This window comes from Variovorax sp. V15, assembly GCF_041154425.1.
Classification (GTDB): Bacteria; Pseudomonadota; Gammaproteobacteria; order Burkholderiales; family Burkholderiaceae_C; genus Variovorax; species Variovorax guangxiensis.
The window spans coordinates 5,417,887-5,474,465 of the sequence record NZ_AP028659.1 but is presented as its reverse complement, the minus strand read 5'-3'; the positions used below and the strand labels follow the sequence as shown (position 1 = coordinate 5,474,465).

Below are 56,579 nucleotides of genomic sequence, written 5' to 3'. Positions count from 1 at the left end.
AACAGCGCCTGCCACCTGCTGATGCAGACCGACCACTACGTGACCGACATCTGCTACCAGGTGGGCTTCAACAACGTGGCGAACTTCAACCGGCGCTTTCTCGAGATCAAGGGCATGACGCCGAGCGAATTCCGCAAGCAGGCCGACACGCGCTTCGGGGTATGAGGTTCGCCCCCAGGCTGCGCGCACTCCGCGTCGCTTCGCCAACCTCCTCGCCGGGGGCAACACCTGAGGCCCGGCAAAGCCGGTTCCTCGGTGTTCCTTGAAAGGAAAGCGAGCTCTTCGTACATCCGCCGCGCATAAGCACGGCAAGTCTGAACAAATCAAATAAGGGGCTCATCTTGTATCTGGGACTCGACCTCGGCACGTCCGAGCTCAAGGCGCTCTTGCTCGCCGACGACCATCGCATCGTGGGCGTGGCCCGCGCGCCGCTCACGGTCGAACGGCCGCAGCCGTTGTGGTCGGAGCAGGCGCCGCGGCAGTGGTGGCAGGCGCTCGAAGAAGTGATGCGTGCGCTCGGCAAGTCGCACCCCGAAGAACTCGCGGCGGTGCGCGCCATCGGCCTTTCGGGCCAGATGCACGGTGCCACGCTGATCGACGAAGCGGGCGAGGTGCTGCGCCCCGCGATCCTGTGGAACGACGGCCGCAGCGGTGCGCAGTGCGAAGCGCTCGCGCGCGCCGTGCCCAGGCTCGGCGAGATCGCGGGCAACCTCGCGATGCCGGGTTTCACCGCGCCCAAGCTGCTGTGGGTGCGCGAGCACGAGCCCGAGATCTTCAGCCGCGTCGCCCGCGTGCTGCTGCCGAAGGACTGGCTGCGCTTCATGCTCAGCGGCGAGGCCGTCAGCGAGATGTCGGATGCGGCGGGCACGTTGTGGCTCGACGTGGGCGCGCGCGACTGGTCCGACGAGCTGCTCGCTGCCACGGGGCTGACGCGTGCCCACATGCCGAGGCTGGTCGAGGGCAGCGAGGTGTCGGCGCAGCTCAAGCCCGAACTGGCCGGGCGATGGGGCTTGCCCGATGGCGTCAAGATCGCCGGCGGTGCCGGTGACAACGCGGCGAGCGCGGTCGGCATGGGGCTGGTCGAGCCGGGGCAGGGCTTCGTGTCGCTAGGCACGTCGGGCGTGGTGTTCGTGTCGACCGACCGCTTCCTGCCGAACCCCGCACAGGCGATGCACGCCTTCTGCCACGCGCTGCCGAAGCGCTGGCACCAGATGTCGGTGATGCTCTCGGCCGCCAGCGCGGTGAGCTGGGCCGCCAAGACTTTCAGGTTCTCCGACGAGGCTGCGCTGCTCGAAGCAGCCGCAAGCGTTGCGCTGTCGCAGCGCGAACGCTGCCCGCTGTTCCTTCCGTACCTGTCGGGCGAGCGCTCGCCGCACAACAACCCCAACGCGCAGGGCGTGCTCTTCGGGTTCACGCATGCGCACGGGCCGGCGGAGATCGCCTATGCCGTGGTCGAGGGCGTGAGCTTCGGCCTGCGCGACGGCTTCGACACCCTGCGGCTGCCGCAAGACATGCCGATGCGCGAGATGGCGCTGGTCGGCGGCGGCGCGCGCAGTGTGTGGTGGGGGCAGTTGCTGGCCGATATCTTCCAGGTTCCGCTCACGCTCTATGCGGGCAGCGAGACTGGTGGGGCGCTGGGCGCGGCGCGGCTGGCCTGGCTGGCGGATGGGGGCGAGGTGGCAGAGGTGTGCACGCTGCCGCCAGTGAAGCAGAAGCTGGTTCCCTCGACCGATGGAGCCGATGTCCGCAGGACGAGGCATACGCGCTTCCAGGCGCTCTACAAGGCGGTGCAGGCGCAATTCCAGTAGCAGAGCAATCACGACCGCCCATGAAAAAAGCCCGGCGCAAGCCGGGCTTTTTTCATTTCGCGAGACACCGCGGATCCGGCTCTGCCGGTCCGCAGGTGTCGCCCCCGGTAGGGGGTAGGCGTAGCGGACACGAAGTGCCGCGCAGCCTGGGGGCGAGCCAATTACATGCCCATGCCGCCCATGCCACCCATGCCGCCCATGTCGGGCATGCCGCCGCCGGCAGGAGCGTCGTCCTTCGGAGCGTCAGCCACCATGGCTTCGGTCGTCAGCAGCAGCGAGGACACCGAAGCGGCGTTCTGCAGTGCGGTGCGGGTGACCTTCGTCGGGTCCAGGATGCCCAGTTCGAGCATGTCGCCGTACGTGTCGTTGGCGGCATTGAAGCCGTAGTTGCCCTTGCCGGCCAGAACCGCGTTCACCACCACCGAGGCTTCGCCGCCGGCGTTGTTCACGATTTCGCGCAGGGGAGCTTCGATGGCCTTCAGCACCAGCTTGATGCCGGCGTCTTGATCAGCGTTGTCGCCCTTGACCTTGTCGCCCACGGCTTGCTTGGCACGCAGCAGAGCCACGCCGCCACCAGCCACGACGCCTTCTTCCACTGCAGCGCGGGTGGCGTGCAGGGCGTCTTCGACGCGAGCCTTCTTTTCCTTCATTTCGACTTCGGTGGCAGCGCCGACCTTGATCACGGCAACGCCGCCGGCCAGCTTGGCCACGCGCTCTTGCAGCTTTTCACGGTCGTAGTCGCTGGTGGCTTCCTCGATCTGCACGCGGATCTGCTTCACGCGGGCTTCGATGTCCGGAGCAGCGCCCGAGCCGTCGATGATGATCGTGTTTTCCTTGCCCACTTCGATGCGCTTGGCCTGGCCCAGGTCGGCCAGGGTCACCTTCTCGAGGGTCAGGCCCACTTCTTCGGCGATGACCTTGCCGCCCGTCAGGATGGCGATGTCTTCCAGCATGGCCTTGCGGCGGTCGCCGAAGCCGGGAGCCTTGACGGCCACGACCTTCAGGATGCCGCGGATGGTGTTCACCACCAGCGTAGCCAGGGCTTCGCCTTCGACTTCTTCAGCGATGATCAGCAGCGGACGGCCGGCCTTGGCGACTTGCTCCAGCGTGGGCAGCAGGTCACGGATGTTGCTGATCTTCTTGTCGAACAGCAGGACGAACGGGTTGTCCAGGATCGCCGATTGCTTCTCGGGATTGTTGATGAAGTAGGGCGACAGGTAGCCGCGGTCGAACTGCATGCCTTCGACGACGTCGAGTTCGCTGTCCAGCGACTTGCCGTCTTCCACGGTGATCACGCCTTCCTTGCCGACCTTGTCCATCGCGTCGGCGATGATCTTGCCGATGGTTTCGTCGCTGTTGGCCGAGATCGAGCCGACTTGAGCGATTTCCTTCGACGTGGTGGTGGGCTTCGAAGCCTTCTTCAGCTCTTCGACCAGGGCAGCAACTGCCTTGTCGATGCCGCGCTTCAGGTCCATCGGGTTGATGCCGGCGGCCACGTACTTGAAGCCTTCGCGAACGATGGCTTGAGCCAGCACGGTCGCGGTGGTGGTGCCGTCACCGGCGTTGTCGCTGGTCTTGGAGGCCACTTCCTTCACGAGCTGGGCGCCCATGTTCTGGAGCTTGTCCTTCAGTTCGATTTCCTTGGCGACCGACACGCCGTCCTTCGTGACGGTGGGGGCGCCGAACGAGCGCTCGAGCACCACGTTGCGGCCCTTGGGGCCCAGGGTCACCTTGACTGCGTTGGCCAGGATGTTCACACCCTCGACCATGCGTGCGCGGGCTTCGCCGCCGAAGACTACGTCTTTTGCTGCCATGTCTAATTACTCCGAATGGGGATCTGTTGAATTACTTCTCGACGACCGCGAACAGGTCGTCTTCCTTCATGACGAGCAGCTCGTCGCCGCCGACCTTGACGGTCTGGCCGCTGTACTTGCCGAACAGGACGCGGTCGCCGACCTTCACGGTCAGAGCTGCCAGTTCGCCCTTGTCGTTGCGCTTGCCCGGGCCCACTGCCAGGACTTCACCCTGATCGGGCTTCTCGGCGGCTGCGTCGGGGATCACGATGCCCGATGCGGTCTTGGTTTCGCTGTCAACACGCTTGACGATCACGCGATCGGCCAAAGGACGAAGTTTCATTGCATCTCCTGGATGTATGGATAAGAAACGGGTTTGTGGTCGGGCGCCGGACCGGAGGCCGGCAGCCCATCAGCTGGAAGCGAGGGCTGTTAGCACTCGTCAGCAGCGAGTGCTAATCATAAGGGCAATCGATGACGTTTCAAGGCTGGGCGGCCGCTGGCGCCAGTTCCGCAGTCAGGAAATCCGAAATCGCACGGCCGTGCTCTTTCTGTCGCCGATGCGGCAGGAGGTGGCTTCCGGAGGCCCGGGAGGGGCAGGTTTCCAGATCTCTCGCGTGTTGGCCAGGCGGGGAACCGGGGCCATCAGTCGATGCACGGATCGATGATTCAGGCCCGACGCCGACGCTCGCCAGGCCGGCAAGTCGCTCTTCGGGGCCAGGCAAGTGATGAGGCACGCGGGACGGCGCTCATGGGGCTGCTAATGGATTAGATCAATCAACGGCCCCGGCCCTATAAATCCCGGTTTTTCACCCGGCCTTGGGGCCGATGCCGAACTTGGCGGATCGAGCCGGTTTCCATGATTTTGCATTTGATTTTACGCAGGGCCGATGGCTCGCGCGGGCTGCGGGGAACGATGAGTTCGAGAAACGAGGCCTATCGGAGCCCGCCACCGAAAGACCCGCTCGCATGACCGCTTCCCATCGCTGCGATGCGATCGCGGTCGTCGACGACGACCCGCGCCTGCGGCAACTGGTCGGCGGCTATCTCTCCCAGGAGGGCTACGAGGTGTTCGAGGCCGAGAACGGCAGTGCGCTTTCGTCGATCCTGCAGCGCCGCGCCATCGACCTCATCGTGCTCGACGTGCTGCTGCCGGGCGAGGACGGCTTCTCGGTCTGCAGGCGCCTGCGCGCCACGGGCACGCGCACGCCGATCATCATGCTCAGCGCGAAGGCCGAGGACGCCGACAGGATCGCGGGCCTGACGATGGGCGCTGACGACTATGTCTGCAAGCCCTGCAATCCCCGGGAACTGCGTGCCCGCATCCAGGCGATCCTGCGGCGCAGCCCTCCGAAGGAGGAGCCGGGCGGGCCTTCGATCGCGAACGAGGTCGTGCGTTTCGGGCCTTTCGAATTCAACATGGGCACGCGCACGCTTCGCAGGGACGGGCGCATCCTCGGCATCACCACCGTGCAGATCGCGATTCTCAAGGTGCTCGTGCGGCACACGGGCCAGCCGATGTCGCGGGAGAAGCTCGCGCAGGTGGCGCGCGGGCGCGAACTCGGCGCCTTCGACCGTAGCCTGGATGTGCAGGTCTCCCGGTTGCGCAAGCTGCTGGAGGACGGGGCGTTTTCCTATATCCAGACGGTATGGGGCGTGGGCTACATGTTCGAGCCCAGCGGCAAGGATGGCGGCATCCGGTATCCGTCAGGGCCCGGCCACGCGGCCTCCTGGTAGCTCCGGGCTGCCTCGGCGCCGCTCAGAGCCTGGACAGCGGCACCTGAAGATCGGCAAGCTGCTCCGGCGTGACCTCGGTGCCGCGCTCGATGAGCCTTCGCGCAAACCGCAGATCGCGCGCCGCGTTCGGCCCCAGCGCGGCGGCGACCTTGCCGCCATCCAGAAAGAACACGACGAAGCTGTCGCTCTCCATGTCGCCGCGCACCACGGCGCGATGCCCCGGCGCCGGCATGCCGAATATCTGGAGGTTGATGCCGTACTGGTCGGACCAGAACCACGGAAGCGGCTGGTGATCGACCGCGATGCCCAGCGCGGAGCGCGCGGCCGCGATGCCCTGCTCCTGCGCGTTCTGCCACGACTCCAGCCGCATCCGCCGGCCGGCGCGCTCGCAGTGCCAGACGGCGACGTCGCCGGCGGCGAGGATGTCCGGGTCGGAGCTGCGGCATTGCGGGTCGACCACGATGCCGCCTTCGCACCGCAGGCCGGCCTCGCGCGCGAGCTCGTCGTTCGCGATCAGGCCGATGCCGGCCAGCACCACGTCGCATGCCAGCGTGCGTCCGTCGACGAGCGTGGCGATCAGGCCGTTGCCGTCCGCGCCTTGCGCCAGGCGCTCGATGCCCATGCCCAGTTCGACATGAACGCCGTGCGAGGCGTGGAGCCGAAGCAGGTAGCCGGAGATCTCCGGCGCAACGGTGCGCTCGCAGAGGCGCTGCATCGCTTCCACGACCGTGACCTCCAGCCCCTTCCTGCGGGCGGTCGAGGCCACTTCGAGCCCGATCCATCCGCCGCCGATGACCAGCAGCCGCCTGCCCGGCACGAGCGCGGCTCCCAGCGCCGCGGCATCGTCGAGGTTGCGCAGCGTGAAGACGCCGGGCAGCTCCGATCCGGGAATGCCCAGCCGCCGGGCACGGCCGCCGGTGCAGAGAATCAGTTTGTCGTAGCCGACGACGTCGCCGCCGCTCAGGTGCAGTCGCCTCGCCGCGCTGTCGATGCGCGTCGCGCTCACTCCCGGGCGCCAGTCCACGTTGAGCGCGTCGAAGGCTTCGGGCTTTTGCAGGCTGGTCGTCTCTGGAAGGGCTTCACCGGCGAGAACCGATTTCGACAGGGGAGGGCGCTCGTAGGGGCGATGCGCCTCGTCGCCGATCAGCACGATCCTGCCGCCGAAGCCTTCGCTGCGCAGTGTCTGCGCGGCCCATCCGCCGGCCTGGCCGGCGCCGACGATCGCGATCGTCTTTTCTTCAGCGCTCATGGTTCGTGCCGTTGCAGATCAGCCCAGCGAAAGAAACACCCGCCCGCCCTCGATCTTCACGGGATAGGAGCGGATCGCTTCGGTCACAGGCGCGCAGGTGGGCTTGCCGCTGCGCACGTCGAACTTGCCCTGGTGCAGCGGGCACTCGATCTCGTGCCCTTCGAGAAAGCCTTCGCACAGGCGGGCATGCCCGTGGGTGCAGATGTTGTCGGTGGCGTAGACGTTGCCTTCGACGCTGTAGAGCGCGACTTCATTGCCGCCCACGAGGACGGCGATCACGTCGTCCGCCGGTACGTCGTCGACCGCGGCGGCGTCGGTCCATTGCAGCTCACTCATGGCGGTCCTCAGATCGGATAGATGACGGAGTTCGGGATCATTTCGCTGTCGTAGATGACCTGGCGCGAGGCGAACTTCAGGCCCTCCTCGGTACGCACCACCACGTCGATGTAGCGGCCCACGCTGAAGACGCTCGAAAGCTCCGAGAGCTTGGTGCGGAAGACCGCGTAGTTGGCCTCCGACTCGATGCGCCCCGGCCCGGCCTTCAGCACCACCGGCGCGCCCACCACGTGGCGCTGGTAGTACGGGTCGTGGAAGAGGGTCTCGCGAATGCCGTAGACACGATCCTTCAGCATGCCCTTGCTCTCGAAGGAGAGCGTGGCGAGAGGAAAGCCGCGCTCGTGGTTCTCGCGCGGCTGCAGCCGGTAGACGCAGTCTTCCGTGAAGAACTCTGGCCACAGTTCCCACTGGCTGGAGCTCACGGCCTGGGCGTAGCGGGCGTAGAGCTGCGAAAGCTCGAAGTACTCCTGGAAGTCCATCGCTCAAGCCTCCATCACCTTGCGCCAGTACTCGTACATGCCCCGGATCAGCGTCTCGGTGACCATGTGGTCCGTATCGCCGACCTCGCGGCCGCCGAGTTCGGCGAGCGTGCGGTGGAATGGCTTCTGCTCGAAGCCCTTCTGCGAGAGCTCGATCACCTCGCCGTCGTCGGCCGACACGAAACCCGCGGGGCCGAAGAGGTTGGCCTGGCGCAGCCGGCGCTGCGTCATCTCCTCGGTGTCGTCCTCGAAGCCGAAGTGCGTCCAGACGAAGTCGAAGGCGCCGGGGCCGCTGGGCTGGATGTGCCGCGTCGAGACGCTGTTGACCTGCTGCTGCAGGATTACGCTCGGGAAGAGCGTCATCATCACCGCCGTCGGCCCGCCCCACCAGGGCTCGGGCACGATGTCGAGGAATCGCGGGTCGTTGAGCTGCATGCTTTCCTTGAAGCTCGACACCTGGGTCACCTGGTCTGCCTTGCCGCTCGCGCCGCGCGTGGAAATCATGGCGGCGTGGCGGTGGTGCCGGTCCATCTTCAGCTCCGACTTGTTGTCCGCGCGCCAGAGCCCGAAGGTCACGAACCAGGTGTGCAGCAGGCCCGGGTGGTACGGGTCCTTGATGTTCTCCTGCATGAGCTTCCAGTTGCCCGGAATGCGCTGGCGGTTGTAGCCGAGGATGGTGAGCTTGCGGCCGTTGAAGAGCCGGTCGAAGTAGCCCAGGATCTCCGGGCCCATGAAGTCCTCGAGCGATTCGACCTCGGGGTCGAAGGCCGCGAAGACCACGCCGCCGCGCCGGGCCACCTTGAGCTTGTTGAGGCCGTGCTCGGCCGGCTTGAAGTCGGCCGGCATGCCGCCGTTGACCTTGCCGTCCTGCTTCACGCCGCGGCGGAAGGGCACGCCCTGCAGGTCGCCTGCGAGCGTGTAGTTCCATTGGTGGTAGGGGCAGGTGAAGCCGCCTTCCTTGCGGTTGCCGTGCCGCTCGCGGCAGAACTGCATGCCGCGATGGGCGCACACGTTCTCGACCACGCTGATGGAGTCTTCCGCATCGCGCACCATGATCACCGAGCGCTCGCCCACCACCGTGCGCTTGAAGTCGCCGACAGCCGGAATCTCGGCCTCCAGGCCGACGTAGCTCCAGTGGTTGCGATAGAAGAAGCGCTCCAGCTCCTGGCGGTGCAGGTCGGCCTCGGTGTAGGCCATGAAGGGGATGCGGCTGGTGCCCTGGCTCTCCCAGTGGATCTTCTGGGGGAAGACCGCCGATGCGGTGTCGTCCATTCTTGTGTCTCCTTGGCCGTCCGGTGGAGGGCGGCGTTCGTCTCTCGTGGGGTGCGTCGATGATCCGCATTCGGGCGTCATCGCTCAATAGAATGTGATCAATAGTTCATATTGATTTCAAGAATGTGAGAGGCCGGCGATGGAGCTGAAGGACATCGATCTCAACCTCCTGGTCGTCTTCCAGCAGCTGCTCGTCGACCGCCGGGTTTCCAAGGTGGCCAGCAGCCTCGGTCTCTCGCAGCCGGGCGTGAGCAACGCGCTGGCGCGGCTGCGCAAGCTCACCGACGATCCGCTCTTCCTGCGCACGCCCAACGGCATGGAGCCCACGCCCTATGCGCAGCAGCTCGCGGAGCCGACGGCGCGCGCGCTGCAGGTCATCCACGCGGCGATTAACCAGAAGGCCTCGTTCGATCCGGCCACGTCGAAGCGCGCCTTCACCGTCGGCATGACGGACATCGGCGAGATCTACTTCCTGCCCAGGCTGATGAAGGAGATCGCGCGCGTCGCGCCCAACGTGTCGCTGAGCACCGTGCGCAACACGGCGGTGAACCTGCAGGACGAGATGGAGGCCGGCCACGTCAGCCTCGCGATCGGCCTGCTGCCGCAGCTGAAGGCGGGCTACTTCCAGCGCAGGCTCTTCAGGCAGAACTATGTGTGCATGTTCAGGCGCGGCCATCCGCTGGACGGCAGGAAGAAGGTGACGCTCGACGACTTCTCCGCCGCCGATCACGTCGTGGTGGTTTCGGACGGCACGGGCCACGGCAAGGCCGACGAATTCCTCGACCGCAAGAAGATCACGCGCAAGGTGGTGCTGACCGTGCCGCACTACGTGGCCGTGGGGCACATCCTGCACGACTCCGACCTCGTCGCGACCGTGCCCGAGAGACTCGCGCAGGCACTGGCGGGGCCCTTCGACCTGTCCTACGTGCGGCATCCGGCGAAGCTGCCGGAGATCGCGATCAACCTGTTCTGGCACGGCCGCTTCCACAAGGACCCAGCCATCGCGTGGCTGCGCTCGCTGATCATCGGGCTCTATGGCGAGGGCGGGCCGGGCTGAGGAGCGGGCTTCGCCGCTGCTACAGCTGGTCGGTGGGTACGAACCACGAGAAAAGCAGCAGCTGCAGCCGGGTCAGCATGCTCGAGTCGGGTTCGCTGTCGAGCACCTCGTTGTCGACGTCGCCGGTACCGACCCACTGCACGCTCTGGCCGTCGGGCTTGAGGGTGACGCGGTACACGCCCTCGATGTCGTCGAGCTGGTAGGCGAAGAGCAGAGCCTGGGTCAGGTCGAAGCTGCGCACGCGCACGCCGAACTCGGTGTTCAGGCGGGCGGAGCGCGGGTCGAGGTTCATGGAGCCGAGCAGCACCCATTGCCGGTCGACCAGCGCCAGCTTGGCGTGCAGCCGCCCGCGCGCCTTCTTGAGCAGGGTGCGGAACTGGTCGCTGCGCTTCAACTGCTGCGTGCTCACCTCGTACAGGTTCACGCCGAGCTTGAGCATGTCGACGCGGTAGCGGTTGTAGTTGATGTTGACCAGCGGCTCGTCGCTGTCGGCCAGCGAGTTGGTGATGACGGTGATGTTCACGCCATGCTCGCGGCCCATGCGGATGCGCTCCATGCCCTCGTCGCCCGGAATGAAGTAGGGCGAGATCACGACCACGCTCGAACGGGCCGTGGCCAGCATCTCGTGGAAGCGCTGCGCGAGCGGCTCGACCGGGTGGGCCATCACGCCCAGCGCCTTGTTGGGGCTGTCCGCGGAGGCGTGGGCCTCGGCGCGCATCCATTTCGCCTCGTCGATGTCGGCAAGCTGCGCGCCCAGCGGCGGATCGCCGAGCAGGTCGGAAAACGGCAGCGGGTCGGGCGGCGGCGCGTGGGCGGGGGAAGTCGCTTCCTCGAAATCGGCCTTCAGCGCCTGCGGCGTGCGGCTGGTACCGGCCACCCGCTGCAGCGGGTAGACCACGTCGCTGTTCCAGTAGGTGTCGAAGATGGCGGCGGATTCGGGCACCACAGGGCCGGCCAGCAGCAGCTCGAAATCGATGAAGTTCGCGCTCTCGCTGCGCAGGAAGTACTCGTCGGCGAGGTTGCGGCCACCCGCGATGGCCATGGCACCGTCGGCCACGAACAGCTTGTTGTGCATGCGGTGGTTGAGCCGGCGGAAGTCGGAGAAGAACTCCAGCCAGCGCCCGGAGGAATGGTCGCGCGCGTTCACGAAGGGGTTGAAGAGCCGCACCTCGACGTTGGGCTCGGCTGCGAGGCCGAGCAGCAGGCGGTCCATGCCTGCCGTGTAGAAGTCGTCGAGCAGCAGCCGCACGCGCACGCCGCGGCGGGCGGCGTTGCGCATCTCGCGAAGCAGCAGGCGGCCGGTCTTGTCGTTGCCGAGCTGGTAGGTCTGGATGTCGAGCGACGACTTCGCACGTCGCATCAGCTCGAGCCGCGCGTCGAGCGCGAAGGAGGCCTCGATCAGCGGCCGCATGCTGCTAAGGCCGTCGGGCGGGGTGTTGAGGCTGATGGCCGCGCGGCCCAGTTCGGTGGCCGGCGAGGCGGGGATGGCCAGCGTGGGCGGCTCGGGCGTGCGCGGCGGCAGGCCGGCGCAGCCGGTGAGCGCGGCGACCGCCACGAGCGCCATCAGCCGCAGAGCCGGACCGCGCAATGCGGGAAACAGGAGGGCGATGAGCTTGAGCATGAAGGCTGCCAACGCACGGTGAGCGTGCGGGCGGCATCGTAGCCGTTTCGCCTTCGCGCAGAAGACGCAATTTCGCAACGCAACGCCCTTCATCCAAGGCGGTGATTCGGGAAGGCGGAAATTTGTCACGCATAAAATGCGAATCGTTCTTATTAATTTGTAGAGGAGCGGAGCGGGAATGAAGAGGTTGGTGGCGCGGCGCAGGGTCGCATCAGTGCTGGCGGGATGCCTGGCGATCTACACACAGCATCAGGTGCTGGCCCAGACGACGAATGCAGCCTCGCTGCCGGAAGTGCGGGTCGATGCCGGGGCCGAGACGGCGACCACGCCCGTTATCGGCTACCGAGCGAAGAACGCCGTCACTGCCACCAAGACCGACACGCCGCTTGCCGAGACGCCGCAGTCCGTCACGGTGGTCACGCGCGACCAGATGGTCGACCAGGGCGCGACCAACCTGCAGGACGCGCTCACCTACGCCGCGGGCGTGCGTTCCGACGCCTACGGCATCGATTCCCGTTCCGACAGCTTCCTGGTGCGTGGCAGCGAACCGACCATCTACCTCGACGGCCTGCAGACCTACTCCTCCGGCTGGTACACCGCCACCGCACGCCCCGACCCCTACACCCTGGAGCGCCTCGAAGTGCTGCGCGGGCCCTCTGGGATGCTCTTCGGAGCGGGCACCGCGGGCGGCGTGGTCAACATGGTCAGCAAGCGGCCCCAGCAGGAGGCCTACCGCGAGGTCGGCGTGCAGTTCGGCTCCTTCGGCCGCAAGCAGATCCAGGCCGACCTGACCGGCCCCCTGACGGCGGACGGCGACTGGTCGTACCGGCTGGTGGCGCTGCACCGCAAGTCCGACACGCAGGTCGACTACGTTCCCGACGACCGCTCCCTCATCATGCCGTCGCTCACCTGGCGGCCGAACGCCGCCACGTCGCTGACGCTGCAGGCCCTGTGGCAGAAGGACAAGACCGGCAGCACCTCCCAGTTCTTCCCGTGGCAGGGCACGATCCTGCCGAACATCAATGGCCCGTTGCCGTCGAGCCGCTTCATCGGCGAGCCGGGCGACGGCTACGACACCGAGCGCAAGACCTTCGGCTGGCTGTTCGAGCACAAGTTCGGCGACCGGTGGACCTTCCGGCAGAACTTCCGCGCGTCGCGCACCTTCAACGACTCGCACTACCACTACGCCGATTCGTTCTCCGAGCCCGGCGGCTGGTCGCTCGACCCGGTTGGCCAGCGCCTGCTCGGCCGCTACAACGACAAGTCGCTCGCCTGGACCAGCATGGCCGGCATCGACAACCACGTCGAAGGCCATTTCGACACCGGCGCGGTGCGCCACACGCTGCTCGTGGGGGCCGAGTACTCCCGCCAGCGCCAGGACAAGACCGAAGGCTCGGTCTACAGCACCATCGACGCCTATGCACCGGTCTACGGCCTCGGCTACGTGCCGGTCACCGAGCTGACGCGCAAGCCCCGCACCACGCAGCGCAATGCCGGCATCTACGTGCAGGACCAGATGAAGTGGAACAACTGGATCTTCGTTGCCGGGCTGCGCCATGACCGCAGCACCGCCGGCACGGCGGGCAGTGCTTCTGAAACGACGAGCGCCACTTCGCGCCGCCTGGGCGTGATGTACGCGCTGCCCTCCGGCTGGTCGCCTTACCTGAGCTACACCGAATCCTTCACCCCGCAGGCAGGCACCGACGCCGACGGCAAGCTGTTGAAGCCGTTGCGCGGCGAACAGGTGGAAGCCGGAGTCAAGTACCAGCCCCAGGGTTCGGCGACGAGCTTCACGGCCTCGGTGTACTCACTCAAGGAAAAGAACCGTACCGTCTTCGACAGCACCAATCCGAACTATGGCCGGCAGGTCGACGCGACGAAGAACAAGGGCGTGGAGTTCGAGCTCAAGACCACCCTGGCGCGCGACTTCGACCTCGTCGCCAACTACACCTACATCGACGTCGACCACAAGCTCACCGACACGCCGCGCAACCAGGTGTCGGTGTGGGGCAAGTACCGCTTCTCGATCGCCGGCGTGCCGGGCTTCTCGGCCGGCGCCGGCGTGCGCTACATGAGCGGCTTCCGCGATGTGGAAGGCGCGGGTGCGGGCCCCTACGTGCCGTCGGTCGCACTGCTCGACCTGATGCTCGCCTACGAGTCGGCCAAGTGGCGCTACGCCCTGAACATCAACAACGCCACCGACAAGACCTACTTCAGCACCTGCCTCGCGCGCGGCGACTGCTGGTACGGCGCGCGCCGCAACATCGTCGCCAGCGCGACCTACCGTTTCTAGAACCCCTTCCTCGATAGAACAGCCACGACATGAACAGCAGAAAGATCAAGACCTGGGCCTGGGTGCACAAGTGGAGCAGCCTCGTGTGCACCGTCTTCATGCTGCTGCTGTGCATCACCGGGCTGCCGCTGATCTTCCACCACGAGATCGGCCACCTGCTGGGCACCGAGGTCGAGGCGCCGAAGATGCCGGCGGACACGCCGCGCGTCAGCCTCGACCGCGTGCTCGAGGTCGCGAAGGCCAGGCACCCCGACCGCGTGGTGCAGTTCGCCTCGCAGCCCGAGGACGACGACGGCCTGTGGTTCGTCACGCTCACGCCCACGCCGGCGCCCACGGACGACTTCAAGTCGGTCGCGGTCGACGCGCGCACGGGCGAGGTGCTCGCGCAGCCCAAGTTCGACGAGGGCTTCATGTACGTGATGTTCAAGCTGCACGTCGACCTCTTCGCTGGGCTGCCGGGCAAGCTGTTCCTCGGCTTCATGGGCCTGCTGCTGCTGGTGGCCGTGGTCTCGGGCGTGGTGCTTTATTCGCCCTTCATGCGCAAGCTCGACTTCGGCACGGTGCGGCGCGAGAAGCGTCCGCGCCTGAAGTGGCTCGACCTGCACAACCTGCTGGGCATCGTCACGCTGGTGTGGGTGTTCGTGGTGGGCGCCACCGGCATGATCAACACCTGGGCCGACCTGGTCATCAAGTACTGGCAGTACGACCAGCTCAGCGCGCTGCTGACGCCCTACAAGAACGAGCCCGTCGTGGCGGTGAACGACCGCGCCTCGGTGCAGCGCTCGATGGAAGCCGCGATCCAGGCGACGCCCGGCATGAAGCTGTCGTTCATCGCGTTCCCGGGCACGTCGTTCTCGAGCCCGCACCACACGACCTTCTTCCTGCGCGGCAACGAACCATTCACGTCGAAGCTCTTCCAGCCGGTACTGGTCGACGCCAAGACGGCGGAGGTGACCGCATCGCCCAAGCTGCCCTGGTACCTGTGGGCGCTGCTGGTGTCGCAGCCGCTGCACTTCGGCGATTACGGCGGCATGCCGATGCAGATCATCTGGGCACTGCTCGACATCGCGACCATCATCGTGCTTGGCAGCGGCCTGTACCTGTGGCTCAAGCGCGGCAACACCGCGCCGGCGGCCTCGAGGAAGGTGCGGGAACACGAAGAGAGCAAGCCCGAGCACGTCGGCGTCTCGCAACCCGAGCCGGCACCGGCGATGAAGGCGCAGGCATGAAGCCGCAGCACCATCATCACGGCTTCTGGCAGATGTGGGGCTGGCCCATCGTGCTGGGCGTGCTCACCACCTTCGGCCTGATCTCGGCGCTCTTCAGCGACGGCGGCCTGGGCGACGTCCTGGCCTGGATCGCGCTGGGCATCCCGTGCGTGGTGTGCGTCTGGTACGGCTGGTGCAGGAAGCGGGCCGAGAAGGCCAGCGAGTCCTAGTTTTCCCTGAGAGTCGCGCCACCGCGACACGCGCGGCCGGCGCGCCAAAGCAGAATCGGCGCGATGAAGAACCTCGCGCCCGTTGCCTTCACCGCCGCCGGCCTCCTCCTTCTGGTCGCCGCGCCGCCGGCCGCGCGGGCGCAGCAGGATCAGCCCGCCGCCGGCCCGGGCCCCGGCAGCAACGCCCCGAGCCTGCGCGAGATCACCGTATCCGTTCCCCGAGGCGAGGTCGCACCCTTCAACGTGCCCGGCTCGGTCGACCGCGTCGATGGCGACGAGATGCGCGACAGCCGCCTGCAGGTCAACCTGTCCGAAGGCCTCGGCGCGGTGCCGGGCCTGCAGGTGCAGAACCGGCTGAACTACGCGCAGGACCTGCAGCTTTCCATCCGCGGCTTCGGTGCGCGCTCGACCTTCGGCGTGCGCGGCGTGCGCCTCTATGTCGACGGCATCCCCGCGACCCTGCCCGACGGGCAGGGCCAGACATCGAACATCGACATCGGCTCGCTGGACCGCGTCGAAGTGCTGCGCGGACCGTTCTCCGCCCTCTATGGCAACTCCTCGGGCGGCGTGGTGCAGGCCTTCACCGCCTCGGGCGAGGGGCCGCCGCGCCTGTCGTATTCGCTCGCGGGCGGCAGCTTCGGCACCTGGCGGCAGTCGTTGAAGCTCAGCGGATCGCAGGGCGCGGTGGACTACCTGCTCGACGCGAGCCGCTTCCACACCGACGGCTGGCGCGAGCACAGCGCCGCGAAGCGCGACATCGCCAACGGCAAGCTCGGCATCGCGCTGGACAACGGCGACAGGCTCACGCTGGTGTTCAACAGCGTGCGCATAGCCGCGCAGGACCCGCTGGGCCTCACCGCCGACCAGTACGCCCTGGCGCCGCGCAACGCGCCGCTGGCCACGCAGTACGACACGCGCAAGACGGTCGAGCAGACGCAGGCCGGCCTGCTCTACGAGCACCGCATCGACGCCACGCAGGGGCTGCGGCTCATGATCTACGGCGGCCAGCGCAAGACCGTGCAGTTCCAGTCGATCCCGCCGTCGGCGCAGCAGAACCCGCTGCACGCGGGCGGCGTGATCGATCTTTCGCGCCAGTACGGCGGTGTCGACCTGCGCTGGAACGCCGCGCTCACCCTGGCCGGCCGGCCCTTCGACATCGTGGCCGGCCTGGGCTACGACAGCCTGCGCGAAAAGCGCCGGGGCTACGAGAACTACCTCGGGCCGCTGTCGGCTCCCATGCTCGGCGTGCGGGGGCGGCTGCGGCGCAACGAGCTCAACGAGGCATGGAACCTCGACCCGTACGCGCAGGCCACATGGCGGCTCGCCGACCGCTGGACGCTCGAGGCCGGCGTGCGCCGCAGCAGCGTGCACTTCGACTCGCAGGACCGCTACATCGTCGGCACCAACCGCGACGACAGCGGCAGCGCGCGCTATAGCAAGACCCTGCCGGTGGCCTCCCTGCGCTACCAGGCGACGCAGGACCTGGCGCTGTACGGCTCCGTCGGGCGCGGCTTCGAGACGCCGACGCTGAACGAGCTTTCCTACCGCGCCAACGGCGCGAGCGGCCTCAATTTCGCGCTGCGCCCGTCGGTCAACGACAGCATCGAGATCGGCGCCAAGGCGCGGCTCGCCGGCGGCCTGCTCACGGCAGCGCTGTTCCAGACCCGCACGCGCGACGAGATCGTGACCGACACCAACGTCGGTGGCCGCGCCACCTTCCAGAACGCGGGCCGCACGAAGCGCAACGGCCTCGAGCTGGGCTGGCAGCACGAGACAGCGAACCACTGGCGCACGCAACTGGCCTACACGTGGCTGGACGCGACCTATCGCGACGCTTTCTGCTCGCCGTCTCCGTGCGGCACCGCGAACACCGTGGCTGCGGGCAACCGCATTCCTGGCATCGCGCGGCAGTCGCTGTTCGCGTCGCTGGGCTGGGTGCCGCCCGAGGGCTGGCGCGCCGGCATCGAGATGCGCGCGCTCGGGCGCATCCAGGCCAACGACGCCAACACGGCGAGCGCGCCGGGCTACGCCGTGGCGGCGGTGTATGCGGGCTACCTGAAGAAGTGGGAGCGCTGGGAGTTCAACGCCTTCGCGCGCGTCGACAACCTGTTCGACCGGCGCTACGTGGGCTCGGTGATCGTCAACGAAGGCAACGGCCGCTACTACGAGCCGGCCCCGGGCCGCAACTGGACGGTGGGGCTGAGCGGCGCCTACCGCTTCTGACGCCCCACCATCTTTTTCTCTTGCTTACTTGAGGCCGGCTGCCGCGCGCAGTGCGGCGGCCTGGGTGGTCGCTTCCCAGGTGAACTCGGGCTCCTCGCGGCCGAAGTGGCCGTAGGCGGCGGTCTTCTGGTAGATCGGGCGCAGCAGGTCGAGCATCTGGATGATGCCCTTCGGACGCAGGTCGAAATGCTCGCGCACCAGTTCCGCGATCTTCTCGTCGGGAATCACGCCCGTGCCTTCGGTGTAGACCGTGATGTTCATCGGCTGTGCGACGCCGATGGCGTAGGCCACCTGGATCTGGCACTGGCGCGCCAGGCCGGCGGCCACGATGTTCTTGGCGACGTAGCGCGCGGCGTAGGCGGCCGAGCGGTCGACCTTCGACGGGTCCTTGCCCGAGAACGCGCCGCCGCCGTGCGGGCAGGCGCCGCCGTAGGTGTCGACGATGATCTTGCGGCCGGTGAGGCCGCAGTCGCCCTGCGGGCCGCCGATGACGAAGCGGCCGGTCGGGTTGATCAGGTAGCGCGTGTCCTTGAGCCACTCCTTTGGCAGCACCGGCTTGATGATCTCCTCGATGATGGCTTCGTTGAACGATGCCTTCATCTTGGTGGGCGTCTCGCTCTGGTCGGGGCTGTGCTGGGTGGAGAGCACCACGGTGTCGATGCTGTGGGGCTTGCCATCGACATAACGCATCGTCACCTGGCTCTTGGCGTCGGGACGCAGGAAGGGCAGGCGGCCGTCCTTGCGCAGCTGGGCCTGGCGCTCGACGAGGCGGTGCGCGTAGTAGATGGGCGCGGGCATCAGCTCGGGCGTTTCGTCGCAGGCGTAGCCGAACATCAGGCCCTGGTCGCCGGCGCCGGTGTTCAGGTGGTCGTCGCTCGCGTGGTCCACGCCCTGGGCGATGTCGTTGGACTGCTTGTCGTAGCAGACCATCACGGCGCAGCCCTTGTAGTCGATGCCGTAGTCGGTGTTGTCGTAGCCGATGCGCTTGATGGTGTCGCGCGCGACCTGGATGTAGTCGACGTGCGCGTTGGTGGTGATCTCGCCGGCCAGCACGACCAGGCCGGTGTTGGTCAGCGTCTCGGCGGCCACGCGGCTGCGGGGGTCCTGCTCGAAGATCGCGTCGAGGATGGCGTCCGAGATCTGGTCGGCGACCTTGTCGGGGTGGCCTTCGGAGACGGATTCGGACGTGAAGAGGAAGTCGTTCGCCATTTGTTCAAAACTCCTTGATTTGACTTGGCGCGTTGCCAACTCTGCGGAGCTCTGGCGAACGCTTTAGCAGATGCCGATTTCTCGGCCCGGCACAATCGCATTGCTGCGCTTGTGTTTGTCGCCCTGCAAGTTGTTCCGTAACTCGGCGACAATTTGCATTCTATTCGAGCCGCGCAATACCATGCGCGCGCGTCCGTGTTTTGACTCCCTCCCGTATTCGATGATCACCCTGTTCCGCCTGCTTGCCCGCGTGCCGATGCCGCTGATGCATCGGTTCGGTGCATTGCTGGGCTGGCTGGTCTGGTGGAGCGCACCCGGCTATCGCCGCCGCTTCAAGGCCAATGCAGAGAGCGCGGGCTTCGGCCCCGAGCAATACCGCCCGGCCATCGCCGCCGCCGGCAAGATGGCGTCCGAGCTGCCATGGCTCTGGCTGCGCCCGCATGGACAGACCGTGCTGAACCGCGTGGTGCGCTGGGAAGGCGTCGAAGCCTTCGAGGCGGCCATGCAGGCGAAGAAGGGCGTGATCCTGGTCGCGCCGCATCTCGGCAGCTGGGAGATGTGCGGCCAGGCCATCGGCGAGCGCTTTCTGCCGACCTACGGGCCGATCACGGCGCTGTTTCGCCCCGCGCGCAAGAAATGGATGGCCGACCTGATCGCCGCCGGCTCGCGCGACCGGCCCGGCCTGCAGACCCTGCCCACCAACAACACCGGCGTGCGCGGCCTGATCCGCACGCTGCGCAGCGGCGGCTACACCGGCATCCTGCCCGACCAGGTGCCTCCGCTGGGGCAGGGCGTGTGGGCGCCCTTCCTCGGCCGGCCCGCCTACACCATGACCCTTCTTCCCCGACTCGCGCAGCAGACCGGCGCGGCCTGCTTTTTGAGCGTGTGCGAACGCCTGCCGCGTGGCGCGGGCTACGTGATCCGCTTCGAGCCCATCGTCGGCACCGCGCTGACCGACCCGTCCGCTCCCATCGAGGATGCCGCTGCCGCGATGAACGATGCCATCGGCCGCCTCATCCACAGCCTGCCGGGCCAGTACGTCTGGGACTACGCCCGCTACAAGGAACCGCGCGCCGAGCGCGTGGTCGCCGCCGCAGGGGAAGCTGCATGAGCCTCGGTTCCCGACTCGGCATCGGCTTCATGCGCGTGATCGCGCCGCTGCCGCTGCCCGTGGTGCGCGGTTTCGGCGCGTTCCTCGGGCGCATCCTGCACACCGTGGCGGTGCCACGGCGGCGCGTGGTCGACACCAACCTGGCGGTCTGCTTCCCCGACAAGTCGGAAGCCGAGCGGCGCGCCATCGCGCGCGAGACATTCGTCTACGTGGCGCAGTCCTGGCTCGATCGTGGCTGGCTCTGGCATGCGCCAGAGAAGACGGTGGCGAGCCGGCTCAAGGTAGTGGGCGCGGCCTCGGAGATCCGCGAGATCGCCGAGGGCGATGCGCCGATGATCCTCTTCGCGCCGCACTTCTACGGCCTCGACGCGGCGGCCACCGCGCTCACCATGCACACCGCGCGTCCCTCGGCCACGATCTACACGACGCAGCGCGATCCGATGATCGACGCCTGGATCCGCGAGGGCCGCACCCGCTTCGGCGACGTGGCGGCGCTGAACCGGGTGGACGGCATCAAGCCGGTGCTGCAGGGCCTGCGCAAGGGCGGCCTGCTGTACCTGCTGCCCGACATGGACTTCGGCCGCGACCAGACCATCTTCGTGCCCTTCTACGGCGTGCAGGCGGCCACCGTGCCGTCGCTGTCGCGCTTCGCGCGGCTGGGCAAGGCCAAGGTGGTGCCGGTGGTGTCGAAGCTCACGCGCGAGGGCTATGAAATCGAGATCCTGCCGACCTGGCAGAACTTCCCGACCGACGACGTCGAGGCCGACACTGCGCTCATGAACGAGCGGCTGCAGGGCTACATCGACACGATGCCGTCCCAGTATTACTGGGTGCACCGCCGCTTCAAGACGCGGCCCGAAGGCGAGCCGCCGATCTACTGATTCCGCTGCAGGAATCCCTCGATCTCGCGCGCAACCAACTGCGGCTGCTCGTGCACGATCCAGTGGGTCGCGTTCGGCACCTTCTTGATCTCCAGCTTCGGCACGTACTCGTCGAGTCCTTCGAGCAGGCCGGGCAGCAGCGCGGCGTCGTCGAGCGCCCAGAACACGAAGGTCGGCACTTCCACCACCAGGCGCTCGCGCGGCAGCACGGGGATGCCGTCGACGGTCTGGCCGGGCAGCGGCGGCTTCATCGGCGTCACGCGGTAGAGGTTGCAGGCGCCCGTGAGGCCCGCGCTCCAGACCTCGCGGTACTGCTGCTTCACTTCCTCGGTGAGCCAGCCGAAGCCGTCGGGGCCGGCCTTCATCAGCAGGAAGAAGGGCCACATGCGCTTGAAGTCGTCGGCCGCGAGCAGCGCCTCGGCGTCGGGGCGCGCGAGGAAGTTCATGTATGCGCTTGCCTGCTGCTGCGCCGGGTTGTTGCGCAGCTCGCGGGTGAAGGTGCCCGGGTGCGGCGAATTGATGATGACCAGGCGTCCGACCTGCTGCGGGAAGGCATTGGCATAGCCCCAGCCGAAGGCGCCGCCCCAGTCGTGGGCGACCAGCGCGGCCATGGTGCCGTCGGCGCTCTCGGTGGCGGCGAGCTGCTGGATGTCCTGGATCAGCAGGGGCGCCTTGTAGGCAGCCACGTCGGCAGGCGAGCTCGACTTCTCGAAGCCGCGCAGGTTGGGCGCCACGCAGCGGTAGCCGCCGTGGGCCGGGTCGGCGAAGTACTCGAGCAGTTCGTCCCAGATGAACGCGGCCTCGGGGAATCCATGGAGGAACACCATCAGCGGCCGGCCCGGCTGGCCGGCGGCGCGGCAGCTCAGGGTGGTGCCGTTGGGCAGGCTGCGCTGGAATGTCTCGATCATGCTTCTTGTCTCCTTCGGGTTGACTGGTGTTGCTATTGTTTTGATAGTGAACTTCGCAGATGGGACGATCGGTACAGCCTGTTGCGTATCAGGCGTCTTCCGGTGGTGGCGTCGGCTCGGGGCCGGCGGCCGGTGCCTGGGCGTCTTCGGGGTGCACCCAACGCCACAGCAGCTGCGCCGCCTCGCCCACGCCCTGCTTCTTCAGGGCCGAGAACAGTTTCACCTCGCCGCCACCGGCCTGCAGTCGCGTAATGGACAGCACCTTGGCGCCCTCGCTGCGGGTGAGCTTGTCGGCCTTGGTGAGCAGCACGAGGAACTTCAGGCCCTGCTGCACGCGCGGGCGGATCACGTCGAGCAGGATCTCATCGAGCTCGGTCAGACCGTGGCGCGGATCGCACATGAGCACCACGCCGCGCAGGTTCTCGCGCGTCATCAGGTAGTTGCCCATCACCCGCTGCCAGCGCAGCTTGGCCTCGCGCGGCACGGCCGCGTAGCCGTAGCCGGGCAGGTCGGCGAGCACCGCGTCATCGACCTTCTGCTTGCCGATGCCGAACAGGTTGATGTGCTGCGTGCGGCCGGGCGTCTTGGAGGCGAAGGCCAGGCGCGTCTGCTGGGTGAGGGTGTTGATGGCGGTCGACTTGCCCGCGTTGGAGCGGCCGACGAAGGCAATCTCGGGCAGGTCGAAAGGGGGCAGATGCTCCAGCTGGGGCGCGCTGGTGAGGAAGTGGGCGGTGTGCAGCCAGCCCAGCGCCATGCGTTCGCGTTCGGCAACCTTGGGGTCTGCGGCGGGCGCCGCGCGGGGAGGATAGGCGGCGGGCTTGGCGCGCGGGGAGGGCATCTACGGACTTTCGAAACAGGGCCCACATTGTAGAATCGTGAGGTTTTGCGCCATAAATTCGAAGCCCCCGATATGAAGTTGTTTGCCAATATTGTGCTTGCGGCCCTCGTGGGCATCGCATCCAGCGTGAGTTTTGCAGCCGATGAACACGCGGCCGCTCCTGCCGCCCCGGCGGCCGCCAAGCCGGCCAAGCCGGACCCCGCCAAGGGGGATGCGCTCTTCAACGCAACGCCGGCAAACAGCCAGAGCTGCGCCTCCTGCCACAACGCCGACGGCAACTCCGCCATCGCCGCCAACCCGAAGCTGGCGCAGCAACACCCCGAATACATCCTCAAGCAGCTGCAGGACTTCAAGTCCGGCGCCCGCAAGAGCGCGATCATGAAGCCGCTGGCCTCGGCGCTGTCGGAAGAAGACATGCGCAACATCGCCTGGTTCGTCGGCTCGAAGAAGGTCAAGCCGGGCTTCTCGAAGGACAAGGACACCATCGCCCTGGGCGAGAAGATCTACCGCGGCGGCATCGGCGACCGCCAGATCCCGGCCTGCGCCGGCTGCCACAGCCCCAACGGCGCCGGCATCCCGGCCCAGTACCCGCGCCTGGGCGGCCAGAACGCCGACTACACCGTGGCTCAGCTCACGGCCTTCCGCGACAACGTCCGCCTGAACAGCCTGCCCATGACCGGCGTCGCCGCCAAGCTCAACGACAGGGAAATCAAGGCGGTCGCCGACTACATTGCCGGTTTGCGTTGATGATGGCGCTCCCTGGAGCGTGACCAGCCGCCGATAACAACCCCAAACAAAGGGCGGGCCGATCCAGCAGGATGGCCCGCCTTTTTGTTTTTTTCTCTTCCTACTCTCGCCCGATGTCCGTCTCCACCCATGGCCTTCGCGTTCATCGTGGACCGCAGATGCTTCGCGCCGCGGTGGAACTGCTGTCGTCGATGCGCTTCGCGATCGCGCTGCTCACGATCATCTGCATCGCGTCGATCATCGGTACGGTGCTCAAGCAGCACGAGCCGATCAACAACTACATCAACCAGTTCGGCCCGTTCTGGGCCGAGCTCTTCCGCACCGCGCGGCTCGACTCGATCTACAGCGCCTGGTGGTTCCTGCTGATCCTGCTGTTCCTGGTGATCAGCACCACGCTGTGCATCGTGCGCAACACGCCGCGCATCCTGGTCGACCTCAGGACCTTCAAGGAAGACATCCGCGCTCAGAGCCTCAAGGCCTTCGGCCAGCGCGCCGAGAACCGTCTCGGTGAAACACCGGACGTCGCCGCCAACCGGATCGGGCAACTGCTGGTGAGCGGCGGCTGGAAGGTCAAGCTGCAGCAGCGCGAGGCAACTGGCGACGGCAGGCAGGCCGCGGGCTGGATGGTCGCGGCGCGTGCCGGCGGCGCCCACAAGCTGGGCTACATCGCCGCCCACAGCGCCATCGTGCTGGTGTGCATCGGCGGCCTGCTCGACGGCGACCTGGTGGTGCGCGCGCAGACCTGGTTCAACGGCAAGAGCGTGTTCACCGGCGGCGGCATGATCGCCGACGTGCCGCCGCAGCACCGGCTGTCGGCGAGCAACCCGACCTTCCGCGGCAACATCCTCGTGCCCGAGGGCGGGCAGGGCAGCGTCGCCATCCTGAACCAGTCCGACGGCGTGCTGCTGCAGGAGCTGCCGTTCTCCATCGAGCTGAAGAAGTTCATCGTCGACTACTACTCGACCGGCATGCCCAAGCTCTTCGCGAGCGAGGTGGTCCTGCACGACCGCGAGACCGGCGAGCAGGTGCCCGCGCGCATCGAGGTCAACCACCCGGCCAGCTACAAGGGCGTGGAGATCTACCAGTCGAGCTTCGACGACGGCGGCTCCAAGGTGAAGCTCAAGGCGGTGCCGATGGCTGCCGCGGCCAAGCCCTTCGAGGTGGAAGGCGTCATCGGCGGGCCCAGCACCGAGATCACCAACGGCAAGGACAAGCTCACGCTCGAGTACGCCGCGCTGCGCGTGATCAACGTCGAGAACTTCGCCGACGCCAACGCCATGGGCAGCGGCGCCGACGTGCGCAAGGTCGACCTGCGCCACGACATCGAATCGCGCCTGGGAGCAGCCAACAAGACCAACAAGCCGAAGGTGCTGCGCAACATCGGCCCGAGCATCGGCTACAAGCTGCGCGACGCCGCCGGCCAGGCGCGCGAGTACCAGAACTACATGGTGCCGGTCGATACCGGCGACGGCCAGCCGGTGTTCCTGCTGGGCATGCGCGAGAAGCCCGAGGAGCCCTTCCGCTACCTGCGCGTGCCGGCCGACGACCAGGGTTCGATGGACGGCTTCGTGCGCATGCGCGCCGCCCTCGGCGACGCCGCCACGCGCGAGCGTGCCGTCGAGCGCTACATCGCCAAGGCCACCGACCCCAAGCGTCCCGAAATGGCCGAGCAGCTGCGCGTGTCCGCCACGCGCGCACTGGCGCTGTTCGCGGGCAGCGAGCGCGCCAAGGCCGACGCCACCACCGTGGGCGGCTGGCAGGCGATCGCCGAATTCATGGAAGCCAACGTGCCCGAGGCCGAGCGCGAGCGCGCCGGCGGGGTGCTGGTGCGCATCCTCAACGACGTGCTGTTCGAGGTGCTGAACCTGAGCCGCGAAGGCGCCGGCCTGGCCGCGCTACCCAACGACGAGAAGTCGCAGGCCTACCTGACGCAGGCCGTGCTGGCCATCAGCGACGCGCATTTCTACCCGGCGCCGGTCGCGATGATGATGACCGACTTCACCCAGGTGCAGGCCAGCGTGTTCCAGGTGGCGCGCGCCCCCGGCAAGAACATCGTCTACCTGGGCTGCCTGTTGCTGATCGTCGGCATTTTTGCCATGCTGTACGTGCGCGAGCGCCGCCTCTGGGTGTGGCTGGCGCCGGATGGCAAGGCCGGCGAAGGCGATGCATCCGCAATGACGGCCGCCACGATGGCCTTCTCGGTCAATCGCAAGACCATCGACAGCGACCGCGAATTCGAGCATCTCAAACGCAAGCTGCTCGCCCTGAACGAATAAGACCCCACGAGGCAACATGAACACCACGACCCTCACGCTCAATGAAAGCTGGCTCTCGCGCCGCAACCTGTTCGACTGGGTGTTCGCGGCGCTGGTGGTCGCCGGCGGCCTCTTCGCCTTCGCGCGCTACGCGGGGTCGATGGATTCCTACGAGAAGCCGATCCTCGCCGCGGCGGTGATCGCGACCATCGCCATTGGCTGGTTCTGGCGGCCGCTGCGGGTGCTGGCGATCGTGGTGGCTGCGGCTTCGCTGCTGGCCATCGCCTCGTACCAGGGCGACCTGGCGCGTGCCGACACGGTGTTCTGGCTCAAGTACTTCCTGTCGAGCCAGTCGGCCATCCTGTGGATGAGCGTGCTGTTCTTCATGAGCACGCTGTTCTACTGGCTGGGCTTCTTCGGCGGCAGGCAGTCGGACACCTTCGACGCCATCGGCTCGCGCCTCGCGTGGGCTGCGGTGACGATGGCGCTGATCGGCACCATGGTGCGCTGGTACGAGAGCCACCAGCTCGGCCCGGACATCGGCCACATCCCCGTGAGCAACCTGTACGAGGTGTTCGTGCTGTTCTGCTGGCTGACGGCGGCCTTCTACCTGTACTTCGAGGAGCGCTACGGCACGCGCGCGCTCGGCGCCTTCGTGATGCTGGTGGTCAGCGCGGCGGTGGGCTTCCTGCTCTGGTACACGATCGTGCGCGAGGCTCACGAGATCCAGCCGCTGGTGCCGGCCCTGCAGAGCTGGTGGATGAAGCTGCACGTGCCGGCCAATTTCATCGGCTATGGCACCTTCGCGCTCGCGGCCATGGTTGCCTTCGCCTACCTCATCAAGGAACAGGCGAACGAGAAGCGCTGGTACAAGCTCACGCCGATCTGGCTGCTGGGCGTGGCGCTGTGCTTCGTGCCGGTGGCGTTCCGTCAGCGCGTGCAGGAAGCCGGCGGCAGCTACTGGGTGATCTACGCCGGCATTTCGGCGCTGATCGCCGCGGGCATCCTGCTGGGCCGCAAGCGCATCGCCGCGCGCCTGCCGGCCAACGAGGTGCTCGACGACGTCATGTACAAGTCGATCACCGTCGGCTTCGCCTTCTTCACCATCGCCACCGTGCTGGGCGCCCTGTGGGCGGCCGACGCCTGGGGCGGCTACTGGAGCTGGGACCCGAAGGAGACCTGGGCGCTGATCGTCTGGCTCAACTACGCGGCCTGGCTGCACATGCGGCTGGTGAAGGGCCTGCGCGGCACCGTGGCGGCCTGGTGGGCGCTGGGCGGGCTGGCGGTGACGACCTTCGCCTTCCTGGGCGTGAACATGTTCCTGAGCGGGTTGCACAGCTACGGCACCCTGTGAGTGCAGGCTCGCGGGCTTTCGCGAAGAATTATTGAAACCGCGCGCTCCGGCGGCGCGTAACCGAATCGGGGTTGGCCACGAACTACCCTGAGAACAACGATTCCGCGAAAGGCCCGTCATGTCGTTCCCTTCCCATCCCAGCCGCCCCATCCGTCGTACCGTCAGCAACAGCGGCGACAACGGCTTCATCCATCCGCTGTCCAGCGAGATCACGCCCCGAGAGGTCTACGAGGGCCGCCGCGACATGCTCAAGCTCATGGCCGGGGGCGCCGCGGGAGCCGCGCTGGCGGCCTTCGCCTCGCGCGAAGCCCTGGCGCAGACCGAGCGCCCCAACAAGCTGGCGCCGCTGCCCGGCGCGAAGTCGGCGGTGCCCGGCGCCATGTCGATGGAAAAGGTCACCGACTACAAGGATGCCTCCACCTACAACAACTTCTACGAGTTCGGCACCGACAAGGCCGACCCGGCCAAGAACGCCGGCACGCTGAAGACGCGGCCCTGGACGGTGGAGGTGGAAGGGCTGGTCAAGAAGCCGGGCAAGTACGGCATCGAGGACCTGCTCAAGCTCAGCGCGCAGGAGGAGCGCATCTACCGGCTGCGCTGCGTCGAAGGCTGGTCGATGGTGATTCCGTGGGTCGGCTACTCGCTGGCCGAACTCATCAAGAAGGTCGAGCCGCAGGGCAACGCCAGGTTCGTCGAGTTCGTGACCCTGGCCGACCCCAAGACCATGCCCTTCGTCGGCTCGCGCGTGCTCGACTGGCCCTACACCGAGGGCCTGCGCATGGACGAGGCGATGCATCCGCTCACGCTGCTGGCCTTCGGCATGTACGGCGAGGTGCTGCCCAACCAGAACGGCGCGCCGGTGCGGCTGGTGGTGCCGTGGAAGTACGGCTTCAAGTCGGCCAAGTCGATCGTGAAGATCCGCTTCGTCGAGAAGGAGCCCAGCACCGCCTGGAACAAGGCCGCGGCCAACGAATACGGCTTCTATTCGAACGTGAATCCCAACGTCGACCATCCGCGATGGAGCCAGGCCACCGAGCGCCGGATCGGCGACGGCGGCGGCCTCTTCGCAAAACGGCGCAAGACGGAGCTGTTCAACGGCTATGAAGCACAGGTCGGCCAGCTCTACGCGGGCATGGACCTGAAGAAGAACTACTGAGCCGGCCTCGGCACGTGGCGAGCGCCCCATGAACAAGCTGCTCATGCATCCCGCGACCAAGCCGGTCGTCTTCCTGCTGTGCCTGCTGCCGTTCGCGCGGCTGGCCTACGGCGCGTTCACGGACGGGCTGGGTGCCAACCCCGCGGAGTTCCTGATCCGCGCCACCGGTGACTGGACCCTGCGTTTCATCTGCATCGTGCTGGCGGTGACGCCGCTGCGCGTGATGAGCAAGTGGAACGCGCTCGCGCGCTACCGTCGCATGCTGGGCCTGTTCGCGTACTTCTATGTGGTGCTGCACCTGCTGTGCTACAGCTGGTTCGACATGGGCTTCGAGTGGGGCGACATTGCGAAGGACATCGCCAAGCGGCCGTTCATCCTGGTGGGCTTCTCTGCCTTCGTGCTGCTGACGCCGCTGGCGGCCACGTCGTTCAACCGCGCGATCAAGGCGATGGGCGCGAAGCGCTGGCAGATGCTGCACAAGCTGGTCTACCTGATCGCGGGGCTCGGCCTGCTGCACTTCTTCTGGATGCGCGCGGGCAAGAACAACTTCGCGGAGGTGTTCGTCTACGCCGCGATCATCGCGGTGCTGCTCGCGTGGCGCGTGTGGAACTACGTCGCGAACAAGCGCGGTAAGGCGAAGCCGGCGTCGGCCGGCGCGGTGCGCACCGGCTGACGCCGAAGGGCAGTCAGCCGTCGATCTCGCTGCGCAGCTGGTCTTCCATCGTCTCGCGACGGCGGATCAGCTTTGCGCTCGCACCGCTCACCAGCACCTCGGCGGCGCGGCCGCGCGTGTTGTAGTTGCTGGACATGCTCATGCAGTACGCGCCCGCCGACAGCACGGCCAGCAGGTCGCCCGACACCACGTTGAGCGCGCGGTCGCGGCCGATCCAGTCGCCGCTCTCGCAGACCGGGCCGACCACGTCGTAGGTCGTGGCATTGCCCGCGCGGGTGCGCACCGGCACGATGCGCTGGAAGGCCTGGTACATCGCGGGGCGCGGCAGGTCGTTCATGGCCGCGTCGACGATGCAGAAGTTCTTGTCCTCGCCCGGCTTGGTGTAGAGCACTTCGGTCACGCACACGCCGGCATTGCCGACCAGCGAGCGGCCTGGCTCGATGACCAGCTTGCGCTTGCCGAAGCCCCGCGCATCGAGCTTGGCCAGCAACTGCTGCCACAGCGCATCGGCTTTGGGCGGCACCTCGCCGTTGTAGTCGATGCCCAGGCCGCCACCGAAGTCCAGGTGATGGATCGGCACCCCGGCTGCCTCGATGGCTTCCACCAGGTCGAGCACGCGGTCGCAGGCGTCGAGGTAGGGCGAGGCTTCGGTGATCTGCGAGCCGATGTGGCAGTCGATGCCCACCACCTCCAGCCCCTGCAGCCGTGCGGCATGCTTGTAGGCCTCGACGGCGCGGTCGTGCGCGATGCCGAACTTGTTGCCCTTCAGGCCGGTGGAAATGTAGGGGTGCGTCTTCGGATCGACGTTCGGATTGATGCGGATGCTGATCGGCGCGCGCTTGCCTTCGGCCACCGCCACTTCGTGGAGCACGTCAAGCTCGGCTTCGCTCTCGACGTTGAAGCAGGCGATGCCGGCAGCGAGGGCCTGGCGCATTTCGGCGCGGGTCTTGCCGACGCCCGAGAAGATGATCTTCTTCGGATCGGCACCGACGGCCAGCACGCGCGAAAGCTCGCCGCCGGAGACGATGTCGAAGCCGCAGCCGGCTTCCGCGAACACGCGCAGCACGCCGAGCGAGGAGTTGGCTTTCATCGCGTAGCAGATGAGCGCATCACGACCCTCGAAGCCGCGCTGGTAAGCCGCCAGGGCGTCCAGCATCCACTGCCTGGAGTAGACGAAGAGAGGAGTGCCGTGTTCGCGGACCAGCGCGTCGAGCGCCATGCCTTCGACGTGCAGCGTGCCGTCGCGCTCGGCGATGTGCGGCTGGCCGGGCAGGGAGATGGGGGTGCCGGAACTCACTTGCGCTGCTCCGTGCTGGTGGTGCTGGTGGTGCTGGTGGTGCTGGTGCTGCTGGTGCTGCCGGCTGGCGCGCTGGCCGCGGCAGCCGGAGCGGGCGCCGCCTGGCTGGAGGACGAAGATGACGACGAAGACCGCAGGCTGTCCGGCGTCATGAGCTCCGGCAAGGTGGCGCGCCCGGCGGCTGCCGGATCGGTCGGCAGGTACAGCGCACCGCGCTGCCCGCAGGCAGCGACGAGCCCGGCGGTGCCCACGGCAAGGCAGACCATGAGCGCGGCGCGGACGCGGGTGCTCACTAGAATTTGGCGAACGTTCAACATGGCGAAATTGTAATGACCGACACCGAATACATGGATCGCGCCGAGGCTGCGCTTGCCGCTATCGAACTGGGCTGCGACCGCATCAACGAAGCGACCGACGCCGACATCGACAACCAGAGGGTGGGCGGGATGATCACGATTTCATTCCGCAACGGCAGCCAGCTGATCGTGAACCTGCAGAAGCCGTTGCAGGAAATCTGGCTTGCCGCGCGTTCTGGCGGCTACCACTACCGCCATGACGGCAAGGCCTGGGTGGACACCAAGACCGGCGAGGAATTCTTCGGCAACCTGTCGCGCGAGGCGACGCTGCAGGCCGGGCAGCCGCTGGACTTCACGGCTCCCTGAACTCTCTGCCTGCGACGCTCAGTTGCGGAACAGATCGAGGATGCGGTTGCGCTCCTCAGGCTGTGCAGGGGCGCCGATCGGACCACCCGCCGGGGCTTCGACCGGCGCCGCCGGTGCGGACTCGACACCCAGGCTGGCAACGCCGCGTCCCGGCGCGTAGTCGTCGTAGTACCACTCGCCACCCACATTCACGATGCCCGCTGGCGGGTTGGCCGACAGTTCAGTCACCGGCACGCCCTTGATGGCGGTTTCCATGTAGGTGATCCAGATCGGAAGGCTCAGGCCGCCGCCGGTCTCGCGGTCGCCCAGGTTGCGCGGGGTGTCGTAACCGATCCACGAGATGGCCGTCATGGTGGGCTGGAAGCCGGCGAACCAGGCGTCGAGCGAGTCGTTGGTGGTGCCCGTCTTGCCGTAGAGGTCGGGGCGCTTGAGCATGGCCTGCGCCTTGGCCGCGGTGCCGCCGCGAGCGACGGAATTCAGCAGCGTGTCCATGATGAAGGCGTTGCGCTGCGGGATGACACGCAGCGATTCGTTCAGGAGCGGCGGCTGCTTGTCGACCAGCACCTTGTCCTTGTGGTCGGTGATGCGCGTGACGAGGTACGGATTGACGCGGTAGCCGCCGTTGGCGAAGACCGAATAGCCCACCGCCATCTGCATCGGCGTGACCGAGCCCGCGCCCAGCGCCATCGGCAGGTAGGCGGGGTGCTTTTCCTTGTCGAAGCCGAAGTTGGTGATCCACTCCTGCGCATAGCGCGTGCCGATGGACTGCAGGATGCGGATGGACACGAGGTTCTTCGACTTCATCAGCGCGGTGCGCATCGACATCGGGCCGTCGTAGCCGCCGCCGTAGTTCTTCGGCTCCCAGGGTTGGCCGCCGGTGGTGCCGGCGTCGAAGAAGAGCGGGCCGTCGTTGATGACCGTGGCGGGCGTGAAGCCCTTTTCGAGCGCCGCTGAATAGATGAAGGGCTTGAAGCTGGAGCCCGGCTGGCGCCAGGCCTGCGTCACATGGTTGAACTTGTTCTTGCCGAAGTCGAAGCCGCCGACCAGCGCCTTGATGGCGCCGTCGCGCGGGTCCATGGCGACGAATGCGCCCTCGACCTCGGGAAGCTGCGTGATTTCCCAGGTGTTCTTGGGCGTCTTCACCACGCGGATGACCGCGCCGCGACGGATCTTGATGTTCGGCGGGGCCTTGTCGGAGAGACCCGACTGGGCCGGCTTGAGCCCTTCGCCGGTGATCTGGACGGGATCGCCATTGCCGCGCACCGCGTCGATCTGCTTGGGCGTGGCCTTGAGCACGACCGCGGCCATCACGTCGCCGTTGTCGGGGTGGTCGTTGAGCGCGTCGTCGACTGCTTCGTCGAGGTCCTTGGGGTCGTTCGGCAGGTCGACGAACTTCTCGGGGCCGCGGTAGATCTGGCGGCGCTCGTAGTCCATGATGCCCTTGCGCAGCGCCTTGTAGGCGGCCGCCTGGTCGGCCGCGACCAGCGAGGTGTAGACCTTGAGGCCGCGCGTGTAGGTGCTGTCGCCGTACTGGGCGTACATCAGCTGGCGAACCGTTTCAGCCACGTATTCGGCGTGCAGGCGGTTCGGGTCGGCGGCGTCGCGCAGGTGCAGCTCTTCCTTCTTGGCTTCCGCGGCCTGTTCGGCGGTGATGAAGCCGGCCTCCTGCATGCGGTCGATCACGTAGAACTGGCGGCCGCGCGCGCGCTGCGGGTTGTTGACCGGGTTGTTCGCGCCCGGTGCCTTGGGCAGGCCGGCCAGCATCGCGGCCTGGGCGATCGTGAGTTCCTGCAGGGGCTTGCCGAAATAGGCCTCGGAAGCGGCGGCGAAGCCATAGGCGCGGTTTCCGAGGTAGATCTGGTTCAGGTAGATCTCGAAGATCTGGTCCTTCGTGAGCAGGTGCTCCAGCTTGAAGGTCAGCAGCACCTCGTAGATCTTGCGGGTGAGCGTCTTCTCGGAGCTCAGGTAGACGTTGCGCGCCACCTGCATCGTGATGGTCGATGCGCCCTGGCTCTTCACGCGGTTCATGTTGGCCAGGCCGGCGCGGACCATGCCCTTGTAGTCGACGCCGCCGTGGTCGTAGAAGCGGGCGTCTTCGGCCGCCAGGACGGCGTCCTTCACGACCTTCGGGATGGCCGAGATGGGAGTGAGGTTGCGGCGCTCCTCGCCGAACTCGCCGATCAGGATGCCTTCGGCCGAGAAAACCCGCAGCGGCAGCTTGGGCCGGTAGTCGGAGAGCTCGCTGATGTCGGGCAGGTTCGGATACGCCACCGCGAGGGCCACTGCCACCACGCACAGCACGGCCAGCGCGCCGGCCAGGGCGATGCCGAAGCTCCAGAAGAAAAGGCGCAACAGCCATTTCAGCCAGGTCGGGCGAGTGGAGGGGGAGTTCTTGGCTGGCCCTTTGGGGCTGGAAGTTTCTTGCATGAGGGGCCGCACAGAGTCACCCGACATTATAAAAAGCCGCCCCTTCCGAACGATCCGATCTTTGCGGGGCTTGCATTGCCCTAATTCAAAAGTTACAAAATGCGGTTTTGCCGTCAGGTTTTGACAACGCTTGAGGAATTTGCCCTGCGGCGTCGCTTGGTTGCCGCTACGCCTGCTGCTAGCATGCAACCGAATTCAATTTTTTCTATTGGTTACAAATACAGGGGAAGAGGAACCTGCCTTGGCTGCTCTTGGATCATTGTTTCGTCGTCAGAACGCTCCCCTGCTGGGGCTGGACGTAAGTTCGTCCAGCGTCAAGCTGGTCGAGCTCGGCCGTGAGGCCAGCGGCAAGCTGGTCCTGGAGCGCTGCGCCATCGAGCCCCTGGAACGCGGCTGGATCACCGACGGCAACGTCGAGAAGTTCGACGAGGTGGCGGAAGCCGTCCGTCGCGTCATCCGCAAGAGCGGCACGCGCACCCGCAACGTGGCACTGGCACTGCCTCCGTCGGCCGTGATCACCAAGAAGATCATTCTTCCGGGCGGCATGAGCGAGCAGGAGCTCGAGATCCAGGTCGAGTCGGAAGCCAACCAGTACATCCCGTTCTCGCTCGACGAGGTGAGCCTCGACTTCTGCGTGACCGGTCCGAGCACCACCTCCGCCGGCGACGTGGAAGTGCTGATCGCCGCGTCGCGCAAGGAAAAGGTCCAGGACCGCGAGGGCCTGGCGGAAGCCGCCGGCCTGAAGGCGATGATCCTCGACGTCGAGTCCTACGCATCGCGCCTGGCGACCGCCCGCCTGATCGAGCAGCTGCCCGGCAAGGGCGTCGATTCGATCGTGGCTCTCTTCGAAGTGGGCGCCTTCACCACCAGCATGCAGGTGCTGCGCAACCAGGAAGTGCTGTACGACCGCGACCAGGCGTTCGGCGGTGCCCAGCTCACCCAGCTGATCGTGCGCCAGTACGGGTTTTCAGCCGAGGAGGCCGAGGCGAAGAAACGCAGCGGCGACCTGCCCGACGACTACGGCTCCGGCGTGCTCAAGCCCTTCGTGGAAAGCATCGCGCAGGAAATCGCCCGCGCGCTCCAGTTCTTCTTCACCAGCACGCCGCACAACCGCGTCGACTACGTGCTGCTGGCAGGCGGATCGGCCTCGCTGCCCGGCCTGACCAACGCGGTGACGCGGCAGACCTCGTTCGCCTGCTCCTTGCTGAATCCCTTCGAAGGCATGGAAATCAGCTCGAACGTCCGCGAGAAGAAGGTCCGCCGCGAGGCTCCGTCCTATCTGACCTCTTGCGGCCTGGCCATGCGGAGGTTCCTGCAGTGATCCTCATCAATCTGCTCCCGCACCGCGAAGCTGCGCGCAAGCGCAGGCGCGAGGCGTTCTACGGCACCTTGGGTGCCGCGGCGATCCTGGGCGTCCTGATCGCCGGCCTTGGTTATCTCTGGTTCGAGGCGCAGATCTCGGCGCAGCGTTCGACGAACGGCTTCCTGCAAGCCGAGATCAAGAAGCTCGAAGTCGAGATCAAGGAAATCTCGACGCTGCAGGAAGAAATCGCCGCGCTGCGCGCCCGCCAGCAGGCGGTCGAAGACTTGCAGGGCGACCGCAACCTGCCCGTGCACCTGCTCAATGAACTGGTTCGGCAACTGCCCGATGGCGTGTACCTGACCAACATGAAGCAGGACAACCAGACTGTCACCCTGCAAGGCATGGCGCAGTCGAACGAGCGGGTTTCGGAGTTGCTGCGCAACCTCGGCAACAACAGTCCCTGGCTGGTGAAGCCCGAGCTGGTCGAAATCACGTCGGCGAACGTGAACCTGAACCCGCGCGATCAGCGTCGCGTGGCGAACTTCACGATGCGCATTGGCCTGAAACGCCCCACCGATGCTCAGAAGGCTGCCGCCGAAAAGGCCCTGGCCGCAACGGCGCAGTCCAAGGGGTAACCGATCATGGCAAGCAATCGCCCCTCCCAGAAAATCGACGTCGCCGCTGCGTTCCAGCGCTTCGGCGACCAATTCCGCGGACTCAATCCGAACGATCCCTCGGCATGGCCGGCGGTGCCCCGCTATGCGCTCTGCCTGGTGGTCACGGCACTTGTGCTGGTCGCCCTCTGGTTCGTCTGGCTGACCAATTCGAACGACGAGCTCGAAAGCGAGCGCGCCAAGGAAGTCACGCTCAAGGCCGACTACCAGAAGAAGGTGGCTCAGGCCGCCAACCTCGAGTTGCTCAAGAAGCAGCGCGAGCAGGTGCAGCAGTACGTGACCCTGCTCGAGAAGCAGCTGCCCAGCAAGGCCGAAATGGACGCCCTGCTGTCGGACATCAACCAGGCAGGCCTTGGCCGCAGCCTTCAGTTCGAGCTGTTCCGTCCGGGACAGGTGTCGGTCAAGGACTACTACGCCGAACTCCCGATCGCCGTCCGGGTGACCGGCCGGTACCACGACATGGGTGCTTTCGCTGCCGACGTGGCGGGCCTGTCGCGGATCGTGACGCTGAACAACATTTCCGTCACCCCGCAGAAGGACAAGGACGTGCTGACGATGGACGCCACCGCGCGCACCTATCGTTACCTCGATGACGAAGAACGGGCCGCGCAGAAGCGCGCCTCCGCACCGAAGGCGAAGAAATGAAGATCGCCGCCAAAGTACTGTGGCTGACGCTGGCGGCGTCGGCACTGAGCGCCTGCGATTCGGGCCAGGAAGACATGCAGCGCTGGATGGCCGAGCAGCGTGCCCAGGTGAAGCCCTCGGTGCCGCCGATTTCCGAGCCCAAGAAGTTCACCCCGCAGGCCTATACCGAGGCCTCGGCATTCGAGCCTTTCAACATCCTGAAGCTGACGCAGGCGCTGCGCCGCGAATCGAATCAGCCGAGCACCTCGGAGCTGATCGCGCCCGAGCTCGCGCGCCGCAAGGAAGCGCTCGAAGCCTTCCCGCTCGACTCGATGGCCATGGTCGGCAGCATGAACCGCAACGGCCAGCCGGTGGCGCTGCTGCGCGTCGACAAGCTGCTCTACAAGGTGCGCGTCGGCGAATACCTGGGACTCAACTACGGGCGCATCACCCGTATCAACGAAACCGAAATCGCCTTGCGTGAAATCGTGCAAGACGCCGCCGGTGAATGGATCGAACGCGTCGCGACGCTGCAGCTGCAAGAGAGTGCGAAATGAACCAAAAGAAATCAAAAATGGCACAGTGGCTGCGCGCTGCCGGCCTGGGTCTGCTGGCCTTCGGCGCATTGGCCGTGGCTCATGCGCAAAACGCCATCGAGGCGGTGACGAGCTCGACGCAGTCGGGCTCCGAAGTGATCCGCATCGATCTGGCACAGCCGCTCACCGCGGTTCCTGCCGGATTCGCCGTGCAGACGCCTGCGCGTATCGCGCTCGACTTTCCCGGTGTCACGAATGCCATCGGCCGCTCCGCCATCGAGGTGAACCAGGGCAACCTGCGCTCGGTGAACGTGGTGCAGGCCGGTGAACGCAGCCGCGTGGTACTGAACCTGAAGCAGGCGACCGCATACAAGGCCGAGATCCAGGGCAAGTCGCTGCTGGTGACGCTCGAGCCGGTGGCTGGCCCGGCGCTTGTCGCGTCGGCTTCCACGACCTTCGCGGAAAACCGCAATCGCGACACGCTGCCCCTGCGGGATGTCGATTTCCGTCTCGGTTCCGACAGCACCGGCCGGGTCATCGTCGATCTGCCGAATAACCAGGTGGGCGTGGACGTCAAGCAGCAGGGCAAGAGCCTTGTCGTGGAGTTCACCAAGTCGACGCTGCCCGAAGGGCTGCGTCGCCGCCTCGACGTGGCCGACTTCGGCACCCCGGTCCAGCTCATCACTTCGCAGCAAGCCGGCGACCGCGTCCGCATGACGATCGATGCCAAGGGCGACTGGGAGCACAGTGCCTACCAGAGCGAGAACCAGTTCGTGGTCGAGGTCCGTGCCCGCAAGGTCGATCCGACCAAGCTGACCCAAGGCGTGGGCTACAACGGCGAGAAGCTGTCGCTGAACTTCCAGAACATCGAGATCCGTTCGCTGCTGCAGGTGATCGCCGATTTCACGAACTTCAACATCGTGACCTCGGATTCGGTGACCGGCGCGCTGACGCTGCGGCTGAAGGACGTGCCGTGGGATCAGGCGCTCGACATCATCATGCAGGCGAAGAACCTGGGCATGCGCAAGAACGGCAGCGTGCTGTGGATCGCGCCGAAGGATGAGATCAACGCCAAGGAAAAGCTCGAGTTCGAGGCCAAGGCTGCGATCGAGAATCTGGAGCCGCTGCGGACCCAATCGTTCCAGCTCAACTACACCAAGGCGATTGCGATCGCACAGGGATTGACAGGCACGGGGGCTGGCGGCGGTGGTGGTGGCGGTAGCGGTACGACCACCCGGATCTTGAGTCCGCGCGGCAGCGTCATCGCCGAATCGCGTACCAACCAGCTCTTCGTTTCGGACATCCCCTCGCGTCTGGCCCAGGTGACCGAGCTGATCCAGAAGCTGGACGTCCCCGTTCGCCAAGTGCTGATCGAAGCCCGTATCGTCGAGGCGTCGGACACCTTCGGCAAGTCCCTTGGTGTACGACTTGGGGGCGGTATTGCTGGCGAGCGCTTCGCATCGTCCGCCGGCAACCGGGCGTTCGCCAATGTGGGTGCGATGCCCACCATCACGGCGGGCACCAACGGCGGTGCCAGCACGGCCACCACCACCTGGACGAACTCCAACTTCATCAACCTTCCCGCAGGCGATGCCGGCGGCACCGGCAACGCGGCAGGCACCTTCGCGATCTCGCTGTTCAACTCGAGCTTCTCGCGCATGCTGAACCTCGAGATATCGGCGCTCGAAGCCGACGGCAAGGGCAAGCTGGTGTCCAGCCCCCGCGTGATCACCGCCGACCAGACCAAGGCGCTGATCGAGCAGGGCGAGGAAATCCCGTACCAGCAGGCCACTTCCAGCGGCGCCACCTCGATCTCGTTCCGCAAGGCGGTGCTGAAGCTCGAAGTCACGCCCCAGATCACGCCGGAAGGCAACATCATCCTGACGCTGGACGTGAGCAAGGACGCCCGCGGCGTGAATACTTCGGCGGGTCCGGCGATCAACACCAAGCACGTGCAGACCGAGGTGCTGGTCGAGAACGGCGGCACGGTTGTCATCGGTGGTATCTTCGAGCTCACCGAAACCAATGACGAATCGCGCGTGCCGGTGCTGGGTGAAGTGCCCTATGTGGGTGCACTGTTCCGCAAGCGCGAACGCGTTGCCAACAAGACTGAAATGCTCGTCTTTATCACCCCGAAGATGATTACCGACCGCAACGCCGCGCGCTGACGCGCGGGCGTAGCAGCCACCGCGTGGCGGTCGCACTCGTCGGCTTGCCCGGCGCCGGAAAATCCGCAGTGGGCCGGCGCCTGGGGATGCGGCTGGACCTTCCCTTCGTAGATACGGACCACGTGATCGAGCAGCGCATCGGCTGCTCGATCCGTGATTACTTCGAGCGAGAGGGCGAAATCGCCTTCCGCGACCTCGAGCAGACGGTGATCGCCGACCTGGCCGCCAATCCCCAGGGCATTCTGGCCACCGGCGGCGGTGCGGTGCTCCGGGAGGCGAACCGCAAGCAACTGCGCGATCACTTCCATGTGATCTACCTGCGCTCCTCCCCCGAAGACCTGTTTCGGCGCCTGCGCCATGACGTCAAGCGTCCCCTGCTGCAGGTGGCCGATCCGCTGGGGCGGCTGCGGGAGCTGCACGATGCACGCGACCCGTTCTACCGGGAAACCGCCCACGACGTGGTCGACACCGGCCGCCCGACCATCGCGATGCTGGTGAACATCATCGTGATGCAGCTCGAACTGGCCGGCATCGTCGAGCCGGGCGCCCACCCCGAAGAGCCCCCCGCCTGAGCCTGCCCGAGCCGCAGCGCCTAAACTCGCTGCCCATGTCCCTGTCCGAACTCTCCGCCCCGCCAGAACGCGTCGACATCCAGCTCGGCGACCGCAGCTATCCGATCCTGATCGGCGCCGGCCTGCTGGACGACCCGCGGAGCTTCGATGCCACGCCCGCCTCGGCCACGGCCCTGATCGTCAGCAACACCACGGTGGCGCCGCTCTATGCCAGGGCGCTGCAATCCGCCCTGGCGGGCCGGTTCCGGGCGGTTCACCTGCTCGAGTTGCCCGACGGCGAGGCATACAAGAACCTGCAGACGCTGAACCTGATCTTCGACGAGCTCCTCGGCCGCGGCAGCGACCGCAAGACCGTGCTGTTCGCCCTGGGCGGCGGCGTGGTGGGCGACATGACGGGCTTCGCGGCCGCCAGCTACATGCGCGGCGTGCCTTTCGTGCAGGTGCCGACCACGCTGCTGGCGCAGGTCGACTCCTCCGTGGGCGGCAAGACCGCCATCAACCATCCGCTCGGCAAGAACATGATCGGCGCGTTCTACCAGCCGCAGCTTGTGGTCTGCGACCTGGCGACGCTCCAGACTTTGCCCCCGCGCGAACTCAGCGCCGGCCTGGCCGAAGTCATCAAGTACGGGCCGATCCACGACATGGCCTTCCTCGACTGGATCGAGGTGAACATCGACGCCCTCGTCGCGCGGGAGCCGGCGGCGCTGGCCCATGCCGTCAAGCGCAGTTGCGAGATCAAGGCGCTGGTGGTCGGCCAGGACGAGCGCGAGACCGGGCTGCGGGCGATCCTCAACTTCGGCCACACCTTCGGCCACGCGATCGAATCGGGCCTCGGCTATGGCGAATGGCTGCACGGCGAGGCGGTGGGCTGCGGCATGGTGATGGCGGCACGGCTGTCGCAGCGGCTCGGCGGTGTCGATGCCGCCTTCGTCGAGCGGCTCACCCGGCTGATCGAGCGGGCCGGCCTGCCGACCGTCGGGCCCGCGCTGGGCGCCGACCGCTACCTGGAGCTGATGCGCGTCGACAAGAAGTCGGAGGCCGGCGAGATCCGCTTCGTGGTGATCGACCGCCCCGGCTCCGCGGTGGTCCGCAGCGCGCCCGACGCGCTCGTGCGCGAAGTGCTCGCCCAGAGCTGCGCGCCGCGATGAGCCTCGCGGCCTACGCCTGCCAGCCCGCGCGCTCGCGCGGCCGTCGGCATGCGGAGCCGCCCGCGCCCACGCGCGATGCCTTCCAGCGCGACCGCGACCGGATCGTGCATTCCACCGCCTTCCGCCGGCTGGTCTACAAGACGCAGGTGTTCCTGAACCACGAGGGCGACCTGTTTCGCACCCGGCTCACGCATTCGCTCGAAGTGGCCCAGCTGGGGCGGTCGATCGCGCGGGCGCTGCGCATCAACGAGGACCTGGTCGAGGCGATCGCCCTGGCGCACGACCTGGGCCACACGCCCTTCGGCCACGCCGGGCAGGACGCGCTCAACGACTGCATGGCCGGGCACGGGGGGTTCGAGCACAACCTGCAGAGCCTGCGCGTGGTCGATGCGCTGGAGCATCGCTATCCGCAATATGACGGCCTGAACCTGAGCTTCGAGACCCGCGAGGGCATCCTCAAGCACTGCTCGCGCGCGAACGCCGAGCGGCTGGAGGCGGCGGAGCCCAATGGCGTCGCCCGGCGTTTCCTCGACCGCACCCAGCCGGGGCTGGAAGCCCAGCTGTGCAACCTGGCCGATGCCATCGCCTACAACGCCCACGACATCGACGACGGCGTGCGCTCGGGCCTCATCACCGTCGAGCAGCTGTCCGACGTGGAACTGTTCGAGCGTCATCGCCGCGAGGCACTGGCCGAGCATCCTCAGCTGCGGGGCCGTCGCGTGCTCTACGAAACCATCCGCCGCATGCTGAGCGCGCAGGTCTACGACGTGATCGACGCGACCCGCGCTGCGCTCGAAGCGCTCGCGCCGGGCGATTCCGACGCTGTGCGCAAGGCCCCGCCGGTCGTTTCGTTCAGCGAGATGATGCAGGCCCAGTCGGAAGACCTGAAGCGCTTTCTCTTCCGCAACCTCTACCGCCATCCCCAGGTCACCCAGACCACCGATCAGGCGCGGCAGGTGATGCGGGAACTGTTCGAGGCGTATCTGGAGCGCGGCTCCGAGATGCCGGCCTCCTATGCCGAGCGGCAGGACAGGCATCGCGCCGTGGCCGACTACATCGCCGGCATGACCGACCGCTTCGCCGTGCGAGAGCATGAGCGGCTGACCGGCCGTCGGGGCATCGCATGAGCGGCCAGGCCGGGCGCCCCCGCATTCCCGCTGCCGCGCTGGCCGTCCTGCTGGGCGGTGTCAGCGCAGCCTTGCACCTCGGCAAGCTGCCGCCCGCGGTGCCGGCGCTGCAGGCGTCGCTGGGCATCGATCTGGTCGAGGCGGGATTCCTGCTCTCGCTGGTGCAGGTCGCGAGCATGACGCTGGGGCTGCTGGTCGGCCTCGCGGCGGACACCATCGGCCTGCGACGCAGCATGCTGGCGGGGCTGGTCGTGCTGACGGTCGCCAGCCTGCTCGGCGGTGCGGCCGGCACCGGGCTGGGCGGCGGCGGTGCGCATGCCGTGCAATGGCTGCTGGTGCTGCGCGCCGTGGAGGGCGTCGGTTTCCTGCTGGCGGTGATGCCGGGGCCGGGGCTGATCCGTGCGTTGACGCCGCCGGGCGCCGACAAGGCGGCGCTGGGCCTGTGGGGCGCCTACATGCCGCTGGGCGTGGCGCTCGCGCTGTTGCTCGGTCCGGCCCTGATCGCCTGGGGCGGCTGGGTGGATTGGTGGTGGGCGCTGTCGGCCGTGTCGGCCGGAGCGGCGCTCTGGCTCTGGATCGTGGTGCCCGCCGACCGGCTCCGGCCGGCCGCGGCAGGCCCGGCTTCGGGCGGATGGACGTCGCGGTTGCGCGCCACCGTCGGTGCGCGCGCACCCTGGCTGGTCGCGCTGACCTTTGCCGTGTATTCGTCGCAATGGATGGCGGTGATCGGCTTCCTGCCTGCCATCTACGCGGGCGCCGGCGTGCCGGCCGCGTGGAATGCGGTGCTCACTGCGCTCGCGGCGGCGATGAACATCGTCGGCAACGTCGCCGGCGGGCGCTGGCTGCAGCGCGGCGTGGCGCCCGAGAGGCTGCTGCAGCTCGGTTTCCTGACGATGGCGCTGGGCGGCGTGGCCGCCTTCGCGCAGATGGGGCAGGGCGCCGACGCGTTGGGCCTGCCGCCTGTGCTGCGCTATATCGCCGTGTGCGCCTTCTCGCTGGGCGGCGGCATGGTACCGGCCACGCTGTTCCTGCTGGGCGTGCGGCTCGCGCCCGGGCCGTCCACCGTGTCGACGACCGTCGGGCTGATGCAGCAGGCTTCCTCGCTGGGCCAGTTCCTAGCGCCGCCAGCGGTGGCCTGGCTGGCGCATCGCGTCGGCGGCTGGCACTGGACCTGGACGGCCACGCTGGCCTGCTCGCTGGTCGGCATGGCGATCGCACGGCGACTGGGGCGCATTCGCCCCGCCGCGGAGATGGCATGACGCTCCCGGCGACAATCGCAGCCCCCCAGGCCGAAGTCGATACGCGGCGCTGGCTGGAGCGCGCTGTGATCGGCCTCAACCTGTGCCCCTTCGCGAAGGCCGTGCACGTGAAAGGGCAGATCCACTACGCGGTGTACGAGCCCGTCGAGGACGCCGACCTGATGGACGCACTGCTGGCCCAGGCCCGGGAACTCTTGGCGCTCGACGCCGCCGTGCGCGACACAACCCTTCTGATTGCACCGAACGCCTTGCCCGACTTCCTGGATTTCAACGACTTCACGGCGCGCGCCGAACGCCGGTTCGCCCGTGAGGGATTCGACGGCGTGCTGCAGCTGGCGAGCTTTCATCCGCAGTTCCAGTTCGCCGGCACCGAGGCCGACGACATCGGCAACGCGACCAATCGCGCGCCGTATCCCACGCTGCATCTTCTGCGCGAGGACAGCGTGAGCCGCGCGGTGGAAGCCTTTCCGGAAGCCGAGGCGATCTTCGAGCGCAACATCGACACGCTCGAGGCACTGGGCGCGCAGGGCTGGGCCGAGCTGGACGTCGGGCCGGGGAGTGCCAAGCCATGAACACGAAGACCGCACCCAAGACGAACAAGGCCGCCAAGGCCGATGCCGAGCTGGCCGAGGTTCTGCGCCCCGGCCAGTCGGTCGAGCTGCTCAAGGAGCTTCACATCCTGACCCGCGAGGGCCGGCTCAACCAGGACTCGCGGCGCAAGCTCAAGCAGGTCTACCACCTGTTCCAGTTCATCGAGCAGCTGCTGCGCGAGCTGCCGGACGAAGGGGCCGGCGCCACGCTGGCCGACCACGGCGCTGGCAAGTCGTACCTGGGCTTCATCATCTACGACCTGTTCTTCCGGGCGCGATCAGGCGGGGGGCATGTCTACGGCATCGAGACGCGCGGCGAGCTGGTCGAGCGCTCGCGCGAGCTGGCCAAGCGCCTGGGCTTCGGGCGCATGTCGTTCCTGAACCTCACGGTGGCCGAGTCCGCGCAGTCGGGCGAGCTGCCGGCGCAGATCGACGTGGTCACGGCGCTGCATGCCTGCGACACCGCCACCGACGACGCCATCGCCTTCGGCCTGGCCAAGAAGGCGCGCTGCATGGTGCTGGTGCCCTGCTGCCAGGCCGAGGTGGCCGCCTGCCTGCGCGAGACCAAGGCGCTGGCGCTCTCGCGCACGCCGCTGGCCGAGCTGTGGCGCCATCCGCTGCACACGCGCGAGATCGGCAGCCAGCTCACCAACGTGCTGCGCTGCCTGTACCTGGAAGCCAACGGCTACAGCGTTACCGTGACCGAGCTGGTCGGCTGGGAGCACAGCATGAAGAACGAGCTGATCCTGGCGCGGTACACCGGGCAGCGAAAGGCGAGCGCGGCCGCGCGGCTGCGCGAGCTGCTGGCGCAGTTCGGGCTCGACAGGCTGGGCGACACGCGCTTCAGCCTCGCCTGAACCCCGGCTCGCAGGCCGCCTGGCTCCATGGCCCGTCTTCCCCGTCTCACGCTGGCCGACGTGCCGCACCACGTGATCCAGCGCGGCAACAACCGCCAGCCGATCTTCGTTGACCGCGCGGACCACGAGAAGCTGCTCGCCCTGCTGGCCGAAAGCGCCACGCGCTTCGGCATCGCGGTGCACGCCTACGTGCTGATGGACAACCACTTCCACCTGCTGGCCACGCCCGCGAGCGCCACCGGGCTGCCGCAGTTCATGCAGTCGGTCGGCCGCGCCTATGTGCGCTACTTCAACGACCGCCACGGCCGCAGCGGCACGCTCTGGGAAGGGCGCTACAGGTCGACGCTGATCCAGACCGAGCGCTATCTGCTGACCTGCATGGCCTACATCGACCTCAACCCGGTGCGGGCGGGCATGGTGACCGACGCGCGCGACTTTCCGTGGTCCAGTCACGCTCACTACGCCGGCCTGCGGCACGACAAGCTGCTGACGCCGCATCCGCTGTACTGGCAGCTTGGCAACACACCGTTCGCGCGGGAGGCCGCGTATGTCGAGTTGGTGCGTGCCGGCGTGCGCGCGGCCGACCAGAGCGCGCTGACCGAAGCCACCCTGCGGGGCTGGGCGGCCGGCGACGAGGATTTTCTCGACAGCCTGCGCAAGTCCACCGATCGCCGCGTGGTCAAGGCCAAGGCAGGGCGGCCGCCTTCGACGCCTCGATCCTGACCTGAAAAGCCTGTTCGATCCATTGCATGGATTGGCTTTTTTGCTCCTGTTTTCGATATGTCCCTAATTTAATTCCTATCGAAAAACTCAACATTTAAATGGAATCTGACCCCTATTAAAGTGTTTGGCATTCTTTGTGCAACGCAATATGCTCCGATTCCCTGCGAAAACTGAAGGAGCGCGCCATGACGACGGCTGCCGAGATCAAGCATCTCCAAGAACACGGTCTTTATTCCGCTGCCGACGAGCACGACGCCTGCGGCGTCGGCTTCGTTGCACACATCAAGGGCGAGAAAAGCCACGCCATCGTGCTGCAGGGCCTGAAGATCCTCGAGAACCTCGACCATCGCGGCGCAGTGGGCGCTGACAAGCTGATGGGCGACGGCGCCGGCATCCTGATCCAGCTGCCCGACCACCTCTACCGCGAGGAAATGGCGAAGCAGGGCGTCACGCTGCCCCCGCCTGGCGAATACGGCGTCGGCATGATCTTCCTGCCGAAGGAACACGCCTCCCGCGAAGCCTGCGAGCAGGAAATGGAACGCGCCATCAAGGCCGAAGGCCAGGTGCTGCTGGGCTGGCGCGACGTGCCGGTCAACCGCGACATGCCCATGTCGCCCACCGTGCGCGAGAAGGAACCGCTGCTGCGCCAGGTCTTCATCGGCCGCGGCAACGACGTGATCGTGCAGGACGCGCTGGAACGCAAGCTCTACGTGATCCGCAAGACAGCCAGCGCCAACATCCAGCGCCTGAAGCTCAAGCACAGCAAGGAATACTACGTTCCCAGCATGTCGAGCCGCACCGTGGTCTACAAGGGCCTGCTGCTGGCCGACCAGGTCGGTACCTACTACCTCGACCTGCAGGACAAGCGCTGCGTCTCGGCCCTGGGCCTGGTGCACCAGCGCTTCTCGACCAACACCTTCCCCGAGTGGCCGCTGGCCCACCCGTACCGCTATGTCGCCCACAACGGCGAAATCAATACGGTCAAGGGCAACTACAACTGGATGAAGGCGCGCGAAGGCGTGATGTCTTCCCCCGTGCTGGGCGCCGACCTGCAGAAGCTCTACCCGATCAGCTTCGCCGGCCAGTCCGACACCGCCACCTTCGACAACTGCCTCGAGCTGCTGACGATGGCCGGCTACCCCATCAGCCAGGCCGTGATGATGATGATTCCCGAGCCCTGGGAACAGCACGCCACCATGGACCCGCGCCGCCGCGCGTTCTATGAATACCACGCCGCCATGCTCGAGCCGTGGGACGGCCCGGCCTCCATCGTGTTCACCGACGGCCGCCAGATCGGCGCCACGCTCGACCGCAACGGCCTGCGCCCCTCGCGCTACTGCGTGACCGACGACGACCTGGTCATCATGGCTTCCGAGTCGGGCGTGCTGCCCGTGCCCGAGCAGAAGATCGTGCGCAAGTGGCGCCTGCAGCCCGGCAAGATGTTCCTGATCGACCTGGAACAGGGCCGCCTGATCGACGACGAGGAGGTCAAGGCCAACCTCGCCAACAGCAAGCCCTACAAGCAGTGGATCGAAAACCTGCGCATCAAGCTCGACAGCGTGAAGGCGGAGGCCGCCGAGGCGGTCAAGGCGCCGCTGTCGCAGGTGCCGCTGCTCGACCGCCAGCAGGCCTTCGGCTACACCCAGGAAGACATCAAGTTCCTGATGAGCCCGATGGCGCAGGCGGGTGAAGAAGGCATCGGCTCCATGGGCAACGACAGCCCGCTGGCCGTGCTCTCGAGCAAGAACAAGCCGCTGTACAACTACTTCAAGCAGCTGTTCGCGCAGGTCACGAACCCGCCGATCGACCCGATCCGCGAAGCCATCGTGATGTCGCTGGTGTCCTTCATCGGCCCCAAGCCGAACCTGCTGGACATCAACCAGGTCAACCCGCCGATGCGGCTCGAAGTGAGCCAGCCGATCCTCGACTTCGCCGACATGGCGAAGCTGCGCGACATCGGCAAGTACACGCAGGGCAAGTTCAAGAGCTACGTGCTCGACATCACCTACCCGCTCGCGTGGGGCGACGAGGGCGTCGAAGCCAAGCTGGCGTCGCTGTGCGCCGAGGCCGTGGACGCCATCAAGGGCGGCAACAACATCCTGATCGTGAGCGACCGCGGCGTGAGCCCCACGCAGGTGGCGATTCCCGCCGTGCTGGCGCTGTCGGCCGTGCACCAGTACCTGGTGCGCGAGGGCCTGCGCACCACCGCCGGCCTGGTGGTCGAGACCGGCTCGGCGCGCGAGGTGCATCACTTCGGCGTGCTGGCGGGCTACGGCGCGGAAGCCGTGCACCCCTACCTCGCCATGGAGACGCTGGTGGCGATGCACGCCGACCTGCCGGGCGAGCTGAGCGCCGAGAAGGCGGTCTACAACTACGTCAAGGCCATCGGCAAGGGTCTGTCGAAGATCATGTCGAAGATGGGTGTCAGCACCTACATGAGCTACTGCGGCGCGCAGCTGTTCGAAGCCATCGGCCTGAACAGCGAGACGGTGAACAAGTACTTCACCGGCACCGCCAGCCGTGTGGAAGGCATCGGCGTCTTCGAGATCGCCGAGGAAGCCATCCGCATGCACAAGGCTGCCTTCGGCAACGACCCGGTGCTCGCCAACATGCTCGACGCCGGCGGCGAATACGCCTGGCGCACGCGCGGCGAGGAGCACATGTGGACGCCCGACGCCATCGCCAAGCTGCAGCACAGCACGCGCTCCAACAACTGGAACACGTACAAGGAATACGCCCAGCTCATCAACGACCAGAACCGCCGCCACCTCACGCTGCGCGGCCTGTTCGAGTTCAGGATCGATCCGGCCAAGGCCATCCCGGTCGACGAGGTCGAGCCCGCGGCCGAGATCGTCAAGCGCTTCGCCACCGGCGCGATGTCGCTGGGCTCCATCAGCACCGAGGCGCATTCGGTGCTGGCCGTGGCCATGAACCGCATCGGCGGCAAGAGCAACACAGGCGAGGGCGGTGAAGACCCCGCGCGCTACCGCAACGAGCTCAAGGGCATCCCGATCAAGCAGGGCGACACGCTGCGCAGCATCGTGGGCGCCGAGAACGTCGAGGTCGACCTGCCGCTGAAGGACGGCGACTCGCTGCGCTCGCGCATCAAGCAGGTCGCGTCCGGCCGCTTCGGCGTCACGGCCGAATACCTGCACTCGGCCGACCAGATCCAGATCAAGATGGCGCAGGGCGCCAAGCCGGGCGAGGGCGGCCAGCTGCCGGGCGGCAAGGTCACGCAGTACATCGGCAAGCAGCGCTATGCCGTGCCGGGCGTGGGCCTCATCAGCCCGCCGCCGCACCACGACATCTACTCGATCGAAGACCTGGCGCAGCTCATCCACGACCTGAAGAACACCGCGCCGCACGCCAGCATCAGCGTGAAGCTGGTGAGCGAGATCGGCGTGGGCACCATCGCCGCGGGCGTCGCCAAGTGCAAGAGCGACCACGTCGTGATCGCCGGCCATGACGGCGGCACGGGCGCCTCGCCCTGGTCGTCGATCAAGCACGCGGGCAGCCCGTGGGAGATCGGCCTGGCCGAGACGCAGCAGACGCTGGTGCTCAACCGCCTGCGCAGCCGCATCCGCGTGCAGGCCGACGGCCAGATGAAGACCGGCCGCGACGTCGCCATCGGCGCGCTGCTGGGCGCCGACGAGTTCGGCTTCGCCACGGCGCCGCTGGTGGTCGAGGGCTGCATCATGATGCGCAAGTGCCACCTGAACACCTGCCCGGTGGGCGTGGCCACGCAGGACCCGGTGCTGCGCAAGAAGTTCTCGGGCAAGCCCGAGCACGTCGTCAACTACTTCTTCTTCGTCGCGGAAGAAGTGCGCCAGATCATGGCCCAGCTCGGCATCCGCAAGTTCGACGACCTGATCGGCCGCGCCGACCTGCTCGACATGCGCAAGGGTATCGAGCACTGGAAGGCCGCCGGCCTCGATTTCAGCCGCCTGTTCGCGCTGCCGAACGTGCCGGCCGACGTGCCGCGCTTCCACGTCGAGAACCAGGACCACGGCCTGGACAAGGCGCTGGACGTCAAGCTCATCGAGAAGTCGCGTCCGGCCATCGACAAGGGCGAGAAGGTGCAGTTCATCGAGGTGGCGCGCAACGTCAACCGCTCTGTGGGCGCGATGCTCTCGGGCGCGCTGACCAAGGTGCATCCGCAGGGCCTGCCCGACGACTCGATCCGCATCCAGCTCGAAGGCACGGGCGGCCAGTCGTTCGGCGCCTTCCTGGCGCGCGGCATCACGCTGTACCTGATCGGCGACGCCAACGACTACACCGGCAAGGGCCTCTCGGGCGGCCGCGTGGTGGTGCGCCCCAGCCTCGACTTCCGCGGTGAGGCGGCGCGCAACACCATCGTCGGCAACACCGCGCTGTACGGCGCGACCACCGGCGAGGCCTACCTGTGCGGCGTGGCCGGTGAGCGCTTCGCGGTGCGCCTGTCGGGCGCCACGGCGGTCATCGAAGGCACCGGCGACCACGGCTGCGAATACATGACCGGCGGCACGGTGGCCGTGCTCGGCAAGACGGGGCGCAACTTCGCGGCCGGCATGAGCGGCGGCGTCGCCTTCGTGTACGACGAGGACGGCCAGTTCGCCACGCGCTGCAACCTCTCGATGGTCTCCCTCGAGAAGGTGCTGACCTCTGCCGAGCAGACCGCCAGCGTGCACCGCAAGATCTGGCACGGCGGCGAGACCGACGAGGCCCAGCTGAAGAAGCTGCTCGAAGAGCACCACCGCTGGACCGGCAGCAAGCGCGCGCGCGAGCTGCTCGACAACTGGTCCGTGGCGCGCACCAAGTTCGTGAAGGTGTTCCCGAACGAATACAAGCGCGCGCTCGCCGAGCTGCACGACCGCAAGGTCGAGCTCACGAGCACCGGCAACAACGCGCACATCGGCCTGGAGCCGCACGCGCTGGCAGCGCCCGCACCGCAGTCGGCTCCGGCCGCCGCTTGAAGATCAACCAAACACAACGAGCCCCCGCATCGCATGCAGCGCGTGAAACTGTCTCGGCCCCTTCGGGGAACACCGCGGAACCGGCTTTGCCGGGCCGCCGGTGTTGCCCCCTCGAGGGGGGAGGCGGCTACACGCAGTGAGCAAGCGACGGGGGTGTGAAAAGGAACCACGATGGGAAAGATCACCGGCTTCATGGAGCATGAGCGCATCGAGGAGGGCTACAAGCCCGTCGAGGAGCGCGTCAAGCACTACAAGGAATTCGTCGTCGGCCTGAGCAACGACCAGGCCAAGGTGCAGGGCGCGCGCTGCATGGACTGCGGCACGCCGTTCTGCAACAGCGGCTGCCCGGTCAACAACATCATTCCGGACTTCAACGACCTGGTGTACCGCAACGACTGGCAGAACGCCTTCGCGGTGCTCGACTCGACCAACAACTTCCCCGAGTTCACCGGCCGCATCTGCCCCGCGCCCTGCGAGGCAGCCTGCGTGCTCAACGTGAACGACGACGCGGTCGGCATCAAGTCGCTGGAGCACGCCATCATCGACCGCGCCTGGGACGAAGGCTGGGTGGCGCCGCGCGTCGCCAAGCACAAGACCGGCAAGAAGGTGGCGGTGGTGGGGTCGGGCCCGGCCGGCATGGCAGCGGCGCAGCAGCTGGCGCGCGCCGGCCACGACGTGACGCTCTTCGAGAAGAACGACCGCGTCGGCGGCCTGCTGCGCTACGGCATTCCCGACTTCAAGATGGAGAAGTCGCACATCGATCGCCGCGTCGAGCAGATGAAGGCCGAAGGCGTGGTGTTCCGCACCGGCGTGATCGTCGGCGCCGCGAAGGATCCGCTGGGCAAGGGCTCCAAGGTCACGAACCTGGCCAAGGAAACCGTCACGCCCGAGCAGCTGCAGAAAGAGTTCGATGCCGTGCTGCTCACCGGCGGCGCGGAGCAGTCGCGCGACCTGCCCGTGCCCGGCCGCGACCTCGACGGCATCCACTTCGCGATGGAGTTCCTGCCGCAGCAGAACCGCGTCAACGCAGGCGACAAGGTCAAGGGCCAGCTGCGCGCCGACGGCAAGCACGTGATCGTCATCGGCGGCGGCGACACCGGCTCCGACTGCGTGGGTACCAGCAACCGCCATGGCGCGGTGAGCGTCACGCAGTTCGAGCTGATGCCGCAGCCGCCCGAGGAAGAGAACCGTCCGCTGACCTGGCCGTACTGGCCGATCAAGCTGCGCACCAGCTCCAGCCACGAAGAGGGCTGCGAGCGCGAGTTCGCGATCTCCACCAAGGAGTTCATCGGCGAAAAGGGCAAGGTCACCGGCCTGAAGACCGTTCGCGTCGAATGGAAGGACGGCAAGATGCAGGAAGTGGCCGGCAGCGAGCAGGTGCTCAAGGCCGACCTGGTGCTGCTCGCCATGGGTTTCGTGAGCCCCGTGGCCTCGGTGCTCGACGCCTTCGGCGTGGAGAAGGATGCGCGCGGCAACGCCCGGGCGACGGTCGACTTCGTCGGCGGCTATGCCACCAACGTTCCGAAGGTCTTTGCGGCCGGCGACATCCGCCGCGGACAGTCGCTGGTGGTGTGGGCGATCCGCGAAGGCCGCCAGGCCGCGCGTTCGGTGGACGAGTTCCTGATGGGCTTCAGCGACCTGCCTCGCTGAGGAGAGGGTTCGCGGCGCCAGGGGCCTTTGTCCACGGGTTCCTGACGAGGGTCTGACGGCCGCCGCGCTGAATTTTGTTTCAGTTTCGCGGGGCCGGCCACGGCCCCGTTATCATCCGCGTCAAACCGCATGCCGGGATGCTTGGAAAAGCGCCCCGGCTTTTTTATTGAGATGGACACCGCCACACCGCTGCCACATCCCTTCGTAGAGTTTCGCGACGTCAAGTTCGGCTATGGTGCGCGCACCATCCTCGACGGCGTCTCGTTCGCCGTACCGCGCGGCAAGGTGACGGCGCTGATGGGCGCCTCGGGCGGCGGCAAGACCACCGTGCTGCGCCTGATCGGCGGGCAGCAGAAGGCGCAGCGCGGCGAGGTGCTCTTCGACGGCAATAATGTCGGCAGGATGGATGCGAGCGCCCTCTACGCCGCGCGCCGGCGCATGGGCATGCTGTTCCAGTTCGGCGCGCTCTTCACCGACATGAGCGTGTTCGACAACGTGGCGTTCCCGCTGCGCGAGCACACGCAACTTTCCGAAGCGCTGGTGCGCGACGTGGTGCTCATGAAGCTCGACGCGGTCGGCCTGCGCGGCGCGCGCGACCTGATGCCCAGCGAGGTGTCGGGCGGCATGGCGCGGCGCGTGGCGCTGGCACGGGCCATCGCGCTCGACCCCGACCTCGTGATGTACGACGAGCCCTTCGCCGGACTCGACCCGATCTCTCTGGGTACGGCCGCGCGCCTCATCCGCCAGCTCAACGACGCGCTGGGGCTCACCAGCATCATCGTGTCGCACGACCTGGAAGAAACCTTCCGCATCGCCGACCACGTGATCATCCTGGCCAACGGCGGCATCGCCGCGCAGGGCACGCCGGCCGAGGTGCGCGAGAGCGACGATCCGCTGGTCCATCAGTTCGTGAATGCGCTGCCCGACGGGCCGGTGCATTTCCATTACCCGGGCGTCAGCATCGAGGACGACTTCGGCAATGTCGAAGGAGGGCGCTCATGAGCGCCGCGCTGGGCCGCCCCGAGCAAGCGAAGGCCCCCTCGGGGGGCAGTGAGGACACGAAGTGCCGAACGTGGGGGCAAACATGACCTGGTGGAAGCCATCCGATGCCGGCTTTGCCACGCGCAGCCATCTGGCCAACCTCGGCTACGGCGCGAAGCTCTTCATGCGCCTGGTCGGTCCGGGCGCGCAGATCCTGCGCCGCTTCGGCCTGGTGCGCGACCAGATCCATTTCCTGGGCAACTACTCGCTGGCCATCATCGGCGTGTCGGGCCTGTTCGTGGGCTTCGTGCTCGGGCTGCAGATGTACTACGCGCTGCAGCGCTACGGGTCTTCCGAGGCGCTGGGCCTGCTGGTCGCGCTGAGCCTGGTGCGTGAGCTCGGTCCCGTGGTGGCGGCGCTGCTGTTCACCGGCCGTGCCGGCACCTCGCTGACGGCCGAGATCGGCCTGATGAAGGCCGACGAACAACTGAGCGCCATGGAGATGATGGCGATAGACCCCGTGCAGCGCGTGCTCGCGCCGCGCTTCTGGGCCGGCGTCATCACCATGCCGCTGCTGGCGGCGGTGTTCAGCGCCATTGGCATCATGGGCGGCTACGTGGTGGGCGTGCTGATGCTGGGCGTGGACCCCGGCGCGTTCTGGGCCCAGATGCAGGGCGGCGTCGACGTGTGGCGCGACGTCGGCAACGGCGTCATCAAGAGCATCGTCTTCGGTTTCACCGTGACCTTCATCGCGCTGCTGCAGGGCTACGAGGCCCAGCCCACGCCCGAGGGCGTATCGCGCGCGACCACGCGCACGGTGGTGACGGCGTCGCTGGCGGTGTTGGGCCTCGACTTCTTGTTGACCGCCATGATGTTCAGCATATGACCAGGCACACCCCCAGGCTTGCCCACTTCGTGTGGCCGCCAACCCCCTTGCAGGGGGCAACACCTGCAGCCCGGCCAAGCCGGTTCTGCGGTGTTCCCCGAATGAGCCAAACCGCTGGAATTTAGGAAGAGTCGATATGCAACGTTCCAACAACGACATCTGGGTCGGCCTGTTCGTCCTGATCGGCGCTGCTGCGCTGCTGTTCCTCGCGCTGCAGTCGGCCAACCTGCTGAGCCTGAACTTCCAGAAGACCTATTCGGTCACGGCGCGCTTCGACAACATCGGTGGCCTCAAGCCGCAGACCGCGGTGAAGAGCGCGGGCGTGGTGGTCGGGCGTGTGGAATCCATCTCCTTCAACGACAAGACCTTTCAGGCAGACGTCACTCTGGCTTTGCAAAACCGTTACAGTTTTCCCAAGGACAGCTCGCTCAAGATCCTGACCAGTGGCTTGCTCGGCGAGCAGTACATCGGAATCGAGGCGGGCGCCGAGGACAAGAACTTGCAAGCCGGCGACACCATCACCGCGACCCAATCGGCCGTGGTGCTGGAAAACCTGATCAGCCAGTTCCTGTACAGCAAGGCGGCGGAGGGAAATTCCACGCCTGGAACAGCCAATAAGAAATGAAAACACGATCTTCTTTGTTTTTTGCTATGAATAGCGTAGCAAGCCGGACCCGCTGGATTGGCGCCGGCGCGGTACTCGCCCTGGCCGCCGGTTGTGCGACCGGCCCCAACGCCAACCCCGCCGATCCCCTCGAGCCGTTCAACCGGGGTGTCTCGCGCTTCAACGACGCCGTCGACGATGCCGTGCTGGTGCCCGCGGCCACGGCCTACCAGAACGCGCTGCCCTCCATGGTGCGCACCGGCGTGAACAACTTCTTCAACAACATCGGTGACGTCTGGAACCTCGTCAACAACGTGGCCCAGCTCAAGCTGCAGAACAGTGCCGAGACCTTCATGCGGCTGAACGTCAACACCATCTTCGGCCTCGGCGGTGTGCTGGACGTGGCGACCGAAGCGCGACTCCCGCGCCACGAGGAAGACTTCGGCCAGACCCTGGGCTACTGGGGCGTTGGCTCCGGCCCGTACGTGGTGCTGCCGCTGCTGGGCTCCTCCACGCTGCGCGACACCGCCGCCAAGCCGCTCGACATGTGGGGCGACCCGCTGGGCTACGTGGAGGACATCCCCTGGCGCAATTCGCTGACGGTGCTGCGCGTCGTCGACACGCGCTCGCAGTACCTGCGCGCGAGCCGCCTGCTTGGCGACGCGGCGCTCGACAAGTATTCGTTCACGCGCGATGCGTACCTGCAGCGCCGCCGCAGCCAGGTCTACGACGGCAACCCGCCCGACGACGGCGGCGGCATGGACAAGGGCGCCGACAAATAAAGACGACGCAAGGGAGGGCAGCCCGCTTGCATCCGGTTGCAAGGCTTCACCTCCCGGACAGGAACCCCGTCGGCCCCGTGGGGCTCGAATCCGTTCCTGTCTCAGCAGCCGGTTTTTCCGGGTGCCTGCGGATTTTCAAACTTGAATGAGGGACTCTCCATGAACAACAAGACCCTGCAACGTCGCGATCTCGGCCGCCTGGCTCTGGCCGGCGCACTGCTGTTCAGTGCCGCCGTCGCCTTCGTCCAGCCCGCCCGTGCCGCCGACGAGGCGCCCGACGCACTGGTCAAGCGCCTGTCGACCGACGTGCTCGAGACGATCAAGGCCGACTCGTCCATCAAGTCAGGTGACGTCAACAAGATCATGGTGCTGGTCGACAGCAAGATCATGCCGAACGTCAACTTCCAGCGCATGACCGCTTCCGCCGTCGGCCCGGCCTGGCGTACCGCCACCCCCGAGCAGCAGAAGCGCCTGCAGGACGAGTTCAAGGCCCTGCTGGTCCGCACCTATGCCGGTGCGCTCGACCAGGTGACCGACCAGACCGTCACCGTACGCCCGTTCCGCGGCTCGCCCGACGACAAGGACGTGCTGGTGCGCACCGAGGTCCGCGGCCGCGGCGATCCGGTCCAGCTCGACTACCGCCTCGAGAAGACCCCTGGCCAGGGCGCCGGCTGGAAGGTCTACAACCTGAACGTGCTGGGCGTCTGGCTGGTCGATACCTACCGCACCCAGTTCGCGCAGGAAATCAACAAGAGCGGCATCGACGGCCTGATTACTGCGCTGGCCGCGCGCAACAAGGGCAACGGCAAGAGCTGAGCCGGAGCCGCGCGACATGCTGGTCCTGCCCGCCCGACTGACCCATGACGAAGCCCCCGCCTGCATGCGCATGCTGCAGCAGGGGCTCAAGGGCCAGACCGACTCGTCGTCCACCGTGGTCGACGCGACGGCGCTGACCCAGTTCGATTCATCGGCGCTGGCCGTGCTGCTCGAATGCCGGCGCGAATCGAGCGCGCTGGGGCGCGGTTTCTCCGTCAAGGGGCTCTCGCCCCGGCTGCGCGAACTGGCTGCCCTCTACGGCATTGCCGGACTTTTGCCCGCCGCGCCCTGACCCGTCGGACCCGGCCGGGGCCGCATGAGGGTATCGGGCCGCTGCCCGGCAGCTTGTAAAGCGGCACCTTAAAATCGCGGGCTCCCATGCCCGCGATCTCATTCCAGTCGGTCTCCAAGACCTATCCCCCCTCCAGACAGCAGAAGGCCCAGGGCAAGCCGGGGCTCAAGGCGGTCGACGAGGTCAGCTTCCAGATCGAGGAGGGCGAGTTCTTCGGCCTGCTCGGCCCGAACGGCGCGGGAAAGACCACCCTGATCAGCATGCTCGCGGGCCTTTCGCGGCCTACGGCGGGTGCCATCAGCGTCCACGGATTCGACGTGCAGCGCGAGTACGCGCAGGCGCGCCGCCAGCTCGGCATCGTGCCGCAGGAGCTGGTGTTCGACCCCTTCTTCAACGTGCGCGAGTCGCTGCGCATCCAGTCGGGCTACTTCGGCATCACCAACAACGAAGCCTGGATCGACGAGCTGCTGCAGAGCCTGGGCCTGGCCGACAAGGCCACGGCCAACATGCGCCAGCTCTCCGGCGGCATGAAGCGCCGCGTGCTCGTGGCGCAGGCGCTGGTGCACAAGCCGCCGGTGATCGTGCTCGACGAGCCCACCGCCGGCGTCGACGTCGAGCTGCGCCAGACGCTGTGGCAGTTCGTCGCCAGGCTCAACAAGCAGGGCAGCACCGTGCTGCTCACTACCCATTACCTCGAAGAGGCCGAGGCGCTGTGCAGCCGCATCGCGATGCTCAAGCTGGGCAAGGTGATCGCGCTCGACCGCACCAGCGAGCTGCTGAAATCGGCAGCGAGCAACGTGCTGCGATTCAAGACCGACGCCATGCTGCCCTGGGCCATCGCGCAGCATGCGCGCATCACCGGGCGCATCGTGCAGCTGCCGGCGCAGAACGCCCATGAAGTCGAACAACTGCTGGCCGCCATTCGCGAAGCCGGCGTCACGGTGGAAGACGTGGAAATGCGCAAGGCCGACCTGGAAGACGTGTTCATCGACCTGATGGCCGGCGAGCAGACGCCGCTGGAGGTGGCGCGATGAGCGCCGCGCCGGGCCGCCCCAAGCAAGCGAAGCTCCCCCTCGGGGGGAAGCACGGACACGCAGTGCCGTGCAAGGGGGCCTCATGATCGCCGTCACCGGCTGGCGCGCGCTGCTCTACAAGGAGACGCTGCGCTTCTGGAAGGTCGGCTTCCAGACCGTGGGCGCGCCGGTGCTCAC

The 56,579-nt window shown here is 67.0% G+C and carries 51 protein-coding genes (2 of these 51 only partly in view); 38 read left to right on the top strand and 13 right to left on the bottom strand.

Going from position 1 to position 56,579, the window contains the following annotated elements; all coding sequences use genetic code 11:
• Positions 1-165, top strand: partial view of an AraC family transcriptional regulator gene (locus ACAM57_RS26135; protein WP_184635034.1) — the 3' end only. It extends 780 nt beyond the left edge of the window; 165 of the gene's 945 nt are visible here — the last part of the coding sequence; its start codon lies beyond the left edge, outside the window; it ends in the stop codon at positions 163-165.
• Between the two features lie 176 nt (positions 166-341).
• Positions 342-1,808, top strand: a complete 1,467-nt coding sequence (gene xylB, locus ACAM57_RS26130; protein WP_369659468.1) for a xylulokinase — start codon at positions 342-344, stop codon at positions 1,806-1,808.
• A gap of 161 nt (positions 1,809-1,969) precedes the next feature.
• Here the strand turns inward: xylB and groL are convergent, their stop codons facing one another.
• Positions 1,970-3,622, bottom strand: a complete 1,653-nt coding sequence (gene groL / locus ACAM57_RS26125) for a chaperonin GroEL (RefSeq protein WP_126022952.1) — start codon at positions 3,620-3,622, stop codon at positions 1,970-1,972.
• 31 nt (positions 3,623-3,653) lie between these two features.
• A complete protein-coding gene (locus ACAM57_RS26120; RefSeq protein WP_007835162.1) occupies positions 3,654-3,944 on the bottom strand; it encodes a co-chaperone GroES in 291 nt (96 codons plus the stop codon).
• Between the two features lie 626 nt (positions 3,945-4,570).
• Here ACAM57_RS26120 and ACAM57_RS26115 point away from each other — a divergent pair.
• Entirely contained in the window at positions 4,571-5,338 is a 768-nt protein-coding gene (locus ACAM57_RS26115) for a response regulator (protein WP_126022958.1), read from the top strand.
• Positions 5,339-5,360: 22 nt separating this feature from the next.
• Here the strand turns inward: ACAM57_RS26115 and ACAM57_RS26110 are convergent, their stop codons facing one another.
• The 4 genes from ACAM57_RS26110 to ACAM57_RS26095 are packed head-to-tail and all read right to left on the bottom strand — an operon-like array spanning position 5,361 to position 8,674.
• On the bottom strand, positions 5,361-6,587 hold the full coding sequence (locus ACAM57_RS26110) for an NAD(P)/FAD-dependent oxidoreductase (RefSeq protein ID WP_369659467.1): 1,227 nt from the start codon (positions 6,585-6,587) through the stop codon (positions 5,361-5,363).
• 18 nt (positions 6,588-6,605) lie between these two features.
• The gene (locus ACAM57_RS26105) at positions 6,606-6,923 is read right to left on the bottom strand and encodes a non-heme iron oxygenase ferredoxin subunit (RefSeq protein ID WP_184635040.1); all 318 of its coding nucleotides are present in this window, start codon (positions 6,921-6,923) and stop codon (positions 6,606-6,608) included.
• 8 nt (positions 6,924-6,931) lie between these two features.
• A complete protein-coding gene (locus tag ACAM57_RS26100; protein WP_369659466.1) occupies positions 6,932-7,402 on the bottom strand; it encodes an aromatic-ring-hydroxylating dioxygenase subunit beta in 471 nt (156 codons plus the stop codon).
• 3 nt (positions 7,403-7,405) lie between these two features.
• The gene (locus tag ACAM57_RS26095) at positions 7,406-8,674 is read right to left on the bottom strand and encodes an aromatic ring-hydroxylating dioxygenase subunit alpha (protein WP_126022962.1); all 1,269 of its coding nucleotides are present in this window, start codon (positions 8,672-8,674) and stop codon (positions 7,406-7,408) included.
• A gap of 139 nt (positions 8,675-8,813) precedes the next feature.
• Between ACAM57_RS26095 and ACAM57_RS26090 the strand changes: the two genes are divergently transcribed.
• Positions 8,814-9,731 (top strand): LysR family transcriptional regulator, encoded by a 918-nt coding sequence (locus ACAM57_RS26090; RefSeq protein WP_369659465.1) that lies wholly within the window; start codon positions 8,814-8,816, stop codon positions 9,729-9,731.
• A gap of 19 nt (positions 9,732-9,750) precedes the next feature.
• On the opposite strand, the gene ACAM57_RS26085 is transcribed toward ACAM57_RS26090, so the two are convergent.
• Positions 9,751-11,352, bottom strand: a complete 1,602-nt coding sequence (locus ACAM57_RS26085) for a phospholipase D family protein (protein WP_126022964.1) — start codon at positions 11,350-11,352, stop codon at positions 9,751-9,753.
• 178 nt (positions 11,353-11,530) lie between these two features.
• On the opposite strand from ACAM57_RS26085, the gene ACAM57_RS26080 reads away from it, so the two are divergent.
• From ACAM57_RS26080 to ACAM57_RS26065, 4 genes are all read left to right on the top strand, one after another.
• Complete coding sequence (locus ACAM57_RS26080; protein ID WP_369659464.1) at positions 11,531-13,645, top strand: TonB-dependent siderophore receptor; 2,115 nt, start codon at positions 11,531-11,533, stop codon at positions 13,643-13,645.
• 29 nt (positions 13,646-13,674) lie between these two features.
• A complete protein-coding gene (locus ACAM57_RS26075) occupies positions 13,675-14,874 on the top strand; it encodes a PepSY-associated TM helix domain-containing protein (RefSeq protein WP_369659463.1) in 1,200 nt (399 codons plus the stop codon).
• Positions 14,871-15,083: a hypothetical protein gene (locus ACAM57_RS26070; RefSeq protein ID WP_184635052.1), complete on the top strand. Its 213-nt coding sequence runs from the start codon at positions 14,871-14,873 to the stop codon at positions 15,081-15,083. Before ACAM57_RS26075 ends, ACAM57_RS26070 begins: the two co-directional genes overlap by 4 nt.
• Before the next feature lie 63 nt (positions 15,084-15,146).
• Positions 15,147-17,306: a TonB-dependent receptor gene (locus tag ACAM57_RS26065; RefSeq protein WP_369659462.1), complete on the top strand. Its 2,160-nt coding sequence runs from the start codon at positions 15,147-15,149 to the stop codon at positions 17,304-17,306.
• A 24-nt stretch (positions 17,307-17,330) separates the two neighbouring features.
• On the opposite strand, the gene metK is transcribed toward ACAM57_RS26065, so the two are convergent.
• A complete protein-coding gene (metK, locus tag ACAM57_RS26060; RefSeq protein WP_126022969.1) occupies positions 17,331-18,515 on the bottom strand; it encodes a methionine adenosyltransferase in 1,185 nt (394 codons plus the stop codon).
• A 220-nt stretch (positions 18,516-18,735) separates the two neighbouring features.
• Here metK and ACAM57_RS26055 point away from each other — a divergent pair, with 220 nt between their 5' ends.
• Both ACAM57_RS26055 and ACAM57_RS26050 read left to right on the top strand, forming a co-directional pair.
• A complete protein-coding gene (locus ACAM57_RS26055; protein WP_369659461.1) occupies positions 18,736-19,626 on the top strand; it encodes a lysophospholipid acyltransferase family protein in 891 nt (296 codons plus the stop codon).
• Entirely contained in the window at positions 19,623-20,507 is an 885-nt protein-coding gene (locus tag ACAM57_RS26050; protein ID WP_184635058.1) for a lipid A biosynthesis acyltransferase, read from the top strand. The genes ACAM57_RS26055 and ACAM57_RS26050 overlap by 4 nt, the downstream gene beginning before the upstream one ends.
• Here ACAM57_RS26050 and ACAM57_RS26045 read toward each other — a convergent pair.
• Together ACAM57_RS26045 and yihA are read right to left on the bottom strand one after the other, a co-directional pair.
• Positions 20,501-21,415, bottom strand: coding sequence for an alpha/beta fold hydrolase (locus ACAM57_RS26045; protein ID WP_369659460.1), 915 nt, complete (start codon positions 21,413-21,415; stop codon positions 20,501-20,503). The two genes, ACAM57_RS26050 and ACAM57_RS26045, sit on opposite strands and share 7 nt — an antisense overlap.
• 88 nt (positions 21,416-21,503) lie before the next feature.
• The gene (gene yihA, locus ACAM57_RS26040) at positions 21,504-22,253 is read right to left on the bottom strand and encodes a ribosome biogenesis GTP-binding protein YihA/YsxC (protein WP_369659459.1); all 750 of its coding nucleotides are present in this window, start codon (positions 22,251-22,253) and stop codon (positions 21,504-21,506) included.
• A gap of 72 nt (positions 22,254-22,325) precedes the next feature.
• Here yihA and ACAM57_RS26035 point away from each other — a divergent pair, with 72 nt between their 5' ends.
• From ACAM57_RS26035 to ACAM57_RS26015, 5 genes are all read left to right on the top strand, one after another.
• A complete protein-coding gene (locus tag ACAM57_RS26035; protein ID WP_176667929.1) occupies positions 22,326-23,000 on the top strand; it encodes a cytochrome c in 675 nt (224 codons plus the stop codon).
• A gap of 113 nt (positions 23,001-23,113) precedes the next feature.
• Positions 23,114-25,276 (top strand): cytochrome c biogenesis protein ResB, encoded by a 2,163-nt coding sequence (locus ACAM57_RS26030; protein WP_184635064.1) that lies wholly within the window; start codon positions 23,114-23,116, stop codon positions 25,274-25,276.
• Between the two features lie 16 nt (positions 25,277-25,292).
• On the top strand, positions 25,293-26,609 hold the full coding sequence (gene ccsB / locus ACAM57_RS26025) for a c-type cytochrome biogenesis protein CcsB (RefSeq protein WP_369659458.1): 1,317 nt from the start codon (positions 25,293-25,295) through the stop codon (positions 26,607-26,609).
• Between the two features lie 118 nt (positions 26,610-26,727).
• Complete coding sequence (gene msrP / locus ACAM57_RS26020) at positions 26,728-27,765, top strand: protein-methionine-sulfoxide reductase catalytic subunit MsrP (RefSeq protein ID WP_369659457.1); 1,038 nt, start codon at positions 26,728-26,730, stop codon at positions 27,763-27,765.
• A 28-nt stretch (positions 27,766-27,793) separates the two neighbouring features.
• Positions 27,794-28,438 carry a sulfite oxidase heme-binding subunit YedZ gene (locus ACAM57_RS26015; RefSeq protein ID WP_369659456.1) on the top strand — a complete coding sequence of 215 codons (645 nt, stop codon included), beginning with the start codon at positions 27,794-27,796 and terminating at the stop codon, positions 28,436-28,438.
• A 13-nt stretch (positions 28,439-28,451) separates the two neighbouring features.
• Here the strand turns inward: ACAM57_RS26015 and lysA are convergent, their stop codons facing one another.
• Entirely contained in the window at positions 28,452-29,735 is a 1,284-nt protein-coding gene (lysA, locus tag ACAM57_RS26010; RefSeq protein ID WP_369659455.1) for a diaminopimelate decarboxylase, read from the bottom strand.
• Positions 29,732-30,028 (bottom strand): lipoprotein, encoded by a 297-nt coding sequence (locus ACAM57_RS26005; protein WP_369659454.1) that lies wholly within the window; start codon positions 30,026-30,028, stop codon positions 29,732-29,734. Before ACAM57_RS26005 ends, lysA begins: the two co-directional genes overlap by 4 nt.
• Positions 30,029-30,064: 36 nt before the next feature.
• Here ACAM57_RS26005 and cyaY point away from each other — a divergent pair, with 36 nt between their 5' ends.
• Positions 30,065-30,397: an iron donor protein CyaY gene (gene cyaY / locus ACAM57_RS26000; protein ID WP_126022980.1), complete on the top strand. Its 333-nt coding sequence runs from the start codon at positions 30,065-30,067 to the stop codon at positions 30,395-30,397.
• An 18-nt stretch (positions 30,398-30,415) separates the two neighbouring features.
• Here cyaY and ACAM57_RS25995 read toward each other — a convergent pair whose 3' ends face one another.
• Entirely contained in the window at positions 30,416-32,824 is a 2,409-nt protein-coding gene (locus ACAM57_RS25995) for a penicillin-binding protein 1A (RefSeq protein ID WP_126022981.1), read from the bottom strand.
• Between the two features lie 241 nt (positions 32,825-33,065).
• Here ACAM57_RS25995 and ACAM57_RS25990 point away from each other — a divergent pair, with 241 nt between their 5' ends.
• The 22 genes from ACAM57_RS25990 to ACAM57_RS25885 all read left to right on the top strand — a co-directional run.
• Complete coding sequence (locus ACAM57_RS25990) at positions 33,066-34,145, top strand: pilus assembly protein PilM (protein ID WP_093196407.1); 1,080 nt, start codon at positions 33,066-33,068, stop codon at positions 34,143-34,145.
• Positions 34,142-34,762: a PilN domain-containing protein gene (locus ACAM57_RS25985; protein ID WP_126022982.1), complete on the top strand. Its 621-nt coding sequence runs from the start codon at positions 34,142-34,144 to the stop codon at positions 34,760-34,762. The genes ACAM57_RS25990 and ACAM57_RS25985 overlap by 4 nt, the downstream gene beginning before the upstream one ends.
• Positions 34,763-34,768: 6 nt before the next feature.
• Positions 34,769-35,446 carry a type 4a pilus biogenesis protein PilO gene (locus tag ACAM57_RS25980; protein ID WP_184635075.1) on the top strand — a complete coding sequence of 226 codons (678 nt, stop codon included), beginning with the start codon at positions 34,769-34,771 and terminating at the stop codon, positions 35,444-35,446.
• Entirely contained in the window at positions 35,443-35,982 is a 540-nt protein-coding gene (locus ACAM57_RS25975; protein ID WP_126022984.1) for a pilus assembly protein PilP, read from the top strand. The genes ACAM57_RS25980 and ACAM57_RS25975 overlap by 4 nt, the downstream gene beginning before the upstream one ends.
• Positions 35,979-38,129 (top strand): type IV pilus secretin PilQ, encoded by a 2,151-nt coding sequence (gene pilQ / locus ACAM57_RS25970; RefSeq protein ID WP_369659453.1) that lies wholly within the window; start codon positions 35,979-35,981, stop codon positions 38,127-38,129. The genes ACAM57_RS25975 and pilQ overlap by 4 nt, the downstream gene beginning before the upstream one ends.
• 23 nt (positions 38,130-38,152) lie before the next feature.
• A complete protein-coding gene (locus tag ACAM57_RS25965) occupies positions 38,153-38,701 on the top strand; it encodes a shikimate kinase (RefSeq protein ID WP_369659452.1) in 549 nt (182 codons plus the stop codon).
• A 35-nt stretch (positions 38,702-38,736) separates the two neighbouring features.
• Positions 38,737-39,849 carry a 3-dehydroquinate synthase gene (aroB, locus tag ACAM57_RS25960; protein WP_369659451.1) on the top strand — a complete coding sequence of 371 codons (1,113 nt, stop codon included), beginning with the start codon at positions 38,737-38,739 and terminating at the stop codon, positions 39,847-39,849.
• Positions 39,846-40,976, top strand: coding sequence for a deoxyguanosinetriphosphate triphosphohydrolase (locus tag ACAM57_RS25955; RefSeq protein ID WP_369659450.1), 1,131 nt, complete (start codon positions 39,846-39,848; stop codon positions 40,974-40,976). The genes aroB and ACAM57_RS25955 overlap by 4 nt, the downstream gene beginning before the upstream one ends.
• Positions 40,973-42,235, top strand: coding sequence for a CynX/NimT family MFS transporter (locus ACAM57_RS25950; protein WP_184635086.1), 1,263 nt, complete (start codon positions 40,973-40,975; stop codon positions 42,233-42,235). Before ACAM57_RS25955 ends, ACAM57_RS25950 begins: the two co-directional genes overlap by 4 nt.
• Positions 42,232-42,807, top strand: a complete 576-nt coding sequence (locus ACAM57_RS25945) for a DUF1415 domain-containing protein (protein ID WP_369659449.1) — start codon at positions 42,232-42,234, stop codon at positions 42,805-42,807. Before ACAM57_RS25950 ends, ACAM57_RS25945 begins: the two co-directional genes overlap by 4 nt.
• On the top strand, positions 42,804-43,682 hold the full coding sequence (locus ACAM57_RS25940) for an SAM-dependent methyltransferase (RefSeq protein ID WP_369659448.1): 879 nt from the start codon (positions 42,804-42,806) through the stop codon (positions 43,680-43,682). Before ACAM57_RS25945 ends, ACAM57_RS25940 begins: the two co-directional genes overlap by 4 nt.
• 27 nt (positions 43,683-43,709) lie before the next feature.
• On the top strand, positions 43,710-44,405 hold the full coding sequence (locus ACAM57_RS25935) for a transposase (protein ID WP_369659447.1): 696 nt from the start codon (positions 43,710-43,712) through the stop codon (positions 44,403-44,405).
• Positions 44,406-44,590: 185 nt separating this feature from the next.
• Positions 44,591-49,357 carry a glutamate synthase-related protein gene (locus ACAM57_RS25930; RefSeq protein ID WP_369659446.1) on the top strand — a complete coding sequence of 1,589 codons (4,767 nt, stop codon included), beginning with the start codon at positions 44,591-44,593 and terminating at the stop codon, positions 49,355-49,357.
• A gap of 171 nt (positions 49,358-49,528) precedes the next feature.
• Entirely contained in the window at positions 49,529-51,007 is a 1,479-nt protein-coding gene (locus ACAM57_RS25925; protein WP_126022994.1) for a glutamate synthase subunit beta, read from the top strand.
• 171 nt (positions 51,008-51,178) lie between these two features.
• A complete protein-coding gene (locus ACAM57_RS25920; RefSeq protein WP_369659445.1) occupies positions 51,179-52,009 on the top strand; it encodes an ABC transporter ATP-binding protein in 831 nt (276 codons plus the stop codon).
• Between the two features lie 82 nt (positions 52,010-52,091).
• Positions 52,092-52,874 (top strand): lipid asymmetry maintenance ABC transporter permease subunit MlaE, encoded by a 783-nt coding sequence (mlaE, locus tag ACAM57_RS25915; RefSeq protein ID WP_184635095.1) that lies wholly within the window; start codon positions 52,092-52,094, stop codon positions 52,872-52,874.
• Positions 52,875-53,010: 136 nt separating this feature from the next.
• Positions 53,011-53,499 (top strand): outer membrane lipid asymmetry maintenance protein MlaD, encoded by a 489-nt coding sequence (gene mlaD / locus ACAM57_RS25910; protein ID WP_019654418.1) that lies wholly within the window; start codon positions 53,011-53,013, stop codon positions 53,497-53,499.
• A gap of 26 nt (positions 53,500-53,525) precedes the next feature.
• Complete coding sequence (locus ACAM57_RS25905) at positions 53,526-54,260, top strand: VacJ family lipoprotein (RefSeq protein ID WP_206169519.1); 735 nt, start codon at positions 53,526-53,528, stop codon at positions 54,258-54,260.
• A 159-nt stretch (positions 54,261-54,419) separates the two neighbouring features.
• Complete coding sequence (locus tag ACAM57_RS25900) at positions 54,420-55,076, top strand: phospholipid-binding protein MlaC (RefSeq protein WP_126022998.1); 657 nt, start codon at positions 54,420-54,422, stop codon at positions 55,074-55,076.
• Positions 55,077-55,092: 16 nt separating this feature from the next.
• Positions 55,093-55,368 (top strand): lipid asymmetry maintenance protein MlaB, encoded by a 276-nt coding sequence (locus ACAM57_RS25895; RefSeq protein ID WP_126022999.1) that lies wholly within the window; start codon positions 55,093-55,095, stop codon positions 55,366-55,368.
• An 86-nt stretch (positions 55,369-55,454) separates the two neighbouring features.
• Positions 55,455-56,402 carry an ABC transporter ATP-binding protein gene (locus ACAM57_RS25890; RefSeq protein WP_126023000.1) on the top strand — a complete coding sequence of 316 codons (948 nt, stop codon included), beginning with the start codon at positions 55,455-55,457 and terminating at the stop codon, positions 56,400-56,402.
• 82 nt (positions 56,403-56,484) lie between these two features.
• Positions 56,485-56,579: the beginning of an ABC transporter permease gene (locus ACAM57_RS25885; RefSeq protein ID WP_126023001.1), read on the top strand. 670 nt of this gene lie beyond the right edge of the window; only the first 95 of its 765 coding nucleotides appear in the window; the start codon lies at positions 56,485-56,487; the stop codon falls past the right edge of the window.

Excerpts from the sequence above, each read along its gene's own strand:
- groL (WP_126022952.1), bottom strand. The coding sequence starts at position 3,622 with ATGGCAGCAAAAGACGTAGTCTTCGGCGGCGAAGCCCGCGCACGCATG.
- ACAM57_RS26120 (WP_007835162.1), bottom strand. The coding sequence starts at position 3,944 with ATGAAACTTCGTCCTTTGGCCGATCGCGTGATCGTCAAGCGTGTTGAC.
- ACAM57_RS26115 (WP_126022958.1), top strand. The coding sequence starts at position 4,571 with ATGACCGCTTCCCATCGCTGCGATGCGATCGCGGTCGTCGACGACGAC.
- ACAM57_RS26110 (WP_369659467.1), bottom strand. The coding sequence starts at position 6,587 with ATGAGCGCTGAAGAAAAGACGATCGCGATCGTCGGCGCCGGCCAGGCC.
- ACAM57_RS26105 (WP_184635040.1), bottom strand. The coding sequence starts at position 6,923 with ATGAGTGAGCTGCAATGGACCGACGCCGCCGCGGTCGACGACGTACCG.
- ACAM57_RS26100 (WP_369659466.1), bottom strand. The coding sequence starts at position 7,402 with ATGGACTTCCAGGAGTACTTCGAGCTTTCGCAGCTCTACGCCCGCTAC.
- ACAM57_RS26095 (WP_126022962.1), bottom strand. The coding sequence starts at position 8,674 with ATGGACGACACCGCATCGGCGGTCTTCCCCCAGAAGATCCACTGGGAG.
- ACAM57_RS26090 (WP_369659465.1), top strand. The coding sequence starts at position 8,814 with ATGGAGCTGAAGGACATCGATCTCAACCTCCTGGTCGTCTTCCAGCAG.
- ACAM57_RS26085 (WP_126022964.1), bottom strand. The coding sequence starts at position 11,352 with ATGCTCAAGCTCATCGCCCTCCTGTTTCCCGCATTGCGCGGTCCGGCT.
- ACAM57_RS26080 (WP_369659464.1), top strand. The coding sequence starts at position 11,531 with ATGAAGAGGTTGGTGGCGCGGCGCAGGGTCGCATCAGTGCTGGCGGGA.
- ACAM57_RS26075 (WP_369659463.1), top strand. The coding sequence starts at position 13,675 with ATGAACAGCAGAAAGATCAAGACCTGGGCCTGGGTGCACAAGTGGAGC.
- ACAM57_RS26070 (WP_184635052.1), top strand. The coding sequence starts at position 14,871 with ATGAAGCCGCAGCACCATCATCACGGCTTCTGGCAGATGTGGGGCTGG.
- ACAM57_RS26065 (WP_369659462.1), top strand. The coding sequence starts at position 15,147 with ATGAAGAACCTCGCGCCCGTTGCCTTCACCGCCGCCGGCCTCCTCCTT.
- metK (WP_126022969.1), bottom strand. The coding sequence starts at position 18,515 with ATGGCGAACGACTTCCTCTTCACGTCCGAATCCGTCTCCGAAGGCCAC.
- ACAM57_RS26055 (WP_369659461.1), top strand. The coding sequence starts at position 18,736 with ATGATCACCCTGTTCCGCCTGCTTGCCCGCGTGCCGATGCCGCTGATG.
- ACAM57_RS26050 (WP_184635058.1), top strand. The coding sequence starts at position 19,623 with ATGAGCCTCGGTTCCCGACTCGGCATCGGCTTCATGCGCGTGATCGCG.
- ACAM57_RS26045 (WP_369659460.1), bottom strand. The coding sequence starts at position 21,415 with ATGATCGAGACATTCCAGCGCAGCCTGCCCAACGGCACCACCCTGAGC.
- yihA (WP_369659459.1), bottom strand. The coding sequence starts at position 22,253 with ATGCCCTCCCCGCGCGCCAAGCCCGCCGCCTATCCTCCCCGCGCGGCG.
- ACAM57_RS26035 (WP_176667929.1), top strand. The coding sequence starts at position 22,326 with ATGAAGTTGTTTGCCAATATTGTGCTTGCGGCCCTCGTGGGCATCGCA.
- ACAM57_RS26030 (WP_184635064.1), top strand. The coding sequence starts at position 23,114 with ATGTCCGTCTCCACCCATGGCCTTCGCGTTCATCGTGGACCGCAGATG.
- ccsB (WP_369659458.1), top strand. The coding sequence starts at position 25,293 with ATGAACACCACGACCCTCACGCTCAATGAAAGCTGGCTCTCGCGCCGC.
- msrP (WP_369659457.1), top strand. The coding sequence starts at position 26,728 with ATGTCGTTCCCTTCCCATCCCAGCCGCCCCATCCGTCGTACCGTCAGC.
- ACAM57_RS26015 (WP_369659456.1), top strand. The coding sequence starts at position 27,794 with ATGAACAAGCTGCTCATGCATCCCGCGACCAAGCCGGTCGTCTTCCTG.
- cyaY (WP_126022980.1), top strand. The coding sequence starts at position 30,065 with ATGACCGACACCGAATACATGGATCGCGCCGAGGCTGCGCTTGCCGCT.
- ACAM57_RS25995 (WP_126022981.1), bottom strand. The coding sequence starts at position 32,824 with ATGCAAGAAACTTCCAGCCCCAAAGGGCCAGCCAAGAACTCCCCCTCC.
- ACAM57_RS25980 (WP_184635075.1), top strand. The coding sequence starts at position 34,769 with ATGGCAAGCAATCGCCCCTCCCAGAAAATCGACGTCGCCGCTGCGTTC.
- ACAM57_RS25975 (WP_126022984.1), top strand. The coding sequence starts at position 35,443 with ATGAAGATCGCCGCCAAAGTACTGTGGCTGACGCTGGCGGCGTCGGCA.
- pilQ (WP_369659453.1), top strand. The coding sequence starts at position 35,979 with ATGAACCAAAAGAAATCAAAAATGGCACAGTGGCTGCGCGCTGCCGGC.
- aroB (WP_369659451.1), top strand. The coding sequence starts at position 38,737 with ATGTCCCTGTCCGAACTCTCCGCCCCGCCAGAACGCGTCGACATCCAG.
- ACAM57_RS25955 (WP_369659450.1), top strand. The coding sequence starts at position 39,846 with ATGAGCCTCGCGGCCTACGCCTGCCAGCCCGCGCGCTCGCGCGGCCGT.
- ACAM57_RS25950 (WP_184635086.1), top strand. The coding sequence starts at position 40,973 with ATGAGCGGCCAGGCCGGGCGCCCCCGCATTCCCGCTGCCGCGCTGGCC.
- ACAM57_RS25945 (WP_369659449.1), top strand. The coding sequence starts at position 42,232 with ATGACGCTCCCGGCGACAATCGCAGCCCCCCAGGCCGAAGTCGATACG.
- ACAM57_RS25940 (WP_369659448.1), top strand. The coding sequence starts at position 42,804 with ATGAACACGAAGACCGCACCCAAGACGAACAAGGCCGCCAAGGCCGAT.
- ACAM57_RS25935 (WP_369659447.1), top strand. The coding sequence starts at position 43,710 with ATGGCCCGTCTTCCCCGTCTCACGCTGGCCGACGTGCCGCACCACGTG.
- ACAM57_RS25930 (WP_369659446.1), top strand. The coding sequence starts at position 44,591 with ATGACGACGGCTGCCGAGATCAAGCATCTCCAAGAACACGGTCTTTAT.
- ACAM57_RS25925 (WP_126022994.1), top strand. The coding sequence starts at position 49,529 with ATGGGAAAGATCACCGGCTTCATGGAGCATGAGCGCATCGAGGAGGGC.
- ACAM57_RS25920 (WP_369659445.1), top strand. The coding sequence starts at position 51,179 with ATGGACACCGCCACACCGCTGCCACATCCCTTCGTAGAGTTTCGCGAC.
- mlaE (WP_184635095.1), top strand. The coding sequence starts at position 52,092 with ATGACCTGGTGGAAGCCATCCGATGCCGGCTTTGCCACGCGCAGCCAT.
- mlaD (WP_019654418.1), top strand. The coding sequence starts at position 53,011 with ATGCAACGTTCCAACAACGACATCTGGGTCGGCCTGTTCGTCCTGATC.
- ACAM57_RS25905 (WP_206169519.1), top strand. The coding sequence starts at position 53,526 with ATGAATAGCGTAGCAAGCCGGACCCGCTGGATTGGCGCCGGCGCGGTA.
- ACAM57_RS25900 (WP_126022998.1), top strand. The coding sequence starts at position 54,420 with ATGAACAACAAGACCCTGCAACGTCGCGATCTCGGCCGCCTGGCTCTG.
- ACAM57_RS25895 (WP_126022999.1), top strand. The coding sequence starts at position 55,093 with ATGCTGGTCCTGCCCGCCCGACTGACCCATGACGAAGCCCCCGCCTGC.
- ACAM57_RS25890 (WP_126023000.1), top strand. The coding sequence starts at position 55,455 with ATGCCCGCGATCTCATTCCAGTCGGTCTCCAAGACCTATCCCCCCTCC.